34 protein-coding genes and 1 pseudogene are annotated in these 40,932 nt (G+C 68.6%); 18 read left to right on the top strand and 17 right to left on the bottom strand.

What is annotated here, in order from left to right; genetic code table 11:
• Nucleotides 1–213: 213 nt before the first annotated feature.
• From I0Q12_RS24305 to I0Q12_RS24275, 7 genes are all read right to left on the bottom strand, one after another.
• Nucleotides 214–1,920, bottom strand: coding sequence for a thiamine pyrophosphate-binding protein (locus I0Q12_RS24305; protein ID WP_197255518.1), 1,707 nt, complete (start codon nt 1,918–1,920; stop codon nt 214–216).
• Nucleotides 1,910–2,860 (bottom strand): SDR family NAD(P)-dependent oxidoreductase, encoded by a 951-nt coding sequence (locus I0Q12_RS24300; RefSeq protein WP_197255516.1) that lies wholly within the window; start codon nt 2,858–2,860, stop codon nt 1,910–1,912. Before I0Q12_RS24300 ends, I0Q12_RS24305 begins: the two co-directional genes overlap by 11 nt.
• A gap of 39 nt (nt 2,861–2,899) precedes the next feature.
• Entirely contained in the window at nt 2,900–4,726 is a 1,827-nt protein-coding gene (locus I0Q12_RS24295; RefSeq protein WP_197255514.1) for an NAD(P)/FAD-dependent oxidoreductase, read from the bottom strand.
• A 32-nt stretch (nt 4,727–4,758) separates the two neighbouring features.
• Nucleotides 4,759–6,138, bottom strand: coding sequence for an SRPBCC family protein (locus tag I0Q12_RS24290; RefSeq protein ID WP_197255512.1), 1,380 nt, complete (start codon nt 6,136–6,138; stop codon nt 4,759–4,761).
• Between the two features lie 29 nt (nt 6,139–6,167).
• Nucleotides 6,168–7,013 carry an SDR family NAD(P)-dependent oxidoreductase gene (locus tag I0Q12_RS24285; RefSeq protein ID WP_197255510.1) on the bottom strand — a complete coding sequence of 282 codons (846 nt, stop codon included), beginning with the start codon at nt 7,011–7,013 and terminating at the stop codon, nt 6,168–6,170.
• Between the two features lie 5 nt (nt 7,014–7,018).
• Nucleotides 7,019–8,422: an SMP-30/gluconolactonase/LRE family protein gene (locus tag I0Q12_RS24280; protein WP_231611324.1), complete on the bottom strand. Its 1,404-nt coding sequence runs from the start codon at nt 8,420–8,422 to the stop codon at nt 7,019–7,021.
• A gap of 338 nt (nt 8,423–8,760) precedes the next feature.
• Nucleotides 8,761–9,555 carry an FCD domain-containing protein gene (locus I0Q12_RS24275; protein ID WP_197255506.1) on the bottom strand — a complete coding sequence of 265 codons (795 nt, stop codon included), beginning with the start codon at nt 9,553–9,555 and terminating at the stop codon, nt 8,761–8,763.
• Nucleotides 9,556–9,676: 121 nt separating this feature from the next.
• Here I0Q12_RS24275 and I0Q12_RS24270 point away from each other — a divergent pair, with 121 nt between their 5' ends.
• The 5 genes from I0Q12_RS24270 to I0Q12_RS24250 are packed head-to-tail and all read left to right on the top strand — an operon-like array spanning nt 9,677 to nt 14,892.
• On the top strand, nt 9,677–10,849 hold the full coding sequence (locus tag I0Q12_RS24270) for an acyl-CoA dehydrogenase family protein (protein ID WP_197255504.1): 1,173 nt from the start codon (nt 9,677–9,679) through the stop codon (nt 10,847–10,849).
• Nucleotides 10,846–11,799: an acyl-CoA dehydrogenase family protein gene (locus tag I0Q12_RS24265; RefSeq protein ID WP_197255502.1), complete on the top strand. Its 954-nt coding sequence runs from the start codon at nt 10,846–10,848 to the stop codon at nt 11,797–11,799. Before I0Q12_RS24270 ends, I0Q12_RS24265 begins: the two co-directional genes overlap by 4 nt.
• Complete coding sequence (locus I0Q12_RS24260) at nt 11,796–12,605, top strand: enoyl-CoA hydratase/isomerase family protein (protein WP_197255500.1); 810 nt, start codon at nt 11,796–11,798, stop codon at nt 12,603–12,605. Before I0Q12_RS24265 ends, I0Q12_RS24260 begins: the two co-directional genes overlap by 4 nt.
• Nucleotides 12,602–13,798, top strand: a complete 1,197-nt coding sequence (locus tag I0Q12_RS24255; RefSeq protein ID WP_197255498.1) for an acyl-CoA dehydrogenase family protein — start codon at nt 12,602–12,604, stop codon at nt 13,796–13,798. The genes I0Q12_RS24260 and I0Q12_RS24255 overlap by 4 nt, the downstream gene beginning before the upstream one ends.
• Nucleotides 13,795–14,892 (top strand): acyl-CoA dehydrogenase, encoded by a 1,098-nt coding sequence (locus tag I0Q12_RS24250; protein ID WP_197255496.1) that lies wholly within the window; start codon nt 13,795–13,797, stop codon nt 14,890–14,892. Before I0Q12_RS24255 ends, I0Q12_RS24250 begins: the two co-directional genes overlap by 4 nt.
• Nucleotides 14,893–14,915: 23 nt before the next feature.
• Here I0Q12_RS24250 and I0Q12_RS24245 read toward each other — a convergent pair whose 3' ends face one another.
• The 5 genes from I0Q12_RS24245 to I0Q12_RS24225 all read right to left on the bottom strand — a co-directional run bounded on the left by I0Q12_RS24245 (nt 14,916) and on the right by I0Q12_RS24225 (nt 21,414).
• Entirely contained in the window at nt 14,916–16,619 is a 1,704-nt protein-coding gene (locus tag I0Q12_RS24245) for a class I adenylate-forming enzyme family protein (RefSeq protein WP_197255494.1), read from the bottom strand.
• 25 nt (nt 16,620–16,644) lie between these two features.
• Entirely contained in the window at nt 16,645–17,841 is a 1,197-nt protein-coding gene (locus I0Q12_RS24240; protein ID WP_197255492.1) for a MaoC family dehydratase N-terminal domain-containing protein, read from the bottom strand.
• 13 nt (nt 17,842–17,854) lie between these two features.
• Nucleotides 17,855–18,838, bottom strand: coding sequence for an MDR family oxidoreductase (locus tag I0Q12_RS24235; RefSeq protein ID WP_197255490.1), 984 nt, complete (start codon nt 18,836–18,838; stop codon nt 17,855–17,857).
• A 157-nt stretch (nt 18,839–18,995) separates the two neighbouring features.
• Entirely contained in the window at nt 18,996–19,742 is a 747-nt protein-coding gene (locus tag I0Q12_RS24230) for an SDR family NAD(P)-dependent oxidoreductase (protein ID WP_197255526.1), read from the bottom strand.
• An 88-nt stretch (nt 19,743–19,830) separates the two neighbouring features.
• Nucleotides 19,831–21,414: a class I adenylate-forming enzyme family protein gene (locus I0Q12_RS24225; RefSeq protein ID WP_307846482.1), complete on the bottom strand. Its 1,584-nt coding sequence runs from the start codon at nt 21,412–21,414 to the stop codon at nt 19,831–19,833.
• Between the two features lie 111 nt (nt 21,415–21,525).
• On the opposite strand from I0Q12_RS24225, the gene I0Q12_RS24220 reads away from it, so the two are divergent.
• The 5 genes from I0Q12_RS24220 to I0Q12_RS24200 all read left to right on the top strand — a co-directional run bounded on the left by I0Q12_RS24220 (nt 21,526) and on the right by I0Q12_RS24200 (nt 26,558).
• A complete protein-coding gene (locus I0Q12_RS24220; RefSeq protein ID WP_197255488.1) occupies nt 21,526–22,695 on the top strand; it encodes a CaiB/BaiF CoA-transferase family protein in 1,170 nt (389 codons plus the stop codon).
• Nucleotides 22,696–22,733: 38 nt separating this feature from the next.
• Nucleotides 22,734–23,978 carry an acetyl-CoA hydrolase/transferase family protein gene (locus tag I0Q12_RS24215; protein ID WP_197255486.1) on the top strand — a complete coding sequence of 415 codons (1,245 nt, stop codon included), beginning with the start codon at nt 22,734–22,736 and terminating at the stop codon, nt 23,976–23,978.
• Between the two features lie 17 nt (nt 23,979–23,995).
• Nucleotides 23,996–24,763, top strand: a complete 768-nt coding sequence (locus I0Q12_RS24210; protein WP_197255484.1) for an enoyl-CoA hydratase/isomerase family protein — start codon at nt 23,996–23,998, stop codon at nt 24,761–24,763.
• Nucleotides 24,764–24,889: 126 nt separating this feature from the next.
• On the top strand, nt 24,890–26,020 hold the full coding sequence (locus I0Q12_RS24205; protein ID WP_197255482.1) for a glutamate--cysteine ligase: 1,131 nt from the start codon (nt 24,890–24,892) through the stop codon (nt 26,018–26,020).
• Between the two features lie 103 nt (nt 26,021–26,123).
• Nucleotides 26,124–26,558: an HD domain-containing protein gene (locus tag I0Q12_RS24200; protein WP_197255480.1), complete on the top strand. Its 435-nt coding sequence runs from the start codon at nt 26,124–26,126 to the stop codon at nt 26,556–26,558.
• Nucleotides 26,559–26,625: 67 nt separating this feature from the next.
• On the opposite strand, the gene I0Q12_RS24195 is transcribed toward I0Q12_RS24200, so the two are convergent.
• Nucleotides 26,626–26,871, bottom strand: a complete 246-nt coding sequence (locus tag I0Q12_RS24195) for a DUF2631 domain-containing protein (RefSeq protein WP_197255478.1) — start codon at nt 26,869–26,871, stop codon at nt 26,626–26,628.
• A 147-nt stretch (nt 26,872–27,018) separates the two neighbouring features.
• Here I0Q12_RS24195 and dxr point away from each other — a divergent pair, with 147 nt between their 5' ends.
• From dxr to I0Q12_RS24170, 5 genes are all read left to right on the top strand, one after another.
• Nucleotides 27,019–28,182 (top strand): 1-deoxy-D-xylulose-5-phosphate reductoisomerase, encoded by a 1,164-nt coding sequence (gene dxr / locus I0Q12_RS24190; protein ID WP_197255476.1) that lies wholly within the window; start codon nt 27,019–27,021, stop codon nt 28,180–28,182.
• Nucleotides 28,183–28,197: 15 nt separating this feature from the next.
• On the top strand, nt 28,198–29,418 hold the full coding sequence (locus I0Q12_RS24185) for an RIP metalloprotease (RefSeq protein WP_197255474.1): 1,221 nt from the start codon (nt 28,198–28,200) through the stop codon (nt 29,416–29,418).
• A 45-nt stretch (nt 29,419–29,463) separates the two neighbouring features.
• Entirely contained in the window at nt 29,464–30,618 is a 1,155-nt protein-coding gene (gene ispG / locus I0Q12_RS24180) for a flavodoxin-dependent (E)-4-hydroxy-3-methylbut-2-enyl-diphosphate synthase (protein ID WP_197255472.1), read from the top strand.
• A 93-nt stretch (nt 30,619–30,711) separates the two neighbouring features.
• Nucleotides 30,712–31,548, top strand: a complete 837-nt coding sequence (locus tag I0Q12_RS24175; protein WP_197255470.1) for a GNAT family N-acetyltransferase — start codon at nt 30,712–30,714, stop codon at nt 31,546–31,548.
• A gap of 82 nt (nt 31,549–31,630) precedes the next feature.
• A complete protein-coding gene (locus I0Q12_RS24170; protein ID WP_197255468.1) occupies nt 31,631–33,469 on the top strand; it encodes a penicillin-binding transpeptidase domain-containing protein in 1,839 nt (612 codons plus the stop codon).
• A 21-nt stretch (nt 33,470–33,490) separates the two neighbouring features.
• Here the strand turns inward: I0Q12_RS24170 and I0Q12_RS24165 are convergent, their stop codons facing one another.
• Together I0Q12_RS24165 and I0Q12_RS24160 are read right to left on the bottom strand one after the other, a co-directional pair.
• A complete protein-coding gene (locus I0Q12_RS24165) occupies nt 33,491–34,870 on the bottom strand; it encodes an APC family permease (protein WP_197255466.1) in 1,380 nt (459 codons plus the stop codon).
• 33 nt (nt 34,871–34,903) lie between these two features.
• A complete protein-coding gene (locus I0Q12_RS24160) occupies nt 34,904–35,776 on the bottom strand; it encodes a LuxR C-terminal-related transcriptional regulator (RefSeq protein WP_374068775.1) in 873 nt (290 codons plus the stop codon).
• 157 nt (nt 35,777–35,933) lie between these two features.
• Here I0Q12_RS24160 and I0Q12_RS24155 point away from each other — a divergent pair, with 157 nt between their 5' ends.
• The 3 genes from I0Q12_RS24155 to I0Q12_RS24145 all read left to right on the top strand — a co-directional run bounded on the left by I0Q12_RS24155 (nt 35,934) and on the right by I0Q12_RS24145 (nt 39,076).
• Nucleotides 35,934–37,559 (top strand): AMP-binding protein, encoded by a 1,626-nt coding sequence (locus I0Q12_RS24155; RefSeq protein ID WP_197255464.1) that lies wholly within the window; start codon nt 35,934–35,936, stop codon nt 37,557–37,559.
• 65 nt (nt 37,560–37,624) lie between these two features.
• On the top strand, nt 37,625–38,482 hold the full coding sequence (map, locus tag I0Q12_RS24150; RefSeq protein WP_197255462.1) for a type I methionyl aminopeptidase: 858 nt from the start codon (nt 37,625–37,627) through the stop codon (nt 38,480–38,482).
• Between the two features lie 27 nt (nt 38,483–38,509).
• Complete coding sequence (locus tag I0Q12_RS24145) at nt 38,510–39,076, top strand: alpha/beta fold hydrolase (protein ID WP_197255460.1); 567 nt, start codon at nt 38,510–38,512, stop codon at nt 39,074–39,076.
• A 45-nt stretch (nt 39,077–39,121) separates the two neighbouring features.
• Here the strand turns inward: I0Q12_RS24145 and mtr are convergent, their stop codons facing one another.
• Nucleotides 39,122–40,495 (bottom strand): mycothione reductase, encoded by a 1,374-nt coding sequence (gene mtr / locus I0Q12_RS24140; protein ID WP_197255458.1) that lies wholly within the window; start codon nt 40,493–40,495, stop codon nt 39,122–39,124.
• A 354-nt stretch (nt 40,496–40,849) separates the two neighbouring features.
• Nucleotides 40,850–40,932 (bottom strand): annotated as a pseudogene (locus I0Q12_RS35190) (hypothetical protein); the annotation flags it as partial.

The following is a 40,932-nucleotide window of genomic DNA, read 5'->3' as shown; positions in this document are numbered from 1 at the left end:
GACGTCGGCGGCGGTGCCGGCCGGCACCGATCCGGCGACCTGCTCGGTCGCGGGGTCGACGACGTCGATCCGGGCGGTGCCGGCGGGCGCGACCCACTGTCCGCCGATGTAGAACTTGTCGTACTCACGCATGGCCGACGGGTCCTTCCGTTGTCGTTTCGGCACTGTGGTTCGGGGTGTGCGGGTTCGGGGTGCGGTGGTTCGGAGCAGTTGTCACTGTTGCCCTTCGGCGTACCAGGTGCGGAACTCGTCGTAGCTCGGCATCTCCTCGGAGTTGGCCTTGGGGTCGACGACCACGTGGATGACGCCGGGTTTGCCGCTCGCGTAGGCCCGTTTGATCGCGGGCGCGATGTCCTCGTCCTTCTCGACGTATTCGCCGTAGCAGCCGAACCCCTCGGCGACCTTGTCGAAGCGGGTCTCGGTGCTCCAGTGCACGCCGGTCTCGAGCGAGCCGTGCCCGTAGGTGCGCTTGTACACGCCGACCTCGAGGCCCCACGCGTAGTCGACCGCGACGACACACACCAGCGGAAGGTTCAGTCGCGCTGCGGTTTCCAGCTCTGCGATGTGGAACTGGAACGACGAGTCGCCGGTGATGAGCATCATCGGCCGCTTGCCGCCGTCGGCGACACCCGCGCCGACGGCATACGGCAGGCCGGTGCCCAGGTGCCCGAAGTTTTGGTTCCACATCACGTCGTGCGGTTTGGCCTGCGAGTACGTCCAGCCGAAGATCGTGGTGGCGCCGCCGTCGCGGACCATGATGCCGTCCTTCGGAAAGTCCTTGGTCGCCTCGACGATCAGGCGCGCCGGATGCACCGGCGTCCGCCCGGACGGCGCCGTCTCGGCCAGCTCGGCGAGGCGCTCGGCGTCCTGCCTGATCCAGCGGGCCAGCTCGGGCGTCGCGGTGCGCGGGGTGTCCTTCAGCGCGTCGACGAGCTGCGGGACCACCGCCCGCAGGTCACCGACGAGGGGGACGTCGATGGGCCGGTTCACGCCGATCGCGGCCGGGTCCTGCTCGACGTAGAGCCACTTGCGGTTCGCCTCGTTCGCGAGCCAGTGCCGTCCGCGCCCGAAGTGGACCGGCTCGCCGAGTTCGGTTCCGATCGCCAGGCACAGGTCCGATTCGACGACGGCCTCGATCGCCGCCGGCGAGAACCCGTACGGGAAGGTGCGGTCCTCGAGTCCCTCGATGTACGACGTGCCGCCGGACGTCTGGATCACCGGGCACGCCATCAGGTCCGCGAGGCGGCGCACGGACTCACCGGCGCGGGCGGTGTGCACGCCGTGCCCGACGAGCAGCACCGGCTGCTTCGCGGCCCTGATCAGCTGGGCTGCCTCGGTGATGCGGTCCGCGCCTGCGGTCTGGCCGACCAGCCGATACCGTTCGGGCGGTAGGACAGGCGGGACGTCGAGCTCCTCCTGGATGATGTGCGACGGGTACTCGATGTACACCGGACCGGGTGTGCCCGACAGCGCCTTGCGCAGACCCTCACGGATGACTTCGTCGGTCTGGTCGGCGTATTCGATGCTGGCGCTGTACTTCACGGAGTTCTCGATCAGCGCTTCCTGCTGCACGAACTGGATGCGTCCCCGGCGTACCCGTTGTTCGGTGATGCGGGCGCGCTGCCCGCCGAGGAAGATCACGGGGGAGTTCTCGACCTTGGCGCACATGATGGCGCCGGCCAGGTTCGCGATGCCGGGGCCGAGCGTGCCGATGCACACCGCGGCCTTGCCGGTCATGCGGGAGACGGCTTCGGCCATGAAGCCTGCGGACTCCTCGTGATGTGGGGCCACGACGTTCCAACCGCGCTCCTCGGCGGTGTGGAACAGGTGGACGAAATTCGGGTCCGGGATCCCGAAGATGGTGTTGATACCTTCGGCTTCGAACAGGTCCAGGATGCGTTCGTAGACCTTAACCGACATACGTGTTTCCCTTCCGTACGCCTGCGCCGGCATCGACGCCGGAGGCGGTCGCAAAGCTTCTGACGATGTGGTCGACGTGACCGGACAGGGTCGGCAGGATCCACGGATCACCCGTGTCGCGGATCGTGTCGATCTGCTCGCCGACCTCCTCGATCGTCCACGACGGCCGGTACACGCCGGGTGTCTCGGCGACGAATGCCCGGGCGATCCGGCCCGCGATCGAAACGAGCATTTCTCCTGTGATCGAGCAGGATTCGTGGGCGAGCCAGCCGACGGCGGGCGCCGCCAGCTCTGGATCCATCGGCGGATACTGCGAGGTGTCCAGGCCCTCGGCCAGCCGCGTGAGAGCCGCCGGCACGATGACGTTGGACTTGACGCCGCGCTCGGCGCCTTCGATCGCGGCGACGTTGGACAACCCGATGATGCCGGCCTTCGAAGCGGCGTAGTTGGCGACCCGATGGTTGCCGTACAGGCCGCCGATCGACGACGTCAGCACGATCCGCCCGTAACCGGCCTCGCACATCAGCGGGAACGCCGGGCGTACGACGTGGAACGCACCGCGCAGGTGCACGTCGAGCACGGCGTCGAAGTCCTCGTAGCTCATATCCGCGAGCGGCGCGTACCGGTTGTTGCCCGCGTTGTGGATCAGGACGTCGATGCGGCCGTACCGATCGACGGCCGCATCGACGATCGCCTTGCCGCCCTCGGCCGTCGCGACCGTGTCGGTGGAGGCGACGGCTTCGCCTCCGGCTGCGACGATCTCGCGCACGACGTCGTCGGCGGGACGGTTGTCGGTGCGCTCACCGCTGATCGCCGCACCGGTGTCGTTGACGACCACCTTCGCGCCCAGCGACGCGAGCAACAGTGCGTACGCACGCCCCAGCCCCCGGCCGGCGCCGGTGACCACCGCGACGCGGCCATCGAATCGCAGATCAGGCACCGCACGCTCCTCTCACGGCGGGTCTGTCGAGTCGGCCGGTCATTTCTCGAACACCAGGCCTTCCAGCTCACCTGTACTACGCCAGTTCTCGAGCAGTTCGGTGAGTTCGTAGAAGCCGCCCCAGAACGGATCTCCGAGGAAGGACCGTCCGTTCGGTTCGCCCTCGCTGTTGTAGTAGCCGGGAGTGCATTCCATCGTGAACTTGCTGTTGTCGACCGAGTACTGACGGATGGTCTGGACCCATCCCTCCTCGGCTTCCGCGGTCGGCTCGACGAGCGTGACACCACGGGTCTGCGCCTGTTTGATGATGTACGCGATGTGGTCGGCCTGCTGCTCGAACATCAGCGTCGTGGCCGCGGTGACGCCGCCCTGGACGAATCCGGTTGCGAAGTGGTTCGGGAAGCCGTGCGCCATGATCCCGTGCAGTGTGCGGAAGCCCTTGCCCCAGTGGTCGTAGAGCGACGTTCCCTGGCGTCCGGTGAACGGTGCGATGGCGAACTGGCGCTCGAGGGCCGTGGTGATCTCGAATCCGCTGGCGAAGACGATGCAGTCGAATTCGTGCTCGACACCGTTCGCGATGATGCCCTTCTCGGTGATCCGCTCGACCCCCTTGGTCTCGGAGACGTCGATCAGGGTTACGTTCGGCCGGTTGAAGGTGGGCAGGTATTCGTCGTTGAAGACCGGCCGTTTGCACATGTTGCGGTAGTACGGCTTCAGTTTCTCCGCCGTTTCCGGGTCCTCGACGATCGATTCGACTCGCTGACGCAACCGCTCCATCGCCTTGTAGTCCTCGATCTCCTTGAGTTCGAGAAACTTGACGGGGTCGGCGAGGGCGGCCCATCCGTTGGTCTCGTTGAGCTTCGCGGCCAGATTGCGTGCGACCTCGGTCCAGCCGTCGCAGATGAGGTCGGGCTCGCCCGGGTTGTAGAACGCGAACGCGGCGTTGTGGAAGTTGCGCTGCCGCTCCGCCCGCCAGCCCGGCTTCAGGCTCTTCACCCATTCCGGATCGGTCGGGTAGTTGGCACGTTCGAAGATGTACGACGGAGTCCGCTGGAAGACCGTCAGGTGCTTGGCTCCGCGGGCCAGGTGCGGAATTGCTTGGACTGCACTGGAACCCGTGCCGATGACGGCTATCCGCTTGTCACCGATCCTGTCGAGTCCACCGTGCAGGTCGCCGCCGGTGTACTCGTAGTCCCAGCGGGCGGTGTGGAAGGTGTGCCCCTTGAAGTCCTTGATGCCGGGGATCCCGGGGAGTTTCGGGCGGTTGTACGGACCCTGGCACATCACGACGAATCGGGCGGCGATCTCGTCGCCGCGATTGGTGCCGATCCGCCATCGCCTGATCTCCTCGTCCCATTCCAGCGACCGGATCAGGGTGTGGAAGATCGCGTGCTCGTAGAACCCGAAGTGGTTTCCGATGCGCTGAGCGTGCTCGAAGCACTCGTCGCCCTTGGAGAACTTCTCCTTCGGCATGTAGCCGGTTTCCTCGAGCAGAGGAAGATAACAGTAAGCATCCGAATCGATCTGGATGCCCGGATAGCGGTTCCAGTACCAGACGCCACCGAAGTCGCCACCGAGTTCGATGATCCTGAAGTCCTCGACGCCGGCTTCCTTCAGCCGGTGGGCGGCGATCAGGCCGCTGAACCCGCCGCCGAGGATCACCACTTCGATCTCCCCGACGATCGGCTCGCGGGGCTCGACCGGGAGATGCGGGTCTCCCGTGTAGAACTCTTCGAACTCGCCGTCTGCCTCGAGATATTGCTGCTGGCCGTCGGAGCGAAGGCGCTTGTCGCGCTCGAGGAGATACTTCCGGTGCAGTGCTTCCTGATCGACCTCGGGTGTCTGCGAAGGGGCGCAGGGTTCCATGTGAATGTCCTCGGTTGGTGGGAAATCGGTGGTCAGGCGAGGTCGCGGGGTGCGCCGGTGCCCATGTAGGTGGCGAGATTGTGGTGCAGGTTGACGACGCTGCGCTCGCGATACGGATTGGGTTTCGGGCCGGAGAAGCCGCGCGTCTTCATGCCCTGCTGGACGGCGGCCATGTTGGAGAAGTCCTGTGGCAGCACCGTGCGCCACCCCGGATCGTCGGCGGGGGTGTACTCCCACTCGGTCTCCGGTTCCTCGCCGGCCGGAAACAGTTCGTACACAGCGGCTTCGAAGATGCACTTGTTCGGGTCGAAGCCGTAGGGGCGTGCGCTGTAGCAGAGCATGTTGTTGACCGCGTGCCCGATCTGGAAGTTCGGGAAGATTTGCCAGGCGGTTCCGCCCTTCGCGACGGTCTGGGGGTCGACCGTCGGCCAGATCACCCCGCGCGCCGCGTCGTCACGGCGCGCCGAATCGAGCCAGTGCCGCAGCACCTGGTCCGGGGGAGTGCCCTCGGGGAGTTCGTCGAGCAGCCGTTGTGCGGCGTCGACGAGGGTGCGGGTGGTGTTGGTGTTGGCGTTCTCCCACGTGAAGTTCTGCAGCTCGATCGTGGCCTTCCGGGCGTCGGGGCCGTTGCCCACGCGCAGCTTCGCCTGCTGTTCGTCCATGCCCTTGGGGGCGTCGTAGCCGATGTTGCTGTGCTTGCCCTGCGCCCGCGACCACCCGAGGAAGTTCCCGAAGTTCATGAACTCCGGGTGGGTGTACGGCACATGGTAGGTCTCCATGAAGGCCTCGAGCGCGACCTTCCAGTTGCATTCGAACACAAGCCATTTGCGCCAGCGGTAACGCATGTTGTGAAGTTCGAACGGATCGAGCAGCGACGCCGCCGGTTCCAGGTAGTCGCGCAATGGTTCACAGTCGGGATCCATGTTGATCCAGATCCAGCCGCCCCACGTGTCGACCTTGACGTCGACCAGTCGCGACCGCTCGTCGGTGAGCGCCCCCTTCCAGTCGTCCCGCTCGGCCGCGAACGTGTTGTTGCCGTGGAGGTCGTAACGCCAGCCGTGAAATCCGCACACGAACTGCCTGGCGCAGCCGCGCGCCTCGTGGGCACCGTCCGGGGTGTCGACGAGTTTGCGTCCGCGGTGCGAGCACACGTTGTGGTACGCGCGGAGGGTGTCGGGACCGGTCCGAACGACGATGATCGAGTCGTCGAGGATGTCGTAGGTGAGGAAATCACCGACCTTGGCGAGTTCCTCGACGCGGCCCACCTGCTGCCACACCTTCGCCCACAGTCGGTCGCCTTCGGCGCGGGCGTAGTCCTCGGACAGGTACGCCTCGACACCGATCGTTAGGGGCGTCGAGAGTGGTTCTGCTGCTTCGGAGGTTTCCTGGATGTTGTCGACTGCGTCGGTCATGTGAGCCTTCTCCTGGTGCAACGTGCGTGTCAGCGGGTGATGGCGGCGCGGAACGTTTCGTCTTTGAGGAAGAGCGACGTGTGGTCGGCGCCCATGTGCGTCCACTTGAGATTCAGGCCGCCGTCGACGAGGAGCGTCTGCCCGGTGATGTAACTCGACAGATGCGAGAGCAGGAACAGGATCGCTCCGGCCTGCTCCTCGGGTCGGCCGCGGCGGCCCATCGCGATGGCGCGCCGGTCGCGTTCGGGGTCCTCGTCGACGTAGGTGCCGGACGCCGGTGTCGCGGTCACGCCGGGAGCGATGGCGTTGACGCGGATGCCGTCGACGGCCAGTTCCACGGCCATCGTGCGGGTCGCGGCCACCAGGGCGGCCTTCGCGGTGCCGTATCCGATGTGGAACGGTGCGGTGTTCATGCCGCTGATCGACGAGATCGAAACGATCGAACCGGGATTGCCCCGCGATTTGATCTCGGCGGCGACGGCCTGGCTCATGAAGAACATCGTTTCGAGGTTCTGGGTGAACAGCGCACGCCAGTCCTCGCGGGTGACGCGGGTGGCCGGCATCCACGTGGCGGGTGCCGCGCCCCCGGCGACGTTGACGAGCCCGTACAGGTCGCCCTCGGTGCTGCGTGCGGTCTCGATCACCGAGGCGATGCCCTCGTCGGTCGATGCGTCCGCTGCGAGGGGAACCACTCGGAGCCCTTCGGCGACAAGGGGTTCGATGTGCTTGTTGAGATTGTCCTCGGACCGGCTCACCGCGATCACGGTGGCGCCGGCCTGCGCGACCATCCGGGTGACCGAGGTTCCGATGCCGCCACCGGCGGCACCGGAGACGACGACGATGCGACCCTCGAGTCCGACGAATTCGTTGCTCACGGCGCTCACCGGACCTTGCGGATCGCGAGGACGCTGCCTTCGGCGTCGGCCGACACGTAGAGGGTGCCGTCCGGTCCGGCGGCGATACCCGCGAACGGACCTTGCGGCCCGGAGAACGGGGGCAGGCCGAGCAGCGGCTTCGGTGTCACACCCTCGGGCGCGCCAACCGGGAGGTTTCGCGCGATGACTTGCTGAGCCTTGGTTTCGAGATCGACGCCGATCAGGGTTTTCGCGTCGACGTCGACGATGAACAGCGTGCCGTCGTGTACGACGATGCCCTCCGGTCGTTCGAGGCCGTCGATCAGGGTGTCGACACCGGAGGCGGTGATCGAGAGGATCCGTCCGGCCCCGGCTTCGGAGACCAGGGCCGTGCCGTTCGACGCGAACGCGACGCCGATCGGCTCGGCCAGCCTGTCGGCGACCACCCGGGCTTCACCGGACGCGACGGCGTAGACCTTGCCGGCGCCGAGGTCGGCGGCGACGACGGTTCCACTGTGGGACACCGCCACTCCGTAGAGCGCTTCGAGTCCGTCGGCGATATAGACGGTGCCGTCGGGTCCGACGGTCAGGTCCAGTGGCCAGGTCAAGCCGTCCGACAGGGCTTCGCGGGTCTCGCCGCCGGCGAGGATCTCGGTCACCTTGCCGGTGAAGCTCGACACGAACAGCCGGTCGCCGAGGAAGGTGAGGTTGTCGAGTCCGGGATTCAGCTGGGCCAGGACCGTGCGGTCGCCGTTGCGCGGGTTGATCCGCAGCACCTGGCCGGAGGCAACCTGGGTGGAGACGATGAAACCGTCGGAGTCGAACTTGACCGCGTCCGGGACGCCGAGGTCGCCGGCGACGCGTTCGGGCTCGCCACCGTCGGGATCGATGCGCCAGATGTCGTTCGTGCCGAGCAGCGGGTAGTAGAGCTTGCCGTCCGGACCGACCTCCATGCCGTTGGGCATCGGGAGTTCGTCGAGGAGAACCTTGGGGGCGCCGCCGGCCGGGTTCAGTTCCATGAGGCGGCCACCGACCCGGCACTCGTTCACGAACAGCCGGTCCTGGTGGATCGTGATGCCGTTGGCGCCGGGCAGGTCGTCGCGCAGCAGACGGGTGCTGCCGTCGGCGCCGCGGATGCTGACGCGCCCGTCGTAGTACTCGGTGATGTACATGTCGCCGCGGCTGTCGAACGCGACGTCGTCGGGGGCGACGATGTCGCTGCCCTTGGGGCTGATCGTTTCGAGCGCGCCGGTAACGGGGTCGAATGCGCTGATCTGGCTGCCTGCGACCTGTGCGACGTAGATGCGGCCGTCCGGGCCGCTGCGGAGACCGTTCGCGCCGAAGAGCCGGCTCGGCGGTGTGAGTCGTTCCAGTCCCCATCCCTCGATGAGACTTGTCGATGTTCCGGTGTAGCGCGCCCCTGATGTCAAGGTGGGGTCCCCTCCCGTGATGAGAACCTGATTCTCCGAAGTGTGGAACTCGGTAGTGCGTTTCGTGTGAGGCTTGTCGCGACGGTGCGCTGCGTATCCAGGTTGAGTGACGCAGGCCACTTTCATCGAGGGTGAGTGTAGACACGAGACTGCGAGCTTTACAAGTATTACTATCTTTATAAGGATAGCCAAAAGGGAAGGGTTGCCGTGCCGGGTGCACGCGGTCCGTCGGACCCGGTCACGTTGCGGGACAGTTGATTACGTGTCGAAAACACACGAAACTCCGGATGCGGGATCCGCAACCGGAGTGTCTCGACTGGGGGATCGGATCCGGGGGACTAGATCCGGGGACGCTGACCGGCCTGCCGGGCCATCGCGGACGACGCGTTCACGACGCCGTCGTCGAAGCGGTCGAGCAGGAGTGCCTGCGTCGCGGCCAGGTGCGCGCGGGCGATGCGTTCGGCCTCGTCGTCGCGGCCGGCGGCGATCTCGTCGACGATCCGGCGATGGACGCGCACCGCGTCTTCGGCCTCCTTCTCGGACGGGTACTCGCCGCGGCGGGTGAGCACCTCGGCCCAGGCCATCTCCTGCGCGGACCACAGCGCCACCAGGCTGCTGACGACGTACCGCATGGTGACGTTCGGCGTGAACGAGACCACCAGATCGTGGAATTCGCGCGCGATCCGGGTGAATGCGACGCCGTCGTCGACCACCTCGGCGCACGCGTTCACGTTCGCTTCGAGGGTCGGAACGATCACCTCGGCGCGGTCGGGGCGGCGGGCGAGTTCGGCCGCGCACATCGGTTCGAGTTTCTGCAGGCCGGCGGCGAGATCGCCGAGGGTGACGCGAGCGCCCTGGAGTGCCAGGCCCAGGTGGTAGGCGGCGGAGAACTCGTCCGGCCGGTGCACCTCGGCGCCGCCGACGTTGCCGCGACGCACCGTGACCAGGCCCTCGGTCTCGAGGATGCGCAGTGCCTCCCGGATCGAGGGGTAACTGACGCCGAAATCCTTGACCAGCTGGTCCTGCGTGGGCAGTCGGTAGCTGTCGTCCGAGAGGATGTGGTCGCGAAGCTCGGCGGCGACCGTTTCCGCTATGCGCCGCTGGGGAACTCGGCCGCGCCGCGGGGTCGTCACGAAGTGCGCCTTTCATCCATGCGCGTCAGTCTATCCGTAGGTCGAGTCATACTTCCAATTATTGACAGTCTTATAACATCAAGCATTGCTATCCTTATTAGGATTGACGTAGTGTCCGCTCATGGACTTCACGATGGGTGGAGAAGCTCCGGAGTTGCGGCGCGAACTTCGCAGGCTGGTGCAGGACCACGTCCCCGAGCACTTCCTCGGAGCATTCACCGACGATCCGGCCGATCTCGAAGCGGCACAAGCGTTCTGCCGGCTTCTCGCCGACCGCGGTCTGCTGTGCGCGGCCTGGCCGGAGGAGTTCGGCGGCCGTGGAGCCACGATCTGGGAACAGACCGTCGTCCGAGAGGAGATGTGGGCGCATCACGAACCGCGGGGCGCGCAGTACATGGGCGTGAACTGGGTCGGGCCCACCATCATGCGGCACGGAACCCCCCACCAGCAGGAAAGACACCTGCCGCCCATCGCGCGCGGCGAGGTGATCTGGTGTCAGGGCTTCAGCGAACCCGAGGCCGGCTCCGATCTCGCGTCGCTGCGCACCGCGGCCCGCCGAGACGGCGACGGCTGGCTGATTTCGGGCCAGAAGATCTGGACGTCCTACGCGACCATGGCGCAATGGTGTTTCCTGCTGGCCCGAACGTCGACCGGGGAGCGGAAACAGCAGGGGCTCACGGTCTTTCTCGTTCCCATGTCCGCACCGGGAATCGAGGTCCGGCCCATCCGGTCCATGCTCGGACCGCACCACCTCAACGAGGTCTTCTTCGACGACGTGCGCGTCACCGAGGCCGACGTGCTCGGCGAGGTCGACAACGGCTGGTCCGTCGTGCAGGAGGTCCTGTCCTACGAGCGGGTCGGAATCGCCCGGTATGCGCGCTGTGAGCGGCTGCTGCAGGCCGCGCCCTCGGTGCTCGGCGACCGCTGGGACGACGTTCCCGCCGAACTGAAGGCTCGCTGGGCGCGCATGCTCACCCACTGCCGGCGCGCGCGGCTGCTCGCGTATCGCGTGGTGTCACTGCAGGAGACCGGCACCGTCCACCCCGGCGACGCCGCGGCCTACCGGATCGCGGTCACCACCCTCGATCAGAGCAGCGCCGAGGTGCTCACCGAGATCGCCGTGTATGCAACACCCCCTGACGACAGCGCGGAAGAATTCGACAATGCGACGGCCCTGTGGTTCCGCCGGGCGGTGGAGGACCACTGGCGGTACTCCCAGGCGGCGACCGTCGCGTCGGGCAGCATCGAGATGCAGCGCATTCTTCTCGCCCGAGCACTCCTGGCGGCATCATGAACATCGAATTGAACCCGGAAGCAACGGACTACGGGAAGGAGGCGCTGCGGGCGCTCGAAGCGGCCGGAGGCGACGAACTCGTCCGGCGCGTCGAGGACGACCCGACGCTCCGGCAGGACATCGTCGCGCCCGTCCTCGCCGAACTCGGCGCGTGGGATCTCGATCCGCGCGGCGACGCCGACGAACTCGAGGCGGCCGCCGCGCTGTGCCGCAGCTTCGGCTACTGGGCGGTGCCCTATCCGGTCGCCGAACGCCTGTCCCGTCCGGCAGATCTCGACGTCGACGGACTCGTCGTCGTCGCCGACTCGGATCCCAAGGCCCCCACCGCGAACCTCGATCTGCGTTGGGCCGCAGTCGCACTCGACGGACAGCGCAGCCGTGCGATCGCGCGCCCGCCGAGCACGCCGCCCCGCATGTCCGCGTTCGCGGCACAGCTCGATCTGCAGCCGATCGACGACGACGGCCTCGGCGATCTCGCCCTCGCGCTGACTCTGCCGTGCTGGACGCTGCTCGGAATGCTCGATCGGGCAATGGATCTCACGCGATCCCACATCCTGCTCCGGGAACAGTTCGGTGCGCCGCTCGCACACCTGCAGGGCGTGCAGTTCCAGCTCACCGAGGCCGAGGTCGAACGCAGCGGGCTCGATGTGCTCGCCAAGTACACGCTGTGGAGCGTCCAGGCAGGCAACGCCGAGGCACTCGACGACGCGCTCGCGTTGCGGCTCGCGGCCGTCGAGGCGGCACAGGTCGTGTTCCGCATCGCCCACCAGCTGCACGGGGCCGGTGGCTTCTGCGACGAGACGACGGTGTCGTGGATCTCCCGCTACAGCATCCCCTTGCGGCGCATCCCGTGGGGCCCGTCCGGCACGCTCGACGCCCTGACCCGCACCGTCGGCCGGCGGGGCCTGACCGGCCTGTTCAGTCCGACCGCCGAGGCGGCGCTGCTGTGAACGGCAACCTCCCCGACGTGCTCACCGTCGAATCCGATGGACCCGTCCGGATCGTCACCGTCAGCCGCCCCGACGAACTCAACGCCGTGAACAAGGAACTGCACTGGGCGCTGGCGAACGTGTGGCGCCGGCTCGCGGCGGACCGGGATGCCGCCGTCGTCGTGCTCACCGGTGCGGGCCGGGCGTTCAGCGCCGGCGGCGACCTCGACTGGATCACGTCGTTCCTCGACGACCCGGTCGCGCGCGACGAGAGTATCCGCGAGGGCGCCGAGATCGTCGAGGAACTGCTGCGATTCCCGTTGCCGGTGATCGCCGCCGTCAACGGTCCCGCGGTCGGGCTCGGGGCCAGCATCGCCGTGCTGTGCGACATCGTGCTCATGTCCGAGCGCGCATACCTGGCCGACCCACACGTCGCCGTCGGGCTGGTCGCCGGTGACGGCGGCGCAGCCTTCTGGCCGCTGCTCACCCCGATCCTGCGGTCGCGGGAGTACCTGTACACCGGCGACCGCATCCCCGCTGCCACCGCCGTCGAGCTCGGCCTCGCCAGCCGCGTCACCGCCCCCGACGACCTGCTTCCCGAGGCCCGGCTGCTCGCGGCGCGGCTCGCCGCGCAGCCGCCGCAGGCCTTGCAGGGCACCAAGCGCATCGTCAACATGTACCTGTCCCAGGCGCTGGCGGGGCCGATGCAGGCCGGCTTCGCCGCGGAGGTCCACACGATGCAGACGCCGGAGCATCGGGACCGCCTCCTGGCGTTACGGGAGAACACCGACCGGCAGACCGACAGACGGAAGGAGCCCGCGAGATGAGCCCGGCACCGCCCGCGCTCGACGAGTTCCGCACCGAGGTACGCGCGTGGTGCCGCGATCACGTTCCCACACAGTGGCGTTCGGCGCAGACCGGTGCCTCCGACGACGAGTTCGTCGCCTTCCAGAAGGAATGGTTCCGGACACTGCGCGACGCCGGATACGCCGTGCCGCACTGGCCGAAGGAATGGGGCGGCGGCATGTCCGTCGCCGAACAGGTGGTCCTCTACCAGGAACTGGCCGCACACGACGCTCCGCGGCTCGTGCTGCCGTTCGTCTCCATCCACCACGCGGCCTCCACGCTGCTCGCCGCCGGCACCGACGAACAATGCCGGCGTCACCTGCCCGCGATCCTCGACGGCGAGATCTGGTGCCAGGGCTTCTCCGAACCCGGTGCCGGATCCGACATGGCAGCACTCGCGACGACGGCCCGTAGGGACGGTGACACCTACGTCGTCGACGGGCAGAAACTGTGGGCGAGCGGCGCAGTGCACGCGGACTGGTGCCTGCTGCTGGCCCGCACCGACCCTCACGCGCCGAAACGGCGCGGCATCTCCTACTTCCTGATGGACATGCGCACGTCCGGCGTCGAGGTCCGGCCGATCCGGCAGGCCACCGGCGAATCGCACTTCTGCGAGATCTTCCTCGACGGCGTCGTGGTACCCGAGGCCAACCGCGTCGGGCCGGAGAACGAGGGGTGGAAGGTCGCGCAGGAAACCCTCGGCGCCGAGCGCGGCATGACGATGCTCGAACTCGCGGAACGGCTCGGCACCGGCGGATTCCGCCGGCTCGTCGAACTGTGCGCACGACCCCGGCCCGACGGGAGCGTACCGCTGGACGATTCGGTCGTCGCCGACCGGCTCGCCGCACTCGAAACCGAGATCACCGGACTGCGCGCGCTCTGCGCCGATTTCGTCGCCGACGACCGGCCCGGGCCCGCGGACGCGTCCATCGTCAAGCTGTACTACAGCGAACTGCTCCAGCGCACCAACGATTTCGGTGCAGACGTCGCCGGTCTCGCCGCCCAGACCGAATTGCGCAAACCGCTGTCGAGCAGCTGGGAATCGGGCCCGTGGGTCCTTGATTTCATCGGCTCGTGGGAATGGACGATCCCCGGAGGTACCAGCGAGATCCAGCGCACCATCATCGGTGAACGCGCACTGGGCCTGCCGCACGAACCGAGGAGCGCGACATGACCGGCACCCTCGATCTCACCGAGTTCCACGACGAACTCGGAGCCGTCGCACGGAGCGTGCTCGCCGCCGCGGACCCGGACAGCGCACCGTCCTGGAGTCGCGTCGCCGACTCGGGATGGCTCGGACTCGAGGCAGGCGAGGAATTCGGCGGTGCCGGAGCAGGATTCGCCGAGACGGCCGTCGTTCTGCGTGAATACGGACGGGCCGCAGCCCGGGGACCACTTCCCGCCGTCGCTGCCCTCGCGGTGCCGGCCCTCGGACTCGTCGCCCCCGGTCCGGCGCAGGACCGGCTGCTGCGCGAGGCCGTTGCAGGTGCGACCGTCCCGGTCGTCGTGCTCGGCGGCGGGACTTTCGGGGTGACGCCGTTTCGCCTCGACTCCGGCGTGGAGGGGCCGGTGCTGCGCGGGGAGGCCTCGTTCGTGCTCGACGCGCCCGGCGCCGACCGGCTGCTCGTGCCGGCGACGAGACCCGACGGCACCGTCGTCCTCGTCGACGTGGATCCCGGCGCCGGTGGTGTCGAGGTCACGGGCCAACCGGTGCTCGATGCCACCCGTTCCTTCGGCAGGGTGGTCGCGGAGGGGACCGTGGTCGCCGACGACGCCGTTCACCCGTTCCACGGTGGCGAGTCCGCCCTGCGGCATCTGGCCGACCGGGCGGCCGTCGCGGTCGCGTGCGACAGCCTCGGCCTCGCCGAAGCCATGCTCGACACCACCGTCGCGTATGTCGGGGTACGCGAGCAGTTCGGACGAAAGATCGGCTCGTTCCAGGCCGTCAAGCACGCGTGTGCCGACATGCTCGTCTCGATCAGCGTGTCCCGGCGCCTCGTCGACGCCGCGGTGCGGAACGTCGCGCAGGACGCACCGGACGCAGGGGTGTCGGTTTCGATGGCGAAGTCGCACGTGTGCGCCGCGGCTGTCGACATCGCAGGCAAGGCAATGCAATTGCACGGCGGCATGGGCTACACGTGGGAGAGCGGCATCCACGTGTACCTCAAACGCGCGACGCTGAACCGGTCGCTGTTCGGGTCGCCCACCGAGCACCGCCGTCGGCTGGCGCGGCGCTACGCGCCCGGTGTGCCTTTGTGGCGGCCCTGACCGCCACAACGGCACACCGGGCGTCAGCCCTGCAGCCGTGCGACCGCGAGCTTGCGGACCTCGTCGGTCTTGATCTTCGCGCTGCCGGTCAGCGAGATCTCGCCCTCGTCGAAGAACAGCACATGGCGCGGGACCTTGTAGCTCGCCAGCTGTTCCCGGAGGTGACTGCGGATCTTCTTCGCCTCGAGGTTCGCGTCGGCGTGCGGCACGATGCACGCGACGACGACTTCGCCGAGCGTCTCGTGCGGTACCCCGACGGTGCGGGCGACCTTGACTCCCGGGAGACCGATCAGTGCCTCGTCGACCTCGAGCGGGGAGACGTTCGCGCCACCGGTCTTGATGATGTCGTTGAGCCGGCCCTCCCAGAACAGCCGGCCCTCGTCGTCGAGGAGCCCACCGTCGCCGGTGTGGAAGAAGCCGTCGGCGTCGAGCGTGTCGGACAACGGGATTCCGAGGTAACCGAGCATCAATGTCGGCCCCTTGACGCAGATCTCACCGCTGGCCCCGACGGGGACCGGGACGCCGGACAGCGGTTCGACGACCTTCACGGTGACACCCGGCAACGGCACCCCGCTGCTGCCGGCGGTCACCTCGTCGGGAGTGTTCGCCGGGTAGGCCGTCGAGATCGTGAATGTCTCGGTGTTGCCGTAGGCGTGGCCGGGTTCGCGGTAGTCGACCGACACCGAGGGATGTCGCGCGATCGGAGTGCTGTTGTCCACGAACCGCATCGCACTCAGGTCCGTCTCCGCCCAGTTCGGAGCGGCTTCGAGTTGCGCCCACTGGTGCGGCCACGCGACCGGGAAGTTCACCCGCTCGCGTTCCATGAGATCGAGCGCTTCGGCGGCGTCGAACACCGATTGCAGGACGAGCGAGCCGCCTTTCGACAGGGTCGCGCCGAGCGCCATCCCGAAATTGCCCGACCAGAAGAAGCCGTTCGCCGACCAGCAGCGCACGTCGTCCGCGGGCTCGAAGCCGTACATCCGCCCGAACCGCCACGACTGGATGCTCACCCCCCGGTGGGCACTGAGGATGCCTTTCGGTTTGCTCGTCGTGCCCGAGGAGAAGAACAGGACGGCGGTGTCGCTCGGCCTGACCGCAGTGGCGGTCGCGTCGACGAGTCGCCTGGGCACGTCTCGGCCTCGTGTGAGGAACGTGTCCCACGACTCGATCGCACCGTCGGGTGCCTCCCCGACCGTGGCGAGGTACCGCAGGTGCGGGTAGCGCGCCGACCGCAGATCGCCGGGGGAGGACCGGCCGATCTCCGGTTCGAGTTCGACGAGCGCCTCGGCCAGGTCCCGGTTCGCGACGGTGCGTTCGAACAGCAGCACCGAGATCCCGGAGGTCTCGATGAGGAAGTCGAGTTCGGCGGGGGCCGAGAACGTGCTCAGCGCGACCGCGACACCGCCGGCGAGCGACGCGCCGAAGGTCGCCGCGAGCCACTCGGGCCGGTTGGTCATCAACACCCCGACCCGGCCGTCCTTCCCGATCCCCAACGCGCGCAATGCTTTCGCAACCTCGATCGCGCGTTCCCAGAGTTCGGAGTAGCTCCAGCGGGTGACGGCGCCGGCTTCGTGCATCACGAGGGCCTCACGGTCGGCGTACGCCGTGGTGACCTCGCGCAGGAAGCCGGGCAGCGTCAACGTCCCGAGGCCGGGCTCCTCGGCGAGTGGTGGTCCCGAGACGATCGAAAGCGGTTGTGCCGATACAGCATTCTCTACGGTCGTCATGTCTGCCCTCGTGTGCTCGATGCGTTCAGTACGGCAGTTCGATCTCGGCGGTGCAGTCGACCAGGACGGCGGAATCCTGGTTGGTCAGGCGCAGTTTCACCTGGACGAGGGGCACGCCCCACGGGGTGTCGGTCTGCTTGTCGATCACCTCGGCGTCGAAGTAGGTGACATCACCCTCGAACGCGGGACCGCGGAAGTCGGCCTTGGTGTGACGGACCATGCCCTCGTTGCCGGCCCAGTAGGACAGGTAGTCGGTGCACCATGCGCCCATCGTCGCGCCGTAGCCGTAGGCGCGGGCCATTCCGACCTCACTGGCCTTGTCTGCGTCGATGTGCCCACGCGACGGGCCGACGTAGAGCCCGTCCCGCTTGCGTGGATCGATCCGGGCGCCGTCCTCGTCGAAGCCGAATCCTTCGACCCAGCCGGGATCCTGGTTGATCCACGGATCTTCGAGACCTTCCGGCGCGGTCCAGTGGAAGGTGCCCCAGATGTTGAACAGGAACGCTCGGTATTCGGTGGTGAACGTCGCGATGCTGTGCGGGCCGATCACGCGCCGCGGCAGGGTGTCGCCGACCTTGACCTCGTCGAAATGCGGCGAGACACCGAGCCTGTTGGACAGGATCCACTCGTGGCGCAGCGATTCGATCTCGGTGAGTTCCTCGGCGGTCCACCGCTTGATCTCCCCGAGCTGGTTCTCGTACATGCCGCGCTTGGTCGCCTCGGACGACAGGTAGCGGATCGCGGTGGACCGCTCCTTCGCGACGAGCGCACCGTGCTGATTGCGATGGACGGTGTCGCCACGCGAGAACATCGTCGGACCGGCGAACTTGGTCTCCACCACCTTGTAGTCGTGGAAACGACGATCCTGGAAGAGCTTGTCACCGGGGCGGACCGGTGTGCAGTAGAACCACCATTCCTCGCCTCCGAAGATCAGGTGGCTGCCGGGAATGCGGCCCACGCAGGCGGGTTGCGCGCCGTGGCCGTAGTCGAGAGCCACCGCGATCGACTGCGGTGCGACGATGCCGCCGAAGCGCGATTCGCGCGCGAACTCCTCGTCCCAGTGGAGCGGGTTCGGATAGTCCATGGCCATCACCCAGCGCCGGATGTCGGAGCCGCTGCACGGGTCCCACAGCTGGCCGCCGCCGACGGGCTTGCCGACGCGATGATCGACGTCGGACAGGTCGAGTTCGGTGACCTCGGCCGGATTCGATTTCTTGCTCACGTCTACTCCTCGATCATCGATTGACGTCGACGACGATGCGACCGCGCACGGTGCCGTCCATGAGCTTTTCGGCGGCACCGATCGCTTCCTCCAGCCCGATCTCGTGGGTGATCGCGTCCAGCGCGCTCGCGTCGAGATCTCGGGCCAGCCGTTCCCACGCGGCGGTGCGCCGGGGGTGCGGGGCCATCACGCTGTCGATGCCGAGGAGCGAGACGCCGCGCAGGATGAAGGGTGCGACCGAGGCCGGGAAATCCATGCCCTGGGCGAGACCGCACGCTGCGACCGCGCCGCCGTAACGGGTCTGGGCGCACGCATTGGCGAGGGTGTGGCTACCCGCGGTGTCGACGACGCCGGCCCAGTGTTCCTTCTGCAGCGGTTTGCCGGCCGCGGACAGTTCGGCCCGATCGAGGACGTTCCTCGCACCCAGCGAGGTGAGATACTCTGCCTCCGAAGTTTTTCCGGTCGCCGCAGTGACGGAGAATCCGGCCTTGGCGAGCAGGGCGATGGCGACGCTGCCGACGCCGCCGGTCGCGCCCGTCACCAGGATGTCGCCCTGGTCGGGGGTGACACCGAAGTCGACGAGAGCGTCGACGCACAGGCTCGCGGTGTAGCCGGCGGTCCCGATCGCCATGGCCTGCCGCGTGGTGAACGCATCGGGCAGCGGGACCAGCCAGTCGCCGTCGATCCGGGCGCGTTGTGCCAGTCCGCCCCAATGGGTTTCGCCGACGCCCCAGCCGTTGAGCACCACGCGGTCACCCTCCGACCACCGCTCGTGCGAACTGCCGGCGACGACGCCTGCGATATCGATCCCGGGCACCATGGGGAACCTGCGCACGACCGGGGACCTACCGGTGATGGCGAGAGCGTCCTTGAAATTGAGGGTCGAGTACTCCACATCGACGGTGACGTTCCCGTCGGGCAGGTCGGTGTCCTCCAGGATCTTGCGCGTCACCGTCTGTCCGGTTTCGTCCTTCTCGATCACCAAAGCGGAAAACATGGTCGAAGCAATTCCTTCCTCGAGCCGTCGAGCGATATCGGACGTGCATTCGTCGGACCGGGCGCCGTGTGCGGAAGCGGTGTCGCCGAGGCCTGTGCAGCGGACATTACTTCAATCCTTGTAAGGATGACAATGCTATGAATCATAGGGGCCGGCCTCAGCGTGCGGTCCAGCCACCGTCGACGACGATCGTCTGTCCGGTGACGTAGCCGCCGGCGTCGCCGGCGAGCCACACGACCGCACCGACGATGTCGTCCGCGGTGCCCTCCTTCGGGAGCGGCGTGTTGCGGCGCAGATACTCGGTGGCCCGTTCGCTCTCGTAGAGCGGACCGGTGATCTCGCTGCGGAAGAAGCCGGGCGCCACGGTGTTCACCCGGATCGAGTGCCGTGCCCACTGCACCGCGAGTTCGGAGGTCAGACCCGACAGGCCGAGCTTGCTCGCGGCATAGGACGCCTGCGGGATGCCCGGGACCCCCACCCGGCCGCTGATGGACGAGATGTTGACGATCGATCCGCGACCGGCCGCCCGCATGTACGGAAACACGTCCTGCGCGAGCCGGAACGGCGCGAGCAGGTTCAGATCGAGCGTGCGCCGCATCGCGCCGAGCGGCTCCGACTCGGCGCGTTCCTCGGTGAACATGCTCCCCGCGGCGTTCACCAGGATCTCCGGGGGTCCGAGGTGCTCGAGCACCGCCGGTACGACCTCGGCGACCCGGTCCAGGTCGGACAGGTCGCAGGCCACGGGCAGTCCGTCGATCCGCTGTGCCAGGTCGGCGAGCCGGTCGCGGCGCCGTGCGACGAGCGCGACCTTCGCGCCCAGCGACGCCAGGGCCTCGGCGACGGCTGCACCCAGACCGGACGACGCCCCGGTCACGATCGCGACCCGTCCATCCAGGTCGAACATCCTCGCGGCGGCGTCACCGATGGGCGCCACAGGGCTCTCCTCTCGACAGGGGCTCGATCCTCGCACGGATCGGACGGCTGCGCCGGGACTATGCACGCCCGGCATCGCGGCGTTCGGTGACACGCTGTTCGGTGACACTGTGGGCGGCGACGAATTCGGCGAGGCCGGCGCGCTGGATCTTGCCCATCGCATTGACCGGCAGCGCGTCGACGCGGGTCCAGATCTCCGGAACCTTGTACGACGCGAGCGCGCGTCGGCACAGCGCGGTGATCGCGTCGAAATCCGGTTCGGGACGGTCACTCTCGACGACCGCCGCGACACGCTGGCCGAGGCGGTCGTCGGGGATGGGGTACACGGCGGCCTTGGTGATGTCCGGGTGGGTGGCGAGCACGCGTTCGACCTCGAGGGGGTAGACGTTGGCGCCGCCGCGGATGATGACGAGTTTCTTGCGGTCGAGGACGGTCAGCCATCCCTCGCCGTCGACGGTTCCGACGTCGCCGGTGGGGATCGGGCCGGGCTCGGGTGGTCGGATGCGCCCGTTCTCCCAGTAGCCGAGCATCGGCGTCCACGCGTTCGCCCACGGGCCCTCACCGGTGCCGGCGAGTTTCAGTTCGCCGAGTTCGCCGTCGGGGAGCCGACGGCCGTCGTCGTCGTATGCGGCGACGTCGTATTGCGGTAGGACCCGTCCGCTGGTCCCGGGGCGCCATTCGTCATCGGCCGGATCGATGGACACGACCGTCGGCGCCTCCGTCAGCCCGTAGGTGACGCGGGGAACCAGCCCGTGCGTCTCGGCGAAGGCGCGGCGCAGTGCGTCGGGGGTGTCGCCGCCGCCGCTCCACACCTCGCGCAGCGACCCGAGGTCGATGTCCGGGCGGCGGGCCAGGTCGAACAACTGTGCCGGAGCGCCGTTCCACACCGTGACCTTCCGGGTGGTGATCCATTCGGCGACACCGTCGAGGTCGCGGCGGTTCATCACGACCGCGCATCCTCCGGCCTGCGCGGTGAGAAGCGTGGACAGGACCATCAGATTCAGGATCGTCAGCGGGAAGCTGTCGCCCTTGCGCAGATCCGGTCCCCAGCCGCGGGTGGCGACGAGCGTCGCGCCGGGCAGCAGCAGATTGCGGTGGCTGTGCACGACCACCTTCGGGCTTCCGGAAGTGCCGCTGGTGAAGGCGATTCCGGCGGGGGAGTCCGGCTCGACGTCGACCGGGGGCGCGTCGTCGGTGTGGGTCAGCAGGTCCGACCACCGGTCGGGGCGCACGCACTCGGGGGTGTCCAGCGCGCAGTGGTCCCCGGCGAGCACGACCGTCGGCGCGCACAGGTCGAACAGGTTCCGCTGCTCGGCTTCCGTGAGCGCCTCGCCGATTCCCGCCCAGATCGCGCCGATGCGCACGGCGCCGTGGAACGCCGCGACGATGTCGAGGTCGTTGGGCAGGCACGCGGCGACACGGTCGCCGGGGCGGACGCCCAGTGACCACAGGGCGCCGGCCGCGCGTCGCGCCTGTTCGTCGAGTTCCGCGTAGGTCCACACGCCCGACGCGGCGTCGATGGCGGGCGCGTCCGGTCGCTCGGCGAGTGCGGTGTCGAGGACGAAGTTGACGGTGGTGTGCCTTTGTGGCGGCCCCGGGCGCCACAAAGGCACACGGGCGCGGTCGCCGGAATTCGTTTCCACCCCATAGTCATACCACTATCCTTGTAAGGATTCACCTGATAATGTGACGCCGCCCGGGAGGGATTCGAAAGTGCGTCACCGATCCGACAGAACGCAGTGAGGGTGAGCAGGATGGAACACACAGGTCCGCTGTCCGGCGTGCGGGTCGTCGACCTGACGGCCATGGTGATGGGCCCGTACTGCACGCAGATCATGGCGGACATGGGTGCCGAGGTGATCAAGATCGAACCGCCTGCCGGGGACAACACCCGCTACATCTCCGCCGGACCCGAACCGGGCATGAGTGGGGTCTTCGTCAACGTGAACCGCGGCAAGCGCAGCGTCGTGCTGGACCTGCGTGCCGACGAGGACCGGGCGGTGCTGCGCGAACTCGTCACCGGCGCCGACGTGTTCATCCATTCGATGCGCGCGAAGGCGATCGCGAAACTCGGATTCGGTTACGACGACGTCTCCGCGCTGAACCCGGCGATCGTCTACACCAACTGCTACGGATACGGCCGCGGCGGATCCGACGCCGACCTCACCGCCTACGACGACACGATCCAGGCCGAATGCGGACTGCTCTCCGCCCAGGAACAACTCACCGGTGACGCCGGCTATGTCGGCACCATCATCGCCGACAAGGTGGCTGGCCTGACCGCCGTGTACGCCACGGTGATGGCGCTGTTCCACCGGGAACGGACCGGCGAGGGCCAGGAGGTCGAGGTCGCCATGTTCGAGACCATGGCGTCGTTCATGCTCGTCGAACACGCCAACGGTGCGATGTTCCACCCCGCCGTGGGGCCGGCGGTCTACCCCCGCGCGGTCGCCCCCAACCGCAGGCCGTACCGGACCGAGGACGGCCGGATCTCGGCACTGGTGTACAACGACAAACAGTGGACCGCGTTCGTCGAAGCCGTCAAACCACATTGGGCCGGACCGCATTACGCGACGCTCGAGCAACGAGCCCGCGACATCGACACCGTCTACGCGCGCCTCGGGGAGACCTTCCTCGAACGGACCACCGCCGAGTGGCTCGACCTCCTGCGCAGCCTCGACATCCCCGCTGCGCCGGTCCGCAGCCTCGACGAACTGTTCGACAACGATCACCTCGACGACGTCGGCTTCTTCCAGGAGGTCGAGACCCCGTACGGCAACGTCCGATTCCCCGGGCCCCCGACGTGGCTGTCACGAACACCCGGCCGCGTCGCCGGAGCTGCACCCCGGCTCGGGGAACACACCCGCGAAGTGCTCGACGAACTGCACGCCGCCGGCGCGCGAGCGAACGGCACCGAGTCGTGATCGGGTCGAGTTCCCACCGCGGAACATGCACGCCCACCGTGGATCTGGCCGAGTATCTGCGGCCCGGAGATCACATCGTCATCGGGCAGGCGTGCGGTGAACCGACCACCCTGATCGAAGCGTTGATCGAGCAGGGCCGCGACATCGGCGGACTCACGGTGTTCGTCGCCACGAGTTTCTCCGGGATCTTCACACCCGGCCGGACCGGCAGTTTCGCGATGTCGAGCATGGGCGCGATCGGCGCGCTGCGGGCGCTGAGCAAGGCCCACGAACTCGATGTGATTCCCTGCCACGTCAGCCGGATCGGACCGATGATCGAAGCCGGAACCATCCGGTGCGACGTCGCATTCGTCCAGGTCGCTCCCGCGGACGCGGACGGATACCACAGCTTCGGTCTCGTCAGCGACTACGTCCAGTCCGCCGTCGCGACGGCCCGGGTGGTGGTCGCCGAGATCAACGACCGGGTTCCCGTCACCCTCGGCGAATCTCTCCCGTCCTCGAAAATCGATTGCGCGGTGCATGTTTCGCGGTCGCCGGTCGAGGTCCCGCCGGCGGCGATCGGGGAGGTCGACGCGGCCATCGCGCACCACGCCGCCGCCTACATCGGGGACGGATCGGTCATCCAGACCGGCGTCGGCGCCGTGCCGGACGCGATCCTGCGGCTCCTGCACGACCGAGTTGATCTCGGTGTGCATTCCGGGATGATCGGCGACGGGCTCGTCGATCTCATCGAATCGGGTGTGATCACCAACGCGCGCAAGCGAATCGACCGGGGCGTCTCGATCACCGGAGCGCTGATCGGAACCGCGCGGCTCTACGGATTCGCCCATCGCAACCCGCAGATCCGCATGTGCACCACGGCCTACACGCACGACGCGGGCGTCCTCGCGCAACTCGACGATCTCGTCACGATCAACTCGGCGATGGAGGTCGATCTGACCGGGCAGGTCAATGCCGAACAGAGTGGTGCGTCGTATTTCGGCGGCACCGGCGGGCAGGTCGACTTCGTGCGGGCCGGCGCGCGGTCGCCCGGTGGACACGCGATCACGGCACTACCCGCGACCGCGAAGGGCGGCACGGTCAGCCGGATCACCGCGGCACTGTCCGGGCCGGTGACCACCGCGCGCTCCGACGTGGACGTCGTCGTCACCGAATTCGGCGCGGCGGAACTGCGGGGCCGCACCCTGCGTGAACGCGCGCGGCGGCTGGTCGCGATCGCGCACCCGGCCTTCCGGGAGGACCTGGAACGGCAGGCCCACATCATCGAGCAGCGAGGTTTCTAGTGAGCGAGGACCGGCGGATGAGCGAGGCCGTACTGTTCGATGCCCGCGACGACGGCATCGCAGTCGTCACGCTGAACCGGCCCGAGACCCGCAACTGCCTGACCGCGGAGATCCGCCGGGGGCTCTACGACGCGTGGGAGCGCTTCGAGCACGACCCGGACCTGCGCGTGGCGGTTCTGACCGGGGCGGGGGAGAAGGCGTTCTGTGCGGGTGGTGACCTGAAGGAAATGGTCGAGATCGGCATGCGGGTGCCGCCGCGCGATCTGATTCCTGTCCCGTACGACACCGTCGAACTGTCGAAGCCGACGATCGCCGCGGTCAACGGTGCCGCGTTCGCAGGCGGCTGGCTGATTGCCCAGAGCTGCGACCTGTGCGTGGCGAGCACGACCGCGACCTTCGCCGTCACCGAGGTCAAGGTGGGCCGCAGTTCCCCGTGGGCGTCGCCGCTGATCCACATGATTCCGCAGCGCATCATGATGGAGATCCTGCTCACCGGAAAGCCGATCACCGCGCAGCGCGCGTACGAGATCGGCCTGGTCAACAGAATTGCCGAACCCGCCGAGTTGCTCGCGTCGGCGCTCGAGCTGGCCGGGGACATCCTCGCCGGGGCACCGCTGTCGGTCCGCGCCGCGCGTGAGACCGTGATGATCTCCACGGAGATGGGACGGTCCGCTGCGTTGCGGGCGGCCCGGCACGCGTCGGAATCCTGCTACAACAGTCACGACGCGCAGGAGGGGCCGCGCGCGTTCGCCGAGAAGCGGGCTCCACAGTGGCGGGGCCGCTGATTCCGGTGTGACGTGGGTACTCACTGCCGACCGGAGTATTGAGGCTCCGGTTCCGTCCCCGGGCCGGTCGCGGACGTGACAGCCTGAATGCAGCGGCCGAGAACGCTGGCCGGGGCAGGAGTGACGATGACCTCATCCCCATCCCGCGTTGCCGACCCCGCCGCCGAAGGTTCGGGTCCGACCATCGGGGTGGAGGAGGAATTCGTCCTCGCCGATCCCGAGACCGGGGCACCGTGGCTCGACAACGTCGCCGTCGCCGCCGCCGGGCGCGAACTCGGCATCGACCTGCAACTGGAACTGTCCCGATGCCAGATCGAAACCGCCACCCCGGTGTGCACGAGCATCGAACAGTTGCGGACGCAACTGCGGCGGACGAGATCTCGTGCCGCCGCGGCCGCCGCGTGCGCGGGCGCGGTGCTGCTGGCCACCGCGGTTCCACCGGCCGGTCCACCGCCGCGCCTGATCACCGACCAGGAGCGATATCACAGCCTGCTCGGGAACTTCGGGCTGCTCGGCGAGCAGGTCATCTGTGGCTGTCACGTCCACGTCGCCATCCCCGACCGGGACGCCGGGGTGCGGGTCAGCAATCATCTGCGGCCCTGGTTGCCGGTCCTGCTGGCGCTGACCGCGAACTCGCCCATCGCGGCCGGGCGCGACACCGGATACGCCAGTTGGCGTCATGTGTTGTGGACGCGGTGGCCCAATGCCGGGCCGCCGCCCGTCTTCGAATCCGCGGAGCACTACGACACGGTGATCGCGACCATGCTCGAGCGCGAGGTCATCCTCGACAAGGCGATGCTCTACTGGGACATGCGCCTGTCGGCGCATCTGCCCACGATCGAGATCCGTATCGGCGACACCCAGGCCACCGTGGACGAGGCGGTCCTGCTCGCGACCCTGGTGCGCGGCCTGGTCGTCACGGCACTCGATTCCACCCGGCAGGGAGAGGAACTCGACGTGGAGCCGGAGGTTCTGCGCGCCGCATACTGGCGAGCTTCGCGGGACGGCGTCACAGGGCGCGCGGTCGACACCGTCTCCGGGCAGCTCGTGCATGCCGCGCACCCGATCTTCCGACTCCTCGAGCATGTTCGGCCCGCTCTCGAACGCACCGGCGACTATTGCGCCGCCCGGGAGGCCGTGCAGCGCATCCTGGCCACCGGGAACGGCGCCGCCCGGCAGCGAGCGACCCTCGAGGCCGGCACGCTCGCCGACGTCGTCCGGCTCGTGACCTGCGCTCCCGAACCGGACATGTCGTAAAAAACGTGTCGGATCCTGCTGGTAACTCTGGATCGACGCGGAAGTTCCGGTGCGTGTTCGGCGCCGGCGCCGCGACCGGTCACGATCACACTCGGGGGAGTAGTTGGAATCTTCGATCACACGGGCGGCGCAGCGGATCGCGACGGTCGCGCACGCCGGTCAGGTCGACAAGGCCGGGCGCCCGTACATCACGCATCCGGCCCGAGTCGCGGCCCGGGTGGCCGGCGACGATCACGCTGTCGCGGTTGCCTGGCTGCACGACGTCGTCGAGGACACGACGGTGACGCTCGCGGACCTCGGGGAACAGTTCCCGCCAGAGGTCGTCGCTGCGGTCGACGCGTTGACCCGCCGGGGCGGTGAGGAACCGGACGAGTATTACGCACGGGTGCGCCGGGTCCCGCTGGCGTTGACGGTCAAGCTCGCGGATCTCGCGGACAACAGCGACCCGGAGCGACTGGCCAGTCTGGACGATGCGACCCGTGAACGACTGGCGGCGAAATACGCTCACGCGCGCGCCGAGCTGACATCCTGCGGTTGACCCGTCCGTGGAGACGCGTCGGGCCCGCCCGGAACTTCCGGACGGGCCCGACGAAATCTGTGCGGCTCTATCGCGGGCGGCGGCGCCGGATGGCGTCGACCACGAGGATGAGCACGAGGAGCACGGCGAAACCGATGAGGTACAGGTCCTCGACGTGACCGGCGTGGTTGCCGATGAGCATGAACAGCAGGAAGATCGCCCCGATGATGCCCATGGTGCGGTACAGCTTGGGAGCTTCACCGCTCCAACCCCACTCCGCCGAGGGCACCTCGGCCGTGTCGACCTTGGTGGACTGCAACTCGGTACCGGCCACGGTTGTTCCTCCTGCTCGAAAGATCGCGCTGTTGGGCTAATCGTGACATACGACCGCCTGTCGTATGAAGTGGGGGCGGTGCCCGCGCGTCGCCGGTGGTCGCGACCGATTCAGGGACACCTCAGGTGCATCAGGAACAATGGTCGCGTGGTCGACACTCAATCCCGCTCCCGCACCCGCGTCCTGCTGCTCGGCAGCACCGGATCGATCGGCACCCAGGCGCTCGAGGTCATCGACGCCAACCCCGACAAGTTCGAGGTAGTCGGCCTCGCCGCGGGCGGCGGCAACCTCGAGCTGCTCGCCGAGCAGATCCGCGCGACGGGTGTCACCGACGTCGCGGTCGCGAACCCGGACGCCGCGGCGCGGCTGGAGTTGCCCGGGGTGACGGTCCGCAGCGGCCCGTCCGCCGTCACGGAGCTCGTGCGCGAGACGGAAGCGGATGTCGTTCTCAATGCGCTCGTCGGCTCGCTCGGTCTCGAGCCGACGCTCGCGGCCCTCGCGACGGGCGCGCGGCTCGCGCTCGCGAACAAGGAGTCACTCGTGGCCGGGGGCGCGCTCGTCACCGCCGCGGCCGCGCCCGGTCAGATCGTGCCCGTCGACTCGGAGCATTCGGCGCTGGCGCAGTGCCTGCGCGGCGGCTCCGCGGCCGAGGTCGCGCGTCTGGTGCTCACGGCCTCGGGTGGCCCGTTCCGCGGGTGGAGCGCCGAGCAGCTCGAGGACGTCACGCCCGAGCAAGCCGGTGCGCATCCGACCTGGTCGATGGGGCCGATGAACACCCTCAACTCGGCGACCCTGGTCAACAAGGGACTCGAGCTCATCGAGGCGCACCTGCTGTTCGGCATCGACTACGACCGCATCGACGTCACCGTGCACCCGCAGTCCATCGTGCATTCGATGGTGACGTTCGCCGACGGGTCGACGCTCGCGCAGGCGTCGCCGCCGTCGATGAAGCTGCCGATCGCGCTGGCCCTCGCGTGGCCGGACCGGGTGCCCGAGGCGGCTCCCGCTCTCGACTTCGCGACGGCGTCGACCTGGGAGTTCGAGCCCGTCGACAACGTCGTCTTCCCGGCGATCGAACTCGCCCGCGCCGCGGGACGCGCCGGCGGCAGCCTCACCGCCGTGTACAACGCGGCGAACGAGATCGCCGCAGAGGCGTTCCTGGCGGGTGCGCTGCCGTTCCCCGGCATCGTCCGCACCGTCGAGACAGTGCTGAACGACGCACACGAGTGGTCCGCAGAACCCGCTACCGTGGAAGACGTGCTCGCCGCCGACGGCTGGGCTCGGGACCGAGCCCGCGCGCTCGTGAAATAGGAGGAGCGGCTACAGATGATGTTCGTGCTGGGCGTGGTGCTCTTCGCCCTCGGCATCACCGCCTCCGTCGCGCTGCACGAGGCCGGTCACATGTGGACCGCGCAGAAGCTCGGCATGAAGGTGCGGCGGTACTACATCGGGTTCGGCCCGCGGATCTTCTCGTTCCGCCGCGGCGAGACCGAGTACGGCCTCAAGGCGCTGCCCGCAGGCGGATTCTGCGACATCGCCGGGATGACCGCGCTCGACGAGCTCGCACCCGACGAGTACGACCGCGCGATGTACAACCAGAAGACCTGGAAACGCCTGGTCGTCATGTCCGGCGGCATCGCGATGAATTTCCTGATCGGCATCGTGCTGGTCTACGCCCTCGCCGTGACGTCGGGTCTGCCGAACACGGACACCCGCGCCGTCGTCGGCACCGTCGGGTGCGCGGCTCCGACCCAGGCCGGCGCGGAAGGCGGCTACGCGCCCGCCGAATGCGAGGGCACCGGTCCGGCTCAGGCCGCGGGTATCCAACCGGGCGACGTCATCGTCGCGGTCGGCGACACCCGCGTCGAGACGTTCGGTCAACTGGTTCAGGCCACCCAGCCGCTGTCCGGCACGGTCGACTTCACGGTCGAACGCGGCGACGAGACCCTCACGTTCCCGGTCGCGATCCAGCAGGTGCAGCGCTGGGTGTACGAGAGCGACGACCCCGACGCCCAACCCGTCTCCCGGGAGGTCGGTGCCATCGGTGTCGGCGGGGAACCGCGCGTTCTCGAGTACACACCGGTGACGGCGGTCCCGGCGACGTTCGAGTTCACCGGATATCTCGCGGCCCGCACCGCCGAGGCGCTCGTGCAGTTGCCGTCGAAGGTGTCGGACCTGTGGACCGCGGTGACCGGCGGGGAACGGGCCGTCGACACGCCCGTCAGCGTCGTCGGCGCCAGCGTCATCGGCGGCCAGTTCGCGGAAGCCGGCATCTGGCAGTCTTTCGTGCTGCTGCTCGCGCAGCTGAACTTCTTCCTCGGCGCGTTCAACCTGCTGCCGCTCCTGCCGCTCGACGGCGGGCACATGGCGGTCGCGATCTACGAGCGCCTCCGCAACTGGGTGCGCAACCTGCGTGGTCTCGCCGACGGACCGCCGGTGGACTACATGAAGCTGCTTCCCCTCACCTACGTGGCCGTGGTCGTCGGCGGTGCCTACATGCTGCTGACGCTCACCGCGGACATCGTCAACCCCATCAAGCTGCTCTGACCTGCGCCGCTAGAATCGGCCGGTAGCAACGAAAGAAGGCGAAACGTGACCAGCCCCATCGGTTTGGGCATGCCCGAAGTACCTGCGGTCCTCGCACCGCGACGCAAGACCCGCCAGTTGATGGTCGGAAATGTCGGTGTCGGCAGCGACTATCCGGTGTCGGTGCAATCGATGTGCACCACCAAGACGCACGACGTCAACGCGACCCTCCAGCAGATCGCCGAACTCACCGCCTCCGGCTGCGACATCGTCCGTGTCGCGTGCCCGCGGCAGGAGGACGCCGACGCACTGGCGACCATCGCGAAGAAGAGCAAGATCCCGGTCATCGCCGACATCCACTTCCAGCCGCGATACATCTTCGCGGCGATCGACGCCGGTTGCGCCGCGGTGCGCGTCAACCCCGGCAACATCAAGGAGTTCGACGGCCGCGTCAAGGAGGTCGCGCAGGCGGCCGGGGACGCCGGCATCCCGATCCGGATCGGCGTCAACGCCGGTTCCCTCGACCCGCGGCTGCTGAAGAAGTACGGCAAGGCCACCCCCGAAGCGCTCGTCGAGTCCGCGCTGTGGGAGGCGAGCCTGTTCGAGGAACACGGCTTCGGCGACATCAAGATCTCCGTCAAGCACAACGACCCGGTCGTGATGGTCGAGGCGTACCGGCAGCTCGCCGCGCAGTGCGACTACCCGCTGCACCTCGGCGTCACGGAAGCCGGACCGGCCTTCCAGGGCACGATCAAGTCCGCGGTCGCGTTCGGTGCGCTGCTCTCGGAGGGCATCGGCGACACCATCCGCGTGTCGCTGTCCGCGCCGCCGGCCGAGGAGATCAAGGTCGGCACGCAGATCCTGCAGTCGCTGAATCTGCGTCCCCGCAAGCTCGAGATCGTCTCGTGCCCGTCGTGCGGCCGCGCTCAGGTCGACGTCTACACCCTGGCCAACGAGGTGTCCGCCGGTCTCGAGGGCATGGAGGTGCCGCTGCGCGTCGCCGTGATGGGCTGTGTCGTCAACGGTCCGGGCGAAGCGCGCGAAGCCGACCTCGGAGTCGCCTCCGGCAACGGCAAGGGACAGATCTTCGTCAAGGGGCAGGTCATCAAGACCGTCCCGGAGGCGCAGATCGTCGAAACCCTCATCGAGGAAGCGATGCGCATCGCCGAGGAGATGGAGGGCGACGCCGGCAGCGGCACACCCACCGTTTCGGTCGGCTGAACCTTCCGACACTCCCGATTCGGGAGTGGGTTTCCGTCGGGCCGTAGCTCATGGCAATCTGGTCGGTATCGGCAGTCGACAGGTGGTGGGCACGTGCTCAAGCTTCTTGGGGTCCGGTCGCTCGGTGGACGGGACACCGCCGCGGTGTTGCGCGTCCTCGCCCGAGACCCGGTGGCGACGTGCATGGTCACCGGCCGTGTCGAGGAGTACGGCATCGCCGGCCGCTCGGTCGGCGGTGAGATGTGGAGCCGCGGCGGGGCGGAGACCTCGCTGTGCTTCTCCGGAGCCAACCTGATCCCGCTGCTCGGGTCTCCCGACGACCTGCAGGCCTTCGCCGAACGTGCTGCCCGTGGACCGCGCCTGTGCTCGTCGGTCGTCGGCCGTGCCGAACTCGCCATGCCCATGTGGGAGCTGCTCGAGAACGCGTGGGGACCCGCCCGGGAGGTGCGCGCCGAACAGCCGCTGCTCGTCCTGGACCGCGAACCGCTCGTGACGCCCGACCCGCTCGTCCGCCGGGTGCGGCCCGAGGAGATCGACGCCTACCTGCCCGCCGCGGTGGCCATGTTCATCGAAGAGGTCGGCATCGACCCGCGTGCGGGCGACGGGGGAGTGAGCTACCGCCGTCGCGTCGCCAGCCTCATCGCGACCGGCCGCGCCTGGGCTCGGTTCGAGAACGGCGAGGTCGTGTTCAAGGCCGAGGTGGGATCGCAGTCGTCGACGGTCGGTCAGATCCAGGGCGTCTGGGTGAGCCCGGCCATGCGCAACGCCGGAATCGGATCGGCCGGCACCGCGGCGGTCGCCGCTGCGATCACCGCGGGCGGCAGGTTGCCGAGCCTGTACGTCAACAGCTTCAACATGCGGGCCCGCGCCGCGTACGCGCGTATCGGCTTCCGGCAGGTCGCCACGTTCTCCACCGTCCTGCTCGACTGAACGACTCCGCACAACGGAGACGCCCACCACGTCCGTTGCGCCTCCCCGATGTCCGGGCATCGGCCTCCTACGATGACGGGCGATGAAAGCCAGCTCAGTTCCCCGGGCGACCTCGCCCGCCCCCCGCCGTGTCCTCGTCCGGATCGTGGCGGCCTCGCTCGCCGCGGTCGCGGTCCTCGGCGGCGTCGTGGCCTGCACACCGAAACCCGCCGGACCCGAGTCGGCGGCCCAGGCATTCCTCTCGGCGTTCTCCGAGCAGGACTTCGCGACCGCCGCCGACCACACCGACCGGCCCCAGGACGCCGAGGCAGCTCTCGCCGAGACGTGGGACGGACTGCAGGCCGAATCGCTGATCGCCGAGACGACGGGCGTGCAGATCCACGGCGACGCCGCGACCGTCGACTACGCCTACGAGTGGCACCTGCCGAAGGACCGGATCTGGCAGTACACCGGGACGATGCAGATGGGACGCAGCGGCGACGACTGGATCGTGCGGTGGACCCGCTCGAACCTGCACCCGCAGCTCGGCGACCGCCAGACGATGCACCTGCGCACCAAGGCCGCGCCCCGGGCGCGCGTCAACGAACACTCGGGCGGGGACGTGCTGGTGCCCGGGACCGTGTACTCCATCTCGTTCGACGCGTCCGCGAACAGGGATGTCCTCGGTGCGGCCCGCGCTCTGTCCGCCGCTCTGACGCGGTTCGACACGTCCCTCACCGCCCAGTCCATCGCCGAATCCGCGACCGCGGCGAGCGGCCCGCTCGCCGTCATCCGGCTCGTCGCGGACGACTACGCGACCGTCTCCGACACGCTCGACGCCATCCCCGGCGTCGGCGTCGTCGAACAGGCCGATCTCGTCGCCACCGACCGCAACTTCGCCCCCGACCTGCTCGGCCAGATCAAGAAGACGGTGATCGACGAGGTCGACGGGGTCGCCGGTTGGAGTGTCGTCGTGACGAACCAGTACGGCGTCGACGTCGGTGTCCTCACGGAGACGGCTCCGCAGCCGGCGCCGTCGTTCTCCATCAGCCTGGACCGGCCGATCCAGCTGGCCGCACAGGCCGCCGTCGACGCCCGCGTCGAGCAGGCGATGACGGTCGTGATCGAGGCCTCCACCGGCGCGGTCCTCGCCGTCGCCCAGAACAAGGCCGCCGACCGGGACGGACCGGTCGCGATCGCGGGACACTACCCACCCGGATCCACGTTCAAGATCATCACGTCGGGTGCGGCGATCTCCAACGGTCTCGCCACCCCAGAAACGATGGTGCCGTGCCCGGGCCGGATCACCATCGGGGAACGCAGCGTCCCCAACTACAACGAGTTCGAACTCGGCACGGTGTCGATGGCGACGGCGTTCGCCCGCTCCTGCAACACGTCCTTCGCGAAGCTGGCCTCCGAGATGCCCGCCGATGCGCTCACGAACGCCGCCGCCGCATTCGGCATCGGACCCGAGTACGACGTCGTCGGGCTGCCGGTGTTCTCGGGATCGGTCCCGCCCGCGGAGAACGTCGTGCAGCGGGCCGAGGACGGATTCGGGCAGGGCAAGGTCGTCGTCAGCCCGTTCGCGATGGCGCTCGCCGCCGCGACCGTCGCGGCCGGCCGGACACCGGTCCCATATCTGATCAAGGGACGCGAAACGACGGTCGAGGGCGACCGCCCGGCGATCACCCCGGAGATGGTCGACGGGCTGCGCGGCATGATGCGGCTGGTGATCACCAGCGGCACCGCCGACCGCATCCGGGACCAGGGCGAGGTCTACGGCAAGACCGGTGAGGCCGAGGTCGAGGGCGGATCGCACGCGTGGTTCGTCGGCTACCGCGGGGACCTCGCGTTCGCCACGCTCGTCGTCCGGGGAGGCAGCTCCGACAACGCCGTCGCCGTCACCCGGGACATGTTCGCGGCGCTGCCGGAGGGCTACTGACCGCCCGGGCCTCGCGGCGGTTCACTTCTCGACCAGGTGTTCCGGGTCGATCGTGGGGCCGCGGCCACCCCTGCGCTTGGCCAGGAGCCAGGTGATCAGCCACAGCACGGCCCCGAGGCCGAGCAGGACCGCCGCGATCCGGTACTGCACCACGGGGCGGTCCACCAGCGGTGACACGAGGAAGATGCAGCTCGCGGCGCCGAGCACGGGGAGGACCGTCGGCGTCCGGAAGTGCGGGTGGTCGATCGGTCGGCGACGCAGCACCAGCACGCTGACGTTGACGATCGCGAAGACGATCAGCAACAACAGCGCGGTCGTGCCGCCCAGTTCCGGCACCTCGCCGACGAAGGTGACCAACCCGAACGCCAGCAGCGTCGTGAACACGATCGCGACATAGGGCGTGCGCCGCGTCGGGTGCACCCTGCCGAGCGCCGCGGGCAGCACGCCTTCGCGGGCGATCCCGTAGACCAGCCTGCTGGCCATGAGCATGTTGATCAGGGCCGTGTTCGCCACCGCGAACATGGTGATGAACGCGAAGATCCCCACCGGGAACGCCGGCGCACCCGCCTCGACCACCTTCAGCAGGGGAGTGTCCCCGGTGCCGAGTTCGACGGCCGGGACCAGCGCGATCGCGGTGACGGACACCAGCACGTAGATCAGGCCGGTGATCCCGAGTCCCAGGAGCAGCACCCGGGGGAAGATCCGGGTCGGGTTCTTGCACTCCTCGGCCATGTTCACCGAGTCCTCGAAACCGATCATCGCGAAGAACGCGAGTGCGGTGCCGGCGACGACCGCGCCGAAGACCGAGCGGTCGCCGGTGTCGACGTCGAGCACCCGCGAGAAGTCGCCCTCGCCGATCCCGAGCGCCCACATCCCGATCAGGATGATGATGAGCAGCCCGGACAGCTCCACACACGTGAGGACGATGTTCGTCTTGACGCTCTCACCGACGCCGCGCAGGTTGATCAGCGCCACCACCAGCATGAACGTCAGGCCCAACGCCGTGATGCCGATGCCCTCGCCGATATCGAGATCGAACGCCTCGACGAAGTTCGCGGAGAACGCCCGCGCCGCCGTCGACGCCGAGGTGATACCCGACGCCATGACCGTGAAGGTGACCATGTACGTCAGGAAGTGGATCCCGAAGGCCTTGTGCGTGTACAGCGCGGCGCCCGCGGCCTGCGGGTATTTGGTGACCAGTTCCAGGTAGCTGAACGCCGTGATCACCGCGACGACGAACGCGAGCACGAACGGCAGCCACACGGCGCCGCCCACCTCGTTCGCGACCCTGCCGGTCAGCGCGTAGATGCCGGTGCCGAGGATGTCGCCGACGATGAAGAGCAGCAGGAGTCCCGGCCCCATGACCCGTTTCAGCTGCGGAGACGAAGCCGTGTCCGACATAAGGAATCCTCTCCGGCCCGGAAACGGGACTGCTCAGGGCAGCAGCGACAGCCGCCGGGCGACGACGACCGCCTCGTGCCGGGTGTGCACGTCGAGCTTGCCCATCGCGCTGCGCAGATAGCTCTTCACGGTCTCCGGAGTCACCGAGAGGCGTTGCGCGATCTCGACGTTGGTGCAGCCCAGCGCCACGTGCGAGAGCACGTCGGTCTCGCGCGGGGACAGCACGATCGCGGTCGCCGGTGCCGGTGCCGGAGCGGTGGTGCCACCGCATGCCCCGGCGAGTCGGTCCGACAGCGCCCGCAACTGCTGCCGCAGACCGGAGTCGCCGACCGTCTGGGCGAGACTGCGCAGTTCGGCGTGCACTTCCCGGACTTCCGCCGTCGCCAGCGGATCGCGGTCCACGGGGCTCATCCGCGCCATCAGCGCGAGTCGCCTGTCGACCTCGTCACGCACCGTGATCTCGTCGGAGAGACGCCGCGCCGCTTGCACGAACGCGCCCACAGCGCGATCACCCAGCGGCGCACACTCGCGGATGGCCCCGTACAGCACCGCCCGCGCGGCCCCGCCGACGAGCACCGGCACCGCGAGGATCGAGCGCAGACCCTCGCCGAGCACCGGACGATCGAAGTGGTGGGTGATCGACGACGACCGCCCGTAGTCCGCGACCGTGAGCGGCTTGGCCCGGTCCACGACCAGTCCACCGAGCCCGGCCTTCGGCGGCACGATCACTCCCTCGAGCCCGTTGGTGCGGGTGCCGAGGAACTCGCTCAGCTGTAGATGGCCGCTGCGGACCTCCCCGGCGAACACGACGGAGACCTGCGCGTCGGCGGCAGTGCGTCGCAACTCGGCGCGCAGCGCGTCGCCGTCGCGGGGACGGAGGAGAGACGAGGGACCGGAAGCCGGCACGATCACCCACCCCTTTCCGGGGGTATCGAGAAGATTCTGTGACTCGGATCATAGAGGTGGCGGTACGTTCGGGTGACGCGCATCCCCGCGGCGTGCCGCCCAGACACCCCTGTGAATGCAGACAACCCTGTGAACGCTCGACGAGGAGGACGGATCGATGGCTGCCGATTTCGCTGCCCGTGTCCGCGAACTGCTGGACCGCTACGACACCGCGGACGGATGCGCTGCGAACCTTTTGTGCGACGACCATCCCGCCGACGCTGTCGCGTTCACCGTCGTCGAGTCCGATCTCTCCTCGACCGATCTGACGTACGGGTACCTGCGCGAGCAGTCGACCCGCTTCGCGGCCGCGCTGAACGACCTCGGTGTCGAGCCCGGGGACCATGTCGCGACGCTGATGGGCAAGTCCGCCGACCTGGTCGTCGCGCTGCTCGGCATCTGGCGGCGCGGCGCCGTGCACGTGCCGCTGTTCACCGCGTTCGCGCCGCCCGCCATCGCGTTCCGGCTGCAGGCCAGCGGCGCGAAGGTCGTCGTCTCCGACGCCGACCAGCTCGGCAAGCTGGCGCCCAGCGAGGACATCCCGGCCGACGCGCCGTGGCAGATCGTCGTCGCGGGGGACTCCGGTGACGCCGGGATCGGGCTGCACTTCGCGGACCTGCTCGCCGCCCACACCGGCGACGATCCGCGCGGTGCCGCGGTCGCCGTCGGTGGCTCCGGTGGCCTCGTGCAGCTGTTCACCTCCGGCACCACCGGGACCCCGAAGGGCGTGCCGGTTCCGGTGCGGGCGCTCGCCTCGTTCCACGCGTACATGGACTTCGGCCTCGACGTGCGCCCCGACGACGTGTTCTGGAACGCCGCGGACCCCGGCTGGGCGTACGGGCTGTACTACGCGCTGCTCGGTCCCATGGCCGCCGGCCGGCGCAGCATCCTGCTGCACGCCGGGTTCTCGCCGGCGCTGACCTGGCAGGTGATGGAGAAGTTCGGCGTCACCAACTTCGCCGCCGCACCCACGGTGTACCGCAGCCTGCGGGCCGACTCCGGCGAGGGACCGCAGATCCCGCTGCGCCGCGCGTCGTCGGCCGGTGAGCCGCTGACCCCGGACGTGCTGACCTGGTCCGAGCACAAGTTCGGTGTCGTCGTCCACGACCAGTACGGGCAGACCGAGCACGGCATGTTCGTCGTCAACGCGTGGGCCGACGGCCTGCGCGAGGACGTGCCGCCGCTCTCGATGGGCAAGCCGCTGCCGGGCTGGTCGGTGGCGGTGCTGAAGGAGGACAGCGACGAACTCGCGGACACGAACGAGGTCGGCCGCGTCGCGATCGACACCCAGGCCAGCCCGCTGCTGTGGTTCACCGGCTACGTCGACGCTCCGGAGAAGACCGCCGAACGCTTCAGCGAGGACGGCCGCTGGTACCTGACCGGCGACGCGGGCCGCGTCGACGAGAACGGCTTCTACTTCTTCTCCTCCCGCGACGACGACGTGATCATCATGGCGGGCTACCGGATCGGGCCGTTCGACGTGGAGAGCGTGCTCGTGATGCACGAGCAGGTGGTCGAGGCCGCGGTCGTCGGTCTGCCCGACGAGCTCCGCGGCGAGGTGCTCGAGGCGTTCGTGGTGCTGCGGGAGGGCGTCGAGGGCACCGACGAACTCGAGGCCGAGTTGCAGCAGCTGGTGAAGAAGAAGTTCGCCGCGCACGCCTACCCGCGGGCGGTGCACTTCGTGCCGCACCTGCCGAAGACCCCCAGCGGCAAGGTCCAGCGCTTCCTCCTCCGTCAGCGCTGACCCGCGTCCCGCGGGTGATGCCTCGGAGGCATCGCCCGCGGGACGGTGGGCATATTCTGGTCGTCATGTCTGTGCGCACAGCTCTCGTTCCCGGCACGCCCACCCCCATCCGTTCGGTTCCCAAGCTCATCGAACGACCCGAGTACGTGTGGAAGCCGACCGCCAAGGAAGGCAACGAGCCGTGGGTGCAGACCCCGGAGACCATCGAGAAGATGCGCGAGGCGTGCCGGATCGCCGCGCAGGCGCTCGCCGTGGCCGGCGAGGCCGTCGCCCCCGGTGTGACCACCGACGAACTCGACCGCATCGCACACGAGTACATGTGCGACCACGGCGCCTACCCGTCGACCCTCGGCTACCGGGGCTTCACCAAGTCCTGCTGCACGTCGCTCAACGAGGTGATCTGCCACGGCATCCCCGACTCGACGGTGATCGAGGACGGCGACATCGTCAACATCGACGTCACCGCCTACATCCACGGGGTGCACGGTGACACCAACGCGACGTTCCTGGCGGGTGACGTCTCGGAGGAGCACCGCCTGCTCGTCGAACGCACCCGTGAGGCGACCCGGCGGGCCATCAAGGCCGTCGCGCCCGGCCGCGCCCTGAACGTCATCGGCCGGGTCATCGAGGCGTACGCCAATCGGTTCGGATACGGCGTCGTCCGCGACTTCACCGGCCACGGCATCGGCGAGACCTTCCACAACGGCCTGGTCATCCTGCACTACGACCAGCCGTCCGTGGAGACGGTCATCGAGCCCGGCATGGTCTTCACCATCGAACCGATGATCAACCTGGGCACGCCCGACTACGAGATCTGGGACGACGGCTGGACGGTCGTCACCAAGGACCGCAAGTGGACCGCGCAGTTCGAGCACACCATCGTCGTCACCGACAGCGGATGCGAGATCCTGACACTGCCGTGACCGTGTGATCGCGTACCGTTCTGCGGCATGGAATCGACTGACGTGAGCACCGCGAGCGGCACCGTCCGGGTACGGATCGACGGACCAGAGAGCAGGCACACCGTGCTGCTGCTGCCGGGAGCGGGGGAGAGCGCCGACGTGTTCGACGCGGTGTGCGAACGCCTGCACAATTCCGACCTGCGGACGGTCGTCCCGGAAAGCATCGACAACCTCGATGCGGCCGGGATATTCGCGCTGCTCGACGAACTGAAACTGCCGTGGGTGCACCTGGCCGGCAGCGGTGCCGGCGCGGAACTCGCCTGGTCCGTCGCAGCCGGCAGATTCGGCCGGTTCGCGAGTCTCGTCGTCGCCGACCGCGGTCACCCGGCCGTTCCCGACGCCGACGGCACCGTGCGCGATGCGTCGGCCCCTGCAGCCGAGGTGCCCACCACCGTCGTGGTCGGCAGCGGCGCGCGGCGCGCCGAGGCCGACGCATCCATGCGCTACGTCACCGGGGAGTTCCGGGTCGTCGAACTCGACGGCATCGAGAACGTCCCGGCGCAGGCTCCGGCCGAGTTCGCCTCGGCGATCGCCCTGCGTACCGGCAGCTGGTAGCGGACACGGCGGCGCCGTCCCGGCCGGACGGCGCCGCCGACGCTGTCACAGTCCGAGCAGCGCGTTCTCCACGACCTCCGGCAACGCCGGATGGATCCAGTACTGGCCCGTCGCCATCTCCCGGGCGGTCAGACCGAAACTCATCGCCTGGATCAGCGGCTGGATCACCGTCGACGCCTGCGCACCCATGACGTGCGCGCCGAGCAGCAGACCGGTCGACCTGTCCGCGATCAGCTTGCAGATGCCCTCGGTGTCCTCCATCGCCCAGCCGTACGCGACGTCCCCGTAGTTCTGGATCTTCACGGAGATGTCGTATCCCTGCGCGCGGGCCTGCTCCTCGGTGAGCCCGACCTCGGCGATCTGGGGGTCGGTGAACACCGCCGCCGGCACGAACCGGTGATCGGTGCGCCGCAGCGCCGACGTGTCGTCGCCCCACGCATCCTGCAGCAGGTTGTGCTGCACCACCCGCATCTCGTGATTGGCGACGTGCTTGAGCTGATAGGGCGACGACACGTCGCCGAGCGCGAACACATCGCGCGCGGTGGTGCGCTGGAACTCGTCGACGACGATGCGGCCCTGCTCGTCCAGTTCCAGGCCCCCGGCGGCCGCGTCGAGCAGGTCGCCGTTGGGCTGCCGTCCCACCGCGACCAGCAGCGCGTCGCCCGCGACGACCGTGCCGTCGGAGAGCACGACCTCCACGCCGTCCCCGACCGGGCGGAACTCCTTGGCCGGATTCGACAGATGCACGTCCCACTTCTCCTGCGCGATCCGCGTGAACCGCTCGGCGATGTCCGTGTCGAGGTGACGCAGAAGCCGGCTGCTGCGCGCGAGGATCGAGACCCGCACCCCGAGCGCGGAGAACACGTGCGCGAACTCCATCGCGATGAACCCGGATCCGAGGATCACCATCGACTCGGGCAGCTTCGGCAGCCGCATCACGTCGTCGTTGGTGTGGTATTTGACGCCGCTGTCGAGGACCTCCTGCGGAACGATCGGGCGGGATCCGGCCGCGACGACGACCTGATCGGCGGTGATCGTCTCGCCCGTGCCGGTGTCGAGAGTGCGCTCGCCGACGAACCGCGCGTGCCCGCCGTACACCGTGACGTTCGCGCAGTCCTCGCGCCGGTACCGTTCACCGCCGGCCGCGATCGGGTCGATCCGCCCGAACACCCGGTCGACGATGTCGTTCCAGCGCACCCCGTCGACACTCGCGTCCACGCCGTATTTCGCCGCGGTGCGGACGGTGTGCGCGACCTCGGCCGCGTACACGTACATCTTCGTCGGGATGCAGCCGACGTTGAGGCAGGTGCCGCCGAAGGTGCCCTCCTCGAGGATCGCCACCTTCTTGCCGTCGTAGCGTTCGTCGAGGATCGAATTGCCCGATCCCGTGCCGATGATCGCGAGGTCGTAATGGGTCACGCGGGGTCTCCTGCGGTTCGTGTCCGCACGTTGCCGGCGGCCGTGCGGATGTCGGCGGTGTCGTCGTTGCTGTCGTGGTTGTCCAACCCCTCCAGCCACCGGTCCAATTCCCGGAACGCCGCGGCGAGCGGACCGGGGGTGGACAGGAACACGTCGTGGCGGGCTCCGTCGATGGGCACGATCGTGGTGCGGTCGCCCAGGCAACCCGCCCAGCGCGCGATCTGCCGCACGTCGAGGACCGCGTCGACGGTGTCGATCGCGGGGTCGTACTTCGGTGCGGACCGGCTCGCCGTGGACCGGAGGATCAGCGACGGCACCCCGATGTCGAGGCCGCGATGCAGCTGCGCGTGCCCGCGCCGGACCGCCCGTAGCCAGCCGAACGTGAGCGGGAATCCCGTCAGCGGCTTCCAGTCGAGGTTGTAGTTCCAGCCGCCGGT

The sequence above is a fragment of the Rhodococcus sp. CX genome, assembly GCF_015865005.1.
In the GTDB taxonomy this organism is placed as follows: Bacteria; Actinomycetota; Actinomycetes; order Mycobacteriales; family Mycobacteriaceae; genus Rhodococcus.
Note: the sequence above shows the minus strand (reverse complement) of the source record. Positions and strands in the feature narration are given on the sequence as shown.

What these genes read in the sequence shown, in the direction of transcription:
- I0Q12_RS24305 (WP_197255518.1), bottom strand. Translation starts at nt 1,920, where the DNA reads ATGTCGGTTAAGGTCTACGAACGCATCCTGGACCTGTTCGAAGCCGAA.
- I0Q12_RS24295 (WP_197255514.1), bottom strand. Translation starts at nt 4,726, where the DNA reads ATGGAACCCTGCGCCCCTTCGCAGACACCCGAGGTCGATCAGGAAGCA.
- I0Q12_RS24290 (WP_197255512.1), bottom strand. Translation starts at nt 6,138, where the DNA reads ATGACCGACGCAGTCGACAACATCCAGGAAACCTCCGAAGCAGCAGAA.
- I0Q12_RS24270 (WP_197255504.1), top strand. Translation starts at nt 9,677, where the DNA reads ATGGACTTCACGATGGGTGGAGAAGCTCCGGAGTTGCGGCGCGAACTT.
- I0Q12_RS24265 (WP_197255502.1), top strand. Translation starts at nt 10,846, where the DNA reads ATGAACATCGAATTGAACCCGGAAGCAACGGACTACGGGAAGGAGGCG.
- I0Q12_RS24255 (WP_197255498.1), top strand. Translation starts at nt 12,602, where the DNA reads ATGAGCCCGGCACCGCCCGCGCTCGACGAGTTCCGCACCGAGGTACGC.
- I0Q12_RS24250 (WP_197255496.1), top strand. Translation starts at nt 13,795, where the DNA reads ATGACCGGCACCCTCGATCTCACCGAGTTCCACGACGAACTCGGAGCC.
- I0Q12_RS24245 (WP_197255494.1), bottom strand. Translation starts at nt 16,619, where the DNA reads ATGACGACCGTAGAGAATGCTGTATCGGCACAACCGCTTTCGATCGTC.
- I0Q12_RS24235 (WP_197255490.1), bottom strand. Translation starts at nt 18,838, where the DNA reads ATGTTTTCCGCTTTGGTGATCGAGAAGGACGAAACCGGACAGACGGTG.
- I0Q12_RS24230 (WP_197255526.1), bottom strand. Translation starts at nt 19,742, where the DNA reads ATGTTCGACCTGGATGGACGGGTCGCGATCGTGACCGGGGCGTCGTCC.
- I0Q12_RS24220 (WP_197255488.1), top strand. Translation starts at nt 21,526, where the DNA reads ATGGAACACACAGGTCCGCTGTCCGGCGTGCGGGTCGTCGACCTGACG.
- I0Q12_RS24210 (WP_197255484.1), top strand. Translation starts at nt 23,996, where the DNA reads ATGAGCGAGGCCGTACTGTTCGATGCCCGCGACGACGGCATCGCAGTC.
- I0Q12_RS24205 (WP_197255482.1), top strand. Translation starts at nt 24,890, where the DNA reads ATGACCTCATCCCCATCCCGCGTTGCCGACCCCGCCGCCGAAGGTTCG.
- I0Q12_RS24185 (WP_197255474.1), top strand. Translation starts at nt 28,198, where the DNA reads ATGATGTTCGTGCTGGGCGTGGTGCTCTTCGCCCTCGGCATCACCGCC.
- I0Q12_RS24170 (WP_197255468.1), top strand. Translation starts at nt 31,631, where the DNA reads ATGAAAGCCAGCTCAGTTCCCCGGGCGACCTCGCCCGCCCCCCGCCGT.
- I0Q12_RS24165 (WP_197255466.1), bottom strand. Translation starts at nt 34,870, where the DNA reads ATGTCGGACACGGCTTCGTCTCCGCAGCTGAAACGGGTCATGGGGCCG.
- I0Q12_RS24155 (WP_197255464.1), top strand. Translation starts at nt 35,934, where the DNA reads ATGGCTGCCGATTTCGCTGCCCGTGTCCGCGAACTGCTGGACCGCTAC.
- map (WP_197255462.1), top strand. Translation starts at nt 37,625, where the DNA reads ATGTCTGTGCGCACAGCTCTCGTTCCCGGCACGCCCACCCCCATCCGT.
- I0Q12_RS24145 (WP_197255460.1), top strand. Translation starts at nt 38,510, where the DNA reads ATGGAATCGACTGACGTGAGCACCGCGAGCGGCACCGTCCGGGTACGG.